Origin of the sequence: Streptomyces sp. E11-3 (genome assembly GCF_046540415.1) — a bacterium.
Classification (GTDB): Bacteria; Actinomycetota; Actinomycetes; order Streptomycetales; family Streptomycetaceae; genus Streptomyces.
The window spans coordinates 1,482,638-1,539,861 of sequence record NZ_JAZGRL010000001.1 but is presented as its reverse complement, the minus strand read 5'-3'; the positions used below and the strand labels follow the sequence as shown (position 1 = coordinate 1,539,861).

Genomic DNA, 57,224 nt, shown 5'->3' with positions numbered 1-57,224 from the left:
TCGCCCTCGTACTGGACGTACTTGGGTGATTCGGCCGTGCGTCGAGGTGCCGTGCCAGGCGTCGCGGGCCCGCGAAGATCGGGGAGACGCCCCCTAGGGTTGCCGCGTGCCCCCGCTCGCCGCTCCCGCGCTCCTGCCCGTCAACGCCACGCTGGGGGCGGTGCTCGCCGTCCTCCTCGCGCTGGCCGCCGCGGTGGCGGCCTTCGCCAGGCTCGCGCCCGACGCGGGCCGTGGCCGGGCATGGGAGATCGTCTCCGCGGGGGTGCGGGCCGCCGTCCAACTGGCCGCGGTATCGCTCCTCATCGGGTGGGTGATGGACTCGGTGCCCCGGGTGCTCGGCTTTGTCGCCCTGATGTACGCGGTGGCCGTACGGACCGCGGGCCGCCGTGTCACCGCCAACGGCACCTGGTGGTGGACGGCGCTGCCGATCGCCGCGGGCGTGGCACCCGTGGTGACCGCCCTGCTCCTCACCGGCCTTGTCCCGGTGAAGGGCGTCGCCCTGATCCCGGTCACCGGCATCCTCATCGGCGGAGCACTCACGGCGACCGTGCTCGGCGGCCGCCGGGCCCTGGACGAACTGCGCACCCGCCACGGCGAGGTGGAGGCCGGTATGGCCCTGGGCCTGTCCGACTCCGACGCACGCCTGGAGATCGCCCGCCCGGCCGCGTCCGACGCCCTGCTGCCCGGCCTCGACCAGACCCGCACGGTGGGTCTGGTCACGTTGCCCGGCGCCTTCGTCGGGATGCTGCTCGGCGGGGCGTCACCGGTGCAGGCGGGTGCGGTCCAGCTGTTCGTGCTGATCGCACTCGTCGCGGTGCAGGCGGTGGCGGTCGCGGTGGTGCTCGAACTGGTGGCGCGGGGGCGGTTGCACCGGGAGGAGGGCTAACCCGTCTCGTACGGGTGTGCCCTCCTGCCGTCACCCTTCCGGGAATCGTTCCGCTCTGTCCCGCCGGGTAGAGGACTCGGCGGAGGTCAGCCATGGAAGAGACAGCGTTGCGCCCCAAGCCGATGCCCGGTGCCGGGGCGGGAGCCGGGGACGGGGACGGGGCTCCGACCGGGCCCCGGAGTGGTCGTCGGCCGCACGCGGCGCACCGTCGCGGGAGGCGGCTGCTGACCGCTGTCTTCGGTGTCGTGGCCGTAGTCGTCCTGGTGCTGACGGGTGTCGGACTCGGCACCGTGGGCGCCACGGTCATCGGCATGAGCAAGCTCGCGGATCTGAAGGAGCAGATGGGTGAGGGGCCTTCGCCGGAGGGGCCTCCGGCAGGTGCACCGGAAGCCCCGGCCGAGCCGGACGGGAAGCCACGGCCGTCGCAGCCGGAACCGCAGGGCGGGCAGCGCGCCACAGCGCCGGGCACGACCGCCCCTGACCGGCCCGCGCGGGGCACGCTCGGCGTCGAGGCGGTGGACGCCGCCCAAGGCGCGGGGGCGCTGCTCGTAGGCGTGCACATCCCGGGTCCGGGATACGGCGCGGGACTGGTCCGCGGGGATGTGCTGCTCGCGTTCGGCGGGCGCCCGGTCCGTACGGCGGCGGAGCTCGCGGCCGTGGTGGCGGCGGCGCGTCCCGGCAAGGCGGTGACGGTGACGGTGCGGCACGAGGACGGTGCGCGGCAGTCGCTGTCGGTCACGCCGGGTGTCGTGACCTGAAGGGAGGGGTCACGACGCCGGCACCGTGCGGTAGTGCGTCGTCAACCGGCCCGCGTCGTCCAGCACATGGAAGGCGAGCCCCGGATCGGCCTCGCGGTCCGCGATCTGCTCCCCCTCCCACGGCAGCCGCAGCGTCCAGGTCACCCCGGGCCCGACGACCAGCGGCCGCCCGGCGAAGGTGGTGGCGGCGGGCGTGTGGGCGTGCCCGGTGATCAGCGCCGCGATCTCCGGGCGGCGGTCGAGCAGGGCGGCCAGCCGCTCCGGCTCCTGGAGTTGGTACTTGTCCGGGAGTGGGTGGTGCAGGGCGACCGGCGGGTGGTGGAAGGCGAGCAGCACCGGTACACCGCCGCCCAGGCCGTCGAGGGCGGTCTCGATCCAGGCGTACGTGGCGCTGTCGAGCAGCCCTTCGTCCTGGCCCGGAATGCTGGAGTCGCACATCAGGATCGCGGCGCCGCCCACGCGGTGGACGCTGTTCACGGGCGCATCGAGGGCTTCGGGCCCGGGCGCGGACCCGTGCTCGCCGAGCAGTGCCTTGCGGTAGGGCCCCCTGCGGTCGTGGTTGCCGGGGCAGTGCAGCACCGGGAACGGCGCGTCGAGTATGCGCGCCGCCTCCTCGTACTCCGCCTCGGCGCCGTGGTCCGCGATGTCCCCGGTGACCAACAGCGCGTCCACGCGCGTGGGCAGGCTCCGGAGCCGGTCCATGACGCGCTCGGCGCGTTCGGTCCCACGGGCGGTCCCGTCGAGATGAAGGTCACTGATCTGGGCCAGCACGAGCATGGCGACACCCCTAAGGTCTAATGGTTGAGTTCCATCTAAGCATTAGATCATCGGGGCGAAAACCCCTGGCCCCAGCTGTCACCCGGCGCGCATGATGGGCCGCATGCTGAGCACCCTCATCGCCTTCCTCGGCGCCTGTCTGCTGATCGCCGCGTCGCCAGGCCCGAGCACCATCCTGATCATCAAGAACTCGCTGCGGAGCAAGCGCTCCGGCTTCTGCACCGTGCTCGGCAACGAGACCGGCGTGTTCGTCTGGGGTGTGTTCGCGGCCTTCGGGCTGACCGCGCTGCTGGCCGCCTCGCAGTTCGCGTACGACGTGATGCGCATCGTGGGCGCCGTGGTGCTGGTGGTCTTCGGCGTCCAGACGCTGTGGCAGGCACGGCGCGCCAAGCGGGGCGAAGGCGAGGGCCCCGAAGCGGGCTGGCAGGCGCCGGTGCGCTCCGGCTGGGCCTCCTACCGCGGCGGGCTGCTGCTGAACCTGGCCAACCCCAAGGCCGCGATCTTCGCCATATCCTTCCTGCCGCAGTTCGTGCCCGCCGGTGCCCCGCAGCTCCCGACGATGGTCGCCCTCGCCGCGATCTGGGCGGTGTTCGAGGTCGGGTACTACAGCGCGTACGTCTGGTTCGTCGCCCGGCTGCGGGGCGTCCTGTCGCGGGCGGCGATCCGGCGCAGGCTGGAGCAGGTCTCGGGCACGGTCCTGGTGGCACTCGGCGCCCGGCTGGCCCTGGAGGGCTGAGCCCCCGGCCGGTATCCCCGTACGGGCTTGTCAGACAGGCCTTGGGAGACTGGGAGACTGGGAGGCTAGGAGTTGGCGGGCGCGAGCAGCACGCAGGACTCGCCCGGCACGGTCAGCCGCCCGTCCGCGCCCGGCGCCTCGACCGGCTCCCACGCGGCGAGCACCCGCGCGGCCCCGCCCTGCAGCGGGATCTCGGCCGGTTCCTTCGACAGGTTGACGGCGATCCGCAGATCACCGCGCCGGAACGCGAACCAGCGCGCCGACTCGCTGTAGGCGCTACGGACCGCCGCCAGGTCCGGGTCCAGGAGGTCCGGCTGGGTGCGGCGCAGGGCGATCAGCTCACGGTGCCAGGCCAGCAGGCGCGCGTGCGGCTCGCGCTCCGGCTCGCTCCAGTCGAGGCAGGAGCGGTCGCGGGTCGCCGGGTCCTGAGGATCGGGAAAGTGTTCGATATTCCCCTGGCGGGGCGTGGCGCCCTCCGCCCACCCGTGCGCAGCGAACTCCCGTCTGCGGCCCTGTCGTACGGCCTCGGCCAGCTCCGGGTCCGTATGGTCCGTGAAGAACTGCCACGGCGTGCGGGCCCCCCACTCCTCGCCCATGAACAGCATGGGCGTGAACGGCGCGGTCAGCGTCAGCGCGGCGGCGCAGGCCAGCAGGCCCGGCGAGAGCGTCGCCGAGAGCCGGTCGCCCAGGGCGCGGTTGCCGATCTGGTCATGGCTCTGGGCGTATCCGACCAGGCGGTACGCGGGTGTGGTCGCGCGGTCCACCGGGCGGCCGTGCCCGCGGCCGCGGAACGACGAGTACGTACCGTCGTGGAAGAAGCCGTGGCCGAGCGTCTTGGCGAGCGCGGCCAGCGGCGCCCGCGCGAAGTCCTCGTAGTAGCCCTGGGACTCACCGGTCAGCGCGGTGTGCAGGGCGTGGTGGAAGTCGTCGTTCCACTGGGCGTGCAGCCCGAGGCCGCCCGCAGCACGCGGGGTGATGACCCGGGGGTCGCACAGGTCGGACTCGCCGACCAGGAACAGCGGGCGGCCGACCTCGTCGCCCAGCGCGTCCACCGCGGCCGACAGCTCCTCCAGGAAGTGCCGTGCGCGGGTGTCGCGCAGCGCGTGTACGGCGTCAAGCCGCAGCCCGTCCACCCGGTAGTCCCGCAGCCAGGACAGCGCACTGCCGACGAGATACGCGCGGACCTCGTCCGACCCCGGGGCGTCGAGGTTGACGGCGGCGCCCCAGGGGGTCTGGTGGGTGTCGGTGAAGTACGGACCGAAGGCCGGGAGATGGTTGCCGGACGGACCGAGGTGGTTGTGCACCACATCGAGGACCACACCCAGGCCCAGCTCATGCGCCCGGTCGACAAAGCGCTTCAGCGCCTCAGGGCCGCCGTACGGCTCGTGCACCGCCCACAGCGACACCCCCTCGTACCCCCAGCCGTGCCGACCGGGGAAGGGGCACAGCGGCATCAGCTCGACATGGGTGACGCCCAGCTCGGCGAGGTGACCGAGCCGTTCGGCCGCCGCGTCCAGAGTGCCTTCGGGGGTGTACGTCCCGATGTGCAGTTCGTACAGCACCGCGTCCCGCACCCCGCGCCCGGCCCACTCGGCGCGCCAGTCGTAGCGGTCGTGGTCGACGACGGCACTGAGGCCGTCAGGCCCGTCCGGCTGCCGTGCCGAGCGCGGGTCGGGGTGTACCGGCCCGTCGTCCAGTACGAAGCCATACCGCGCCCCATCGGCCGCCTCAGCCTCGCCCGCCCACCAGCCGGGACGGTCCGGATCGCGCTCCAACGCCCGTGCGTGGCCCTCCAGCTGGAGCGCGACCCGGTCTGCCTGTGGTGCCCACACCTCGAACCGCATCGACGGTTCCCCCTCGTCCCCTAGACCCCATGTCTGCTTGCCCCCACTTCTGCGTCCATCGTGCTGGAGAAGTGATCGACGTGCTGGGGAATCGGACGAGATCGATCAAGTAAATTCAGATCAGGTCGATGCGCTTCTGGACGACCGGATATCCGGCCTTGGCGAAGTTCGCCAGCATCGGGAAGTTCCCGTCGTCCGTCGCCGCGACGATGCGCGTCACGCCCCGCTCCACGAGGAAGTGCGTGGACTCGACCACCAGGTCGTACGCGTACCCGTGCCCCCGCTGCTCGGGCACCACCCCGATGTACCCGGCCGCGTGACCGGACGGGACACGGCACGGCAGGTGCAGCCCGACCAGCTCGCCACCCGGCGTGAAGGCCAACTGCGGCCAGGCCTCGGGGCACCAGCGGATGAAGTCCAGGTCCTCCTGGGCGGCCTTGTCCAGACCGTGCTCGGCGGTGGCGTGCAGCGCGTGCGCGTCCAGGGTTGCCGAACTGATCCTGCGCAGGACGTCCAGGAGCACCTGGTCGTCCTGCTCCTCGCGGAAGACCAGCCGCCCCGGGCGCTCCGGCAGGCCCTGCCCGGGTGTCCACTCGTAGCGGCAGCGCTCGGCCAGGACGCGCTTGCCCGCGGCCTCGGCCGCCGCGACCCGCGCCTCGCCCGCCGCCAGGGTCGCGGGGTGCTCGCGCCAGTCGGGCGGCAGGATCAGCTCGTACTCGACGTCGAACGGCGCCCGGCGCAGCAGTTCGGTACCGGCCTCCTGCTCGCCGTCGGCGAAGTCGAACCAGTTGATGTTGACCGGGGTGGTGTCGTCGGGCCCGCCCCACCACGCGCCGCGTGCCACGACCTTGCCGTCGCGCAGCGCCAGATAGGTCCACTCGGGACGGTAGTCGCCGCCCTCGGCGACGGTGCGGTACTCGATGCCGGTGACGACCCGACCGACCAGGCCGGGGTCGGCGAGGGTGTGGAAGAGATGTGCGTCGCTCTCGGTGAGCGCGCGGATGACCAGCTCGGTCATGGAAGAGATCCTCCGGAAGGCTTGGTGCGCTCCCGGTCAGGCCTGGGACCTGGGACTCAGACCCGGAACTCAGGCCTGGGACGCCGCACGGATGAGACGGGAGCGCGGGGACACGTCGACGAACTTCATGGCTCTCGCCTCCTTCCTGCGATGCTGGCGCCGCGGCGACGATACGGGCAACGCGCCGTCCCGTCCAGCGTATTGATCGGCCAGCGCGTGGTTCGCGCAGGTCAGGGAAGGGGCGGAAGTTCCGGGTCTGCTGGACACTCCGGCCGCGCTACCCGACAATCGCGAGGTGACATCGTCCTTCGAGTTCCCTACGCACCCCGAGCGGGTCTCTGACGCCGAGCGCGACAAGGCGCTTCAGCTGCTGCGCGACGGCGCGGTGCAGGGCAGGCTGTCACACGACACCTTCGTACGCCGGATGGGGCTCGCGCTCGGCGCCCGCAGGCTGGACGAGCTCACCGCGCTCACCGCCGACCTGCCCCAGCGGCAGGGCCGGCTGACGCGGCTGGTGACCGGTGCGGTCGGTTCGGTGTCCGCGTTCACGGTACGGGTGCGCAGGGCCTGGCAGGCCGAGCGGCTGCCGAAGCTGCTGCTCCCGACACCGGCGCCGTACCCGCTGCGGATCGGCCGCGACCCGGCCAGCGGGCTGCGGCTCAGCCATGAGTCCGTCTCCCGGGCCCACGCCGAACTGCGGGAGCAGAGTGGCCGATGGGTGCTGTACGACCTCGGCTCGACCAACGGCACCACCGTGAACGGCAGGCGGGTGATCGGGGCCGCCGTCGTCCAGGAGGGCGACCAGGTGTCCTTCGGCTCCGTGAGCTATCTGCTCTCCGTGCGGTGAACCGCGCGTAGCAGCGCCACCGGGCGCCGGGCGAAGAGTTCACCCACGCGCGCGTGCCCGGACAAGGGGACCCGTTCCTCTTCGGGGGCGAGCAGGTCGACAAAGCGACCGTCGGGCAGTGGCAGCTCGGTGTCGCGCCAGCCGCCCCCGTCGGACAGCCGCAGCGGCAGCCGGGTCACCGCGGTCACCACACAGCCCGAGCGGGTGAAGGCGACACAGTGGTCGGCGGCCGGGCCGCGCGCCCACAGCGGTCCGTACGTCGCTGTCTCGCCGAAGGCCCCCGGGAGCGCGCGTCGCAGGCGTAGCGCGGTGACCGTCAGCGCCAGCTTCTCCTCGTCGAGGTCGCACGGCTCACGGGCGCTCGCGAGCCGCTCAAGGCGGGCCGTATCGAAGCGGACCGGGCGCCGGTTGTCCGGGTCGACCAGGGTCGCACCGTCGTACTCCGTGCCCTGGTAGAGGTCGGGGACCCCCGGCATCGTCAGGTGCAGCAGCGCGGCGCCGAGCACGTTGGCGCGTACCCAGGGGCGCAGTTCGGCCGCGAACTCCAGGAGAGCGGCCAGCGGCGGCCCGGACGTCGCCGCGTCCACGAAGGCCGTCAACGCACCCTCGTAGCACGCGTCCTGCTCGGTCCAGCTGGTGAACAGGCCCGCCTCGCGCGCGTGCTTCACCATGGCCTGCCGCAGCCGGTCACCAGGCGGATCGGCCGTACGGGCGGCCGGGTCGGCCGTAGGGGCGGCCAAGTCGTCCAGCCCCAGCCCCACCCCCGTTCCCAGTGCCCGCGCGAAGCCGACCGCCGTCTGCCAGGTGGCCCACGCGAGCTGCGGATCGGGCGGCTGCCCACCCTCGCGGCGCGCGGCCAGGGCCGTGACCTGGGCGACGAACTCCGCCCACCGCCCCGGGCATTCGCTGAGCACGGCGATCCCCGCCCGCACCTCCGCGCTGCGCTTGGTGTCGTGCGTGGACAGCACTGTGCCGGTGGTCGGCCAGTCACGCTGCACGCGCGCGCAGTACGCGTGGAACTCCCCAGGGGACACGGCGGGCCGCCCCGGGTTGCCGCCCACCTCAGCGGCCGACACCAGCGGCACATAGCGGTAGAAGGCGGTGTCCTCGACCGCCTTGGCGCGCAGCGCGGACGCGGTCTGCGCGAACCGGGCCCGCAGTTCCCACCGCTCCGGGCCGCCGCTGTCGCCCCCCGCCCCCAGCAGCAGATCCCGTACGTCGTCGACCGCCTCCGCCTCATCGGCCACCGTGAACGCGGCCTTCGCCTCGCGCGCGGCCCGCTCGGTCAGTACGGCCCTGGCGGCGGCCCCGGTGCCGTACGGGCGGTACACCGGTATCCGTACGAGGAGTTCGCACAGCGCGGTGCGCAGCGCCCAGGGGGCGTGGTCGCGCCGCGCGAGATCGGCGGCGAGGCAGTGGGCGGCGCCGCGCGCGAGCCGGTCGACCTCGGCGGCCAGCTCGTGGGTGACGACCCGGTACGCGGCACGGCGCACCGTCGGCTCCCAGTCGCCGCCCCGGTCGGCGGCGGGTCCGGCGAAGTCGCGGTAGTGCGCGACGAGTTCGCCCGCGCCCGTCGGGTCCGCGAACAGGCCGTCGACGTGCCGCAGCGCGTCATAGCCGGTGGTGCCCGCGACCGGCCAGGAGGCGGGCAGCCGCTCGCCGTCGGCCAGGATCTTCTCGACGACCGTCCAGCGCCCGCTGGTGGCCTCGTGCAGTCGTGTCAGGTACGCACCCGGGTCGGCGAGCCCGTCCGGGTGGTCCACCCGCAGCCCGTCCACCACGTCTTCGCGCAGCAGCCGCAGCAGCGTGCCGTGGGTCGCGTCGAAGACCTCGGGGTCCTCGACCCGTACCCCGATCAGCTCGGAAATGGTGAAGAAGCGGCGGTAGTTGAGCTCGGTACGGGCCAGCCGCCACCAGGCCAGGCGGTACCACTGCGCGTCCAGGAGCGCGGGCAGCGGCAGGTGCGCGGTGCCCGCGCGCAGCGGGAACGCGTGCGCGTGGTAGCGCAACACCTCACCCTCCACGCGCACTTCGTCGAGCTCGTCGCCGATCCGGCGCCCGAGCACCGGCAGCAGCAGCCGTCCGCCGTGTGCCTCCCAGTCGATGTCGAACCAGCGCGCGTACGGCGAGCGCGGGCCCTCGCGCAGCACCTCCCACAGCGCCCGGTTGTGGCGCGGCACGGCGGCCATGTGGTTCGGCACGATGTCCAGCACCAGGCCGAGGCCGTGCGCGTGCGCGGCCGCCGCCAGCGCGCGCAGCCCCGGCTCACCGCCGAGTTCGGCCCGTACGCGCGCGTGGTCCACGACGTCGTAGCCGTGCGTGGACCCCGGAACGGCCTCCAGCACCGGAGACAGGTGCAGATGCGAGACACCGAGCGCGGCCAGATACGGGACGGCGGCCTCGGCCGCGGCGAACGGGAACGCGGGCTGGAGCTGCAGGCGGTACGTGGCGGAGGGCGGCGCGAGAGAGCGTACGGGCGGCGCGAGGGGCCGTACGGGCGACTCAGGGCTCATGCGAACGTATGTACCCGCCCCGCCGGCTTTTGTGTCCTCAGCGCCTGGGCGTGATGAGTGCCGGCCCCGCCCTCAGGCAGGCCGCTGCAACACCGTAAGGCTGCGGTCGAGCAGCATCAGCCGGTCCCCGGCCCGCACCTTGGGGCCGGTCTTCGGCGGCACCCCGTCCGGCCGCGCGGTGTCGGCGACCACCTGCCACTGGCGGCCGTGATTGACCGGAACCACCAACTCCAGCGGCTCGGCTGCGGCGTTGAACATCAGCAGGAACGAGTCGTCCTGGATGCGCTCCCCGCGCAGACCCGGCTCCGAGATCGCGTTGCCGTTGAGGAACACGGTCAGCGCGCCGGCGCGGGCCCGGCTCCAGTCGCGGTGCTGCATCTCCTCGCCCTCGGGCGTGAACCACGCGATGTCGGAGAGCTCGTCGTGGGTGCCCTCCACGGGCCGCCCGTGGAAGAACCTGCGCCTGCGGAACACCGGGTGGTCGCGGCGCAGCCACGCCATCGCGCGGGTGAACTCCAGCAGGGTGTCGGGCTCTTCGCCCGGCTCGGGCCAGTGCACCCAGGCCAGCTCGCTGTCCTGGCAGTACGCGTTGTTGTTGCCGCGTTGCGTGCGCCCCAACTCGTCGCCGTGCGACAGCATCGGCACACCCTGCGACAGCATCAGGGTGGCGATGAAGTTCCGCGCCTGCCGCGCGCGCAGCACCCGTACGGCCGGATCGTCACTGTCGCCCTCGGCGCCGCAGTTCCAGGACCGGTTGTGGCTCTCGCCGTCGCGGTTGTCCTCGCCGTTGGCCTCGTTGTGCTTCTCGTTGTACGACACCAGGTCGCGCAGCGTGAAACCGTCATGGCAGGTCACGAAGTTGATCGAGGCGAGCGGACGGCGCCCGTCGTCCTGGTACAGGTCGGACGATCCGGTCAGCCGGGACGCGAACTCCGCGAGCTGGCGCGGCTCACCGCGCCACAGGTCCCGTACGGTGTCGCGGTACTTGCCGTTCCACTCGGTCCACATCGGGGGGAAGTTCCCCACCTGGTAGCCGCCTTCGCCGACGTCCCACGGCTCCGCGATCAGCTTCACCTGGCTGACCACGGGGTCCTGCTGCACCAGGTCGAAGAACGAGGACAGCCGGTCCACCTCGTGGAACTGCCGGGCCAGCGTGGCCGCGAGGTCGAAGCGGAAGCCGTCCACGCGCATCTCGGTGACCCAGTACCGCAGCGAGTCCATGATCAGCTGCAGGACGTGCGGGGAGCGCATCAGGAGTGAATTGCCCGTGCCCGTGGTGTCCGTGTAATAGCGGCGGTCGTCCGCGAGGCGGTAGTACGAGGCGTTGTCCAGACCCCGGAAGGAGAGCGTGGGCCCCAGGTGGTTGCCCTCCGCCGTGTGGTTGTAGACCACATCCAGGATCACCTCGATCCCGGCCTCGTGCAGGGCGCGTACCGCCGACTTGAACTCCAGGACCTGCTGGCCACGGTCGCCCCAGGAGGCGTAGGTGTTGTGCGGGGCGAAGAAGCCGATGGTGTTGTAGCCCCAGTAGTTGCTGAGCCCCTGGTCGGCCAGCCGGTGGTCGTTCACGAACTGGTGCACCGGCATCAACTCCAGAGCCGTGACCCCCAGTTTGGTGAGGTGTTCGATCACCGCGGGGTGCGCGAGGGCCGCGTACGTCCCGCGCAGGTCGTCGGGGAGGTCCGGGTGGAGCATCGTCAGGCCCTTCACATGGGCCTCGTAGAGCACTGTCTCGTTGTACGGGGTGCGCGGCGGGCGGTCGTCGGCCCAGTCGAAGTACGGGTTGACCACCACGGACGTCATCATGTGCGGGGCGGAGTCCAGGTCGTTGCGCCGCTCGGGCGCCCCGAAGTGGTAGCTGTAGACCTCCTCGCCCCAGTCGATGTGACCGCTCACGGCGCGCGCGTACGGGTCCAGGAGCAGCTTCGCCGAGTTGCAGCGCTGCCCGCGCTCGGGGGCGTACGGGCCATGCGCGCGGAAGCCGTACCGCTGGCCAGGCATGATGCCGGGCAGGTAGGCGTGCCGGACGAACGCGTCGATCTCGCGGAGCTCGACGGCCGTCTCCGAGCCGTCGTCGTGCAGCAGACACAGCTCGACACGGTCGGCGGCCTCCGAGAAGACCGCGAAGTTGGTCCCGGCGCCGTCGTACGTGGCACCGAGCGGATACGCCTGTCCAGGCCAGACCTGCATGGATACGACTCTTCCACTTCCCGCCCGGAGACTTGGGCCCACTTCGCCCGGAGACCTCCGAAAGTACTGGAACTTTCCGGGAGTTGGGATCACCTTACGGGTGACGGAAGATGAACGGGGCGCCCTGGACGAGGCGGTGGGAGCACCCGCGGCCGAGGAGTGCGCCCATCGGGCTGCATCGCCCGCCGCTCGCGGAGTACCCTTCCTTGATCGTGAACGGGGTCCGGCAGGGGGCTCACAGGAGTCTCAGGGGCGGAAGGCGGTGCACGGGTGAGCTCGGGAGGGCTGGAGCTTCCCCCAGGCGATTCGGGTAGGGACTCGGGTCGCGAGGGGGACTCCATGGAGGTTCCGCCCTCAGCGGTCTCGCTGGCGCGTCCGATGGACACAGGGAACCAGATCGGACCCGAACTGGACTGGGGCAGCGACGCCTGGCGCGAGGTGCGTACGCGCGCCCAACGCGCCGGGCGGGCCTACATCTGGCTGAACCTGGTGGAGCAGCGGCTGCGCGCGGTCGTCGCCGCCGTACTGCGCCCGGTCTACGAGCCGGTGCACGGCGAGGACTGGGTGGTCGCGGCGGCCGGGCCCGCGGGGCAGGAGTGGGTGCAGCGCGCCGTCGCGGTACGCGAGGTCAGCCGCCGCAAGGGGTACTTGCTGGACCCCGCGGACGACAACGTCCTGAGCTTCCTCACGCTGCCGCAGCTGCGCGAGCTGATGGTGCAGCACTGGCCGTGCTTCGAGCCGTACTTCGACGACCGCAGGGATGTCGAACTGGCCCTGGACGAGCTGGAGGTCACCCGCAACGTCGTGTCGCGCAACCGCGCGCTCTCCCAGGCGGTGCTGTCCCAGGCGGAGCGTGCCGCGTCCCGGCTCCTGGAGATATTGGGGGCCGACTCCGACGTGCCCTCGTCCCGCAGGCTGCCCGTCGACGCCGTGGAGGACCTGGTCGGCGACCGGTACGCGGACGTGGTGGGGGTGCACTCGGACCGGGTGCGGCTGCTGGGCCAGTTCCCGGCCGAGGACCTCTTCGGCGAGGCGCGGCGCCTGGACGCCATCGGAATAGGCCTGAACCTCCTGGTGCAGAACTTCTCCGGCCGTCGCCTGGTGCGGCTCGCGGAGGCCGGCTGCCGGGTGCGGCTGCTGTTCCTGAATCCGGCGAGCAGCGCGGTCAGGCGCCGGGAGCGGGAGCTGGGGCTGAAGAAGGGGGAGCTGAGCCGTGCGGTGGAGATGAACATCCTCCATATGCGGCGGGTGCGCTCGCGGCTGCGCGACCCGGACGCCTTCGAGATCCAGGTGTTCGACGAGACCCCGCGCTTCACGGCCTACCTCGTCGACGGGGACGGTCCGGACGGCATCGCGATCGTGCAGTCCTATCTGCGCAGGACCCGCGGGATGGAGGCGCCGGTCCTGGTGCTGCGCGGCGGGGGCCGGGTGGTGAAGGCCGGTGAGAGCGGTGAGCACGGGCTCTTCGCGACCTACCGCGAGGAGTTCGAGGCGGCGTGGGCGGACTCGCGGCCGGTGTCCTGAGCGGGCCTGAGGCGGTGTCCTGAGGGCGTTGTCAGTGGCGCGTGCGAGGGTGGAGCCCAGATGGAACACGGGGGAGCACCACTAAGGAGGGGGGCCACTATGGGCTGGCACCAGGAGCTGCTGATCGGCTTTGACCTGGAGACCACGGGCACCGACCCGCGCGAGGCGCGGATCGTGACAGGGGCGCTGGTGGAGGTCAAGGACGGGGAGCCGACAGGGCGGCGCGAATGGCTGGCCGATCCGGGGGTCGTGATCCCGCAGGACGCCGTGGACGTGCACGGGATCACCAACGAACGGGCGGCGGCCGAGGGGCGCCCGGCCGACCAGGTCGCCGACGAACTGGCCGGGGCGCTCACGGGCTACTGGCTCGCGGGCGTTCCGGTGGTGGCGTACAACGCGGCCTTCGATCTGTCCCTGCTCGCGGCCGAGCTCAGGCGGCACGGCCTGCCGTCCCTGCGCGAGCGGCTGGGCGGCACCGACCCCGCACCGGTCGTCGACCCGTACACGATCGACCGCGCCGTGGACAAGTACCGCAAGGGCAAGCGCACGCTGGAAGCCGTCTGCGCGGAGTACGGCGTCGCGCTGGACTCGGCGCACCACGCGCTGGCGGACGCGCTGGCCGCGGTCCAGGTCGCCCGCGCGATAGCCGAGCGGCATCCGAAGGTCGCCTCGGTCGGCCCCGCGGAGCTGCACCGCAGACAGATCGAGTGGTACGCGCAGTGGGCCGCCAGCTTCCAGGACTTCCTGCGCCGCAAGGGCAACGCCGACGCGGTCGTGGACGGGCAGTGGCCGCTGCGCGACTGACGCCGAAGCGAGGTGTCCGCGCTGGCGCCGGGGGTTCAGGAACAGGCTCTCAGAACGGGTACCAGCGCACCCCGGTGTCGCCGTCGCGCAGTGACGCGACCCGGCGTGCGAACTCCGCCAGGGCCCGGGGGTTGCTCGGCGCGTGCTGCGCCACCCAGGCGCAGCTCGCGGTCTCCCGCGCCCCGCGCAGCACGGCGCAGCCCTCCCACTCCCGGACGTCCCACCCGTACTGGGATGTGAAGGCGTCGTAGGCCGAGCCGGGCGTCCCGTACCGGTCCCGGGACAGCGCCATCACCACCAGGTCGTGCTCACGGAAGTCGGCGGAGAACGTCTCCAGGTCCACGAGTACGGGACCGTCCGTGCCGACGTGGACGTTGCGGGGGAGTGCGTCACCGTGGATGGGTCCCACCGGCAGATGCGGTACCAGTGTCGCCGCGGCGGCCGCGAAACCGTCCCGGCGCTCGCGCAGATACTCCGCGTCGGCCGGGGAGATCGCCTCGCCCGCGAGCCGTAGCCAGCGCTCGACGCCGCCGAGCAGCTCACGGCGCGGCAGTACGAAGGACGGCGAGGGCAGGGCGTGCACCAGCCGGAGCAGTGCGGCCAGATCGCCCGGCTCGGCGGGGCGTACGGGCTCCGCCAGCCGGTACCACAGGGTGACCGGATGCCCGTCCACGGAGCGGGGTTCCGGCTCGGCGGCCCGTACGGCGGGGACGCCCGACTTCTCCAGCCACCCCGCGACACGCAGCTCGCGCCCGGCGCGGTCGAGTAGCTCGGGTGCCGCGCGCCCCACCTTGACCACCAGCTCGCCGGAGGCGAACACCGCGTTCTCGCCCAGCGCGAGCAGCTCGGCGTCCCGGGCCAGACCCGCTGTGGCCAGCACATCCCTTGCGCGCGCCTCGTCCATCACGTGCCTCCCGCAGTGCCGCCGTACTCGCGTCGTTCGCGACAGTCTCGCAAGCCTCGGAGGTAAACACTTGCACGAGACGTATCGTCTCGCTAAAGTTCGACCATGACCAGTCGCAAGCCTGCCCATATCGCCATGTTCTCCATCGCCGCCCACGGGCATGTGAACCCGAGCCTCGAAGTGATCCGGGAGCTCGTCGCCCGCGGGCACCGCGTCACCTACGCGATCCCCGAGTCCTTCGCCGAGAAGGTCGCCGCCGTCGGTGCCGAGCCCAGGATCTGGCGCTCGACGCTGCCCACCGACGGCGACCCGGACGCCTGGGGCACCGAACTCGTCGACAACCTGGAGCCGTTCCTGATCGACGCGGTCCAGGCGCTGCCGCAGCTCGCCGACCGCTACGCGGGCGACGAACCGGACCTGGTGCTCTACGACATCACGGCCTACCCGGCGCGCGTACTCGCGCATCGCTGGGACGTCCCGATCGTGCAGTTCTCGCCGAACCTGGTGGCCTGGAAGGGGTACGAGGAGGAGGTCGCCGGGGCGATGTTCCACTCACTCAAGCAGAGCCCGCGGGGCAAGGCGTTCTACGACGACTTCGCCGCGTGGATCGCCGAGAACGGCCTGGACCTCGACGTCGAGCGCTTCATGGGCCACCCCGACCGGTGCGTCGTCGTGATCCCCAAGGCGCTGCAGCCGAACGCCGACCGGGTCGACGAGACCGTCTACACCTTTGTCGGCGCCTGCCAGGGCGACCGCGGCGAGCAGGAGGCCTGGCAGCGCCCGGAAGGCGCCGAGAAGGTCGCGCTGGTCTCGCTCGGCTCCTCCTTCACCAAGCAGCCCGCGTTCTACCGCGCCTGTGTGGAGGCCTTCCGCGAGCTGCCCGACTGGCATCTCGTCCTGCAGATCGGCAAGCACGTCCAGGTGGACGAGCTCGGCGAACTCCCCGTCAATGTCGAGGTGCACAGCTGGGTGCCGCAGCTCGCCATCCTCCGGCAGGCCGATGTCTTCATCACCCACGCGGGAGCGGGCGGCAGCCAGGAGGGCCTCGCCACGGCCACCCCGATGGTCGCGGTTCCGCAGGCCGTCGACCAGTTCGGCAACGCCGACATGCTGCAGGCGCTCGGCGTCGCGCGCCACGTCCCGACCGAGGAGGCGACGCCCGAGACGCTGCACCAGGCGGTGCTCGAGCTCACCGGCGACCGGCAGGTCGCCGAGCGGCTGCGGGAGCTCCAGCGGCAGACGGCCCAGGAGGGAGGCACCCAGCGCGCGGCGGACCTGATCGAGGCCGAACTTCCCGGCTGGGCCGCAGGCGCCGGGCGCCCCTGATCCGACCCCGATCCGATCTGCCGTACGGGCCGCCACCAGCGGGTATCACGCTACGGGCGGCGGAATGCCACGCTCCGTAGCGGCCCGTCGGCCTGATCGGGCCGTCGACACCCACGGCAATCCAGACCGATACCCCCGACGAAAGGTTGTACGGGCCGAATCTTGTTCCTTGGTCAACCATCTCCTTAACGTGAGGCGAACTGACCACGAACAGCAGGAAGTTGGCCATGCGCCGAGAGATGCCCCCGCTCAACGAGGTACGCCGGATCACCCAGAAGAAGCGCGACGCCTGGTGGACCGTGCTGCTGGTGGACCCGCTCGCCACGCCGCTGGTTCGCCAGACCGCGATGCGGACCCGGATCACCCCGAACCAGATCACCTGGGGCGCGTTCCTCCTGGGGCTTGTTTCCGCCGCGTGCTTCGCGTTCGGGGATTGGCGCTGGCTGATCGCCGGTGCGGTGCTGTACCACCTGAGCTTCGTGCTCGACTGCATGGACGGCAAGGTCGCCCGGCTCACCGGCACCGGCTCGGTCTTCGGCGCCTGGCTGGACTTCGTCTTCGACCGCATCCGGGTCATGATCTGTGCGGTCGCACTGATGGCGGGTCAGTACCAGCGCACCGGCGAGACGGTCTACATCTGGCTCGCGCTCGCGGTCGTCTTCCTCGACGGGTTGCGTTACATAAACTCGCTGGAAATCTTCAAGACGCGGCACACGATGCGCAAGCAGATCAAGGCGCGAGTGCGACAGGCGCGCAAGGCCGAAAACCAGTCAGAACTCGCCTTTATGGAAGACCTGCTCCGCAACAACCCCGAAGCCGACATCGAGCAGGATCTCCAGGCGGCCCGCGCCGACGCCGCGCCGGAGGCCGCGACCACGCCGGACGCCGAAGCCGCGCCGGTCACCGCCCACGCGGCCCCGGACATCCAGCCGACCCCGGAAGGCCAGGCCACCCTCGGCGAGCCCGCCTCCCGGCCGACGGCGCAAGTCGTCGACCTGCACCAGGAGTTCCGGCGCCGTTTCCCCTGGTACCTGCGGCTGCGCTCGTTCCTGCTGCGGCACCGGGTCCGGGCCCACCTGGTCAGCGGCATCGAGTTCCAGATGGCCGTCTTCATCGTCGGCCCGCTCTTCGACGTCATCATGCCCGCCACCATCGTCGCGGGAGCCCTGCTGCTGGTCTTCGAGCTCGCCATCATCTACAAGCTGCTGCTCTCCACCCGGGACTTCGCGCGCACCCTCGACTCCTTCGAAGCGGGCAGCAAGGGCCTCGCGGCCTGAGCCAATTGGCCGCACACAACACCATCGGAGGCGCTCTGCGATTTGCGCAGAGCGCCCGATTTATTATTACGAAGGCTTGTTGAACAAGTCACAGGTGTATGTAGGTATTGATCTGGGCGCGTCAATCCGACAGGGTTTCGATCCAACCCCCGGAGATCTTCCGGGTCTACGGGGGTTGCTGCAGCAACCTTTCTGCACACCCCCCACACAACCCCCCACAGACCAAGAGGAGTTACCTCTTCATGGCAAGTCACAAGCGCGCCCGCACGATGAAGCTCACCGCGGCGATAGCCACCGCTGCCACCGCGGTCGGTGTCTCGCTGATCGTCATCCCGCAGGCGGGCGCAGCCCCTGCCGAAGGCACGGTGTACGGCGCCGGCGTCGAGGGTGCCATCAGCGGCAGCTACATCGTCCTGCTGGACGAGAAGGCCAAGAAGGGCGAGAAGAAGGACCTGGCCAAGGAGTACGGCGGCGCCCTGAAGCGTAACTACGCCTCCGCGGTCAACGGCTTCTCCGCCTCCGGCCTCAGCGAGACCGAGGCCAAGCGCCTGGCCGCCGACCCGTCCGTCGCCAAGGTCGTCCAGAACAAGAAGTTCACGATCAACGAGACCCAGGACAACCCGCCGTCCTGGGGCCTGGACCGCATCGACCAGGCCGGGACCGAGGGCGACGACAAGTACACCTACCCTGACACCGCGGGTGAGGGCGTCACCGCCTACGTGATCGACACCGGTGTCCGCATCACCCACGAGGACTTCGGTGGCCGCGCCCGGCACGGCTTCGACGCCGTCGACAACGACGACACCGCCGACGACGGCAACGGCCACGGCACGCACGTCGCGGGCACCATCGCGGGCGCCGCGCACGGCGTCGCCAAGAAGGCCGACATCGTCGCCGTCCGGGTACTCGACGACAACGGCTCCGGCACCACCGAAGGCGTCATCGCCGGCATCGACTGGGTCACCGAGAACCACGAGGGCCCGTCCGTCGCCAACATGAGCCTCGGCGGCGGCGCCGACGAGGCCCTCGACGAGGCCGTCCGCAAGTCCATCGCGGCCGGTGTCACCTACGGTGTCGCGGCCGGCAACGAGTCCAGCGACGCGAGCCAGGGCTCCCCGGCCCGCGTCGAGGAGGCCATCACGGTCGCCTCGTCGACCAACGCCGACGAGCAGTCGAGCTTCTCCAACTACGGCTCGATCGTGGACCTCTACGCTCCCGGCTCGGACATCACGTCCGCCTGGAACGACTCGGACAGCGGCACCAAGACCATCTCCGGTACGTCGATGGCCACCCCCCACGTGGTCGGCGCCGCCGCCCTCCACCTGGCCGGGAACCCGGACGCCACCCCCGAGCAGGTCGCCACAGCCCTGACCGAGGGCGCGACCGCGGACGCGATCAGCAATCCGACCGAGGGCACGCCCAACCTGCTCCTGAAGGTCGCCGAGTAATCGCCTGACGGAGCCGAGCGGCTCCATCGAGACCGGCGGCCGTCGTGCCCACCCCCACGGGGCATGGCGGCCGCCTTCTCGGTCTGCCCAGGTTCCCGGTCCGCGCCCGCNCGTGGTCGTGCCCGGCGAGCAACTCGCTCAGCTTCACAGGGGTCCTCTCAGGGTGCGGCCGACCCGCCGGGTCGCGGGAAGCGACACCGGCGGTACGCCAGGGGCGCGGGCGCAGGGGGGTCGTGCGGGAGGGGGGATGTGCGGTTCAGGGATGCGCGGTGCGGAGCCCGCGGAACCCTTCCGCAGAGGCTCAGGAGGAGGCCGCGGTACGCCGGGTCCGCCGTGGAGGTGCTTCCTGCGGGCGCTTGGGCATGGCAGGAAGGGGGAGGCGGGAGAACCGCATGCGCGGGCCCGTCGGGAAAGTTGCTAGCCGTGACCGTGCAGCGCACGGCAGCGCGCCCGGGGCGCGACGGGACCCAGCGGTTGAAGGGCCCGGACCGGGCTCTCCGTCGCCGTATGTGTATGTCCCATACGGAGAGTGTACGTGCCCGGAGCGCCCGCCCCTGCGGGAACGGAGTGTGCGCCCGACCGACTCCGGGTCGTGGTCGGGCGCGTCGCGGGCGGTGGCCGCCCAGGGAAGAAGCCGACCGGGACGGTACGGCCGGGACGGAACGGTCGGACGGAACGGGCCGGGGTCGAACGGAGCCGTACCACCGTAGAACGCGCTTGCTGGGAACGGGGCCCGTTGCCAGAACCACAGCGGCTTGGGCCGGTACGGACACGCGTGGTTCCCTGGCGCCCATGAACATCACCGTCACCACGTGGTCCCTGGAGCAGACGTCCCCGGCCGACCTGCACTCCGCCGCCGTCCCCGAGGGAGACGTGCGGATCGTGCGCTCCGAGGTGCCCTCGCCGGAGTTCAGCCGCTTCCTCTATACGGCCGTCGGCCAGGACATCCGCTGGACTGACCGGCTGGCACTCGGCTACGACCAGTGGCGCGAGCAGCTGGAGCGCCCGGGAGTCGAGACCTGGGTCGCCTATGAGAAGGGGACACCCGCCGGGTACGTCGAGCTGGAGGCCCAGGAGGAGGGGTCCGTCGAGATCGTCTACTTCGGACTGATCCCGGCCTTCCGGGGGCGGCGGATCGGCGGTCACCTACTCTCGTATGGCACGGCGCGGGCCTGGGACCTCGCCGAGCGGTGGGAGGGGATCACCCCGACGAAGCGGGTGTGGGTCCACACCTGCAGCAAGGACGGGCCCCACGCCATGGACAACTACCTGCGGCGCGGATTCCGGCTCTTCGACACCAAGGTCGAGGAGGAGCCCGACGTCGCCACGCCCGGACCGTGGACCGGGGCGCAGGGCTGACCACGGCACCCACGGCGCTCAGGGCGCTCACGGCATCCGCGGCACCCACGGAGCGTGACCAACGGCACACTGTCCCAAGATCCGGGACAGTGTTGTCCACATGTCGGACTAAGGTGGACTGAGTCTAAAGTCCCATGCCAGGCTTCCGTCATGTCTCGAGCTGGAATTGCCTTGGTGAGTCGGCGGCACGTCGACCTCGGCCGCATGTCCAGCGCCATTTGTCCGGCGGGCTGACAGACCAGCTCTCACCGCCGTATCCCCTTACCTGACATAGCTGCGCAACGCCGCGCGCGTACCCCTTTACGCACCCGTATGCGCAGGTCAGTGCCGCTTCCTGCCGTTCCGAAGGACGTATTGCCATGGCCGCCACCCCCGAGAAGCCCGCTGCCGCCACGCCACGCCGCAAGGCGAGCCGCCACCGTGGCGAGGGTCAGTGGGCCGTGGGGCACTTCACCCCGCTCAACGGCAATGAGCAGTTCAAGAAGGACGATGACGGTCTCAATGTGCGGACACGTATTGAGACGATCTACTCCAAGGCCGGATTCGACTCGATCGACCCCGCCGACCTTCGCGGGCGCATGCGCTGGTGGGGTCTGTACACCCAGCGCAAGCCCGGCATCGACGGCGGCAAGACCGCGATCCTGGAGCCGGAGGAGCTGGACGACCGGTACTTCATGCTCCGGGTCCGGATCGACGGCGGACGGCTGACCACCGAGCAGCTGCGCGTCATCGGCGAGATCTCCCAGGAGTTCGCGCGCGGCACCGCCGACATCACCGACCGGCAGAACATCCAGTACCACTGGATCCGGATCGAGGACATGCCGGAGATCTGGCGGCGCCTGGAAGCGGTCGGCCTGTCCACCACCGAGGCCTGCGGCGACACACCCCGCGTGATCCTCGGCTCGCCGGTCGCCGGCATCGCGGCGGACGAGATCATCGACGGCACGCCCGCCATCGACGAGATCCAGCGCCGCTTCATCGGCAACCCCGACTTCTCCAACCTGCCGCGCAAGTTCAAGTCGGCCGTCTCCGGCTCCCCGCAGCTCGATGTCGCGCACGAGATCAACGACATCGCCTTCGTGGGCGTCAACCACCCCGAGCACGGCCCCGGCTTCGACCTGTGGGTCGGCGGCGGCCTCTCCACCAACCCCAAGCTCGGCCAGCGCCTGGGCGCCTGGGTGCCGCTGGACGAGGTCGCGGACGTCTACGGCGGCGTCATCGGCATCTTCCGCGACTACGGCTACCGGCGCCTGCGCACCCGCGCCCGCCTCAAGTTCCTGCTCGCCGACTGGGGCCCCGAGAAGTTCCGCCAGATCCTGGAAGACGAGTACCTGCAGCGCAAGCTGATCGACGGCCCGGCCCCCGAGCAGCCCGTCGGCACCTGGCGCGACCACCTCGGCGTGCACCAGCAGAAGGACGGCCGCTTCTACGTCGGCTTCGCCCCCCGCGTCGGACGCGTGGACGGCGCGACGCTCACGAAGATCGCCGAGGTGGCGGCCGCCCACGGCTCGGGGCGGCTGCGGACCACCGCCGAGCAGAAGATGATCGTGCTCGATGTGGAAGAGGCCCAGGTCGACTCGCTCGTGGCGGGTCTTGAGGCCCTCGACCTGCGGGTCAACGCCTCGCCCTTCCGGCGCGGCACCATGGCCTGCACCGGCATCGAGTTCTGCAAGCTCGCCATCGTCGAGACCAAGGCGCGCGGCGCCTCGCTCATCGACGAACTGGAGCGCCGCATCCCCGAGTTCGACCAGCCGATCACCATCAACATCAACGGCTGCCCCAACGCCTGCGCCCGTATCCAGGTCGCGGACATCGGTCTCAAGGGCCAGCTGATGCTCGACGCCGACGGCAACCAGGTCGAGGGCTTCCAGGTGCACCTCGGTGGCGCGCTCGGCCTGGAGGCCGGGTTCGGCCGCAAGGTCCGTGGCCTGAAGGTGACCTCGGCCGAGCTGCCCGACTACGTCGAGCGAGTCCTCACGCGCTTCCAGGCCGAGCGCGAGGACGGCGAGCGGTTCGCCACCTGGGTCGGCCGCGCATCCGAGGAGGCCCTCTCATGAGCGAGCGCGCGGCACCCTTCTACTGCCCCTACTGCGGCGACGAGGACCTGCGCCCGAACGAGACGGGCCATGGCGCCTGGGAGTGCGCCGCCTGCAATCGAGCCTTCCAGTTGAAGTTCCTCGGGCTGCTGACCCGCGGTGTTCAGCGCAACTCCGAAGGAGGGGACGAGATATGACCACGGCCCAGAAGGAACGTACGGCCGAGGAACTCAAGGCACTCGCCGAGCGCGCCGGGCGCGAGCTCGAGGACGCGTCCCCGCTGGACATCCTGAAGTGGGCGGCCGAGACCTTCGGCAAGCGCTTCTGTGTGACCTCCTCGATGGAGGACGCGGTGGTCGCCCACCTCGCCTCGCGCGCCTTCCCCGGCGTGGACGTCGTCTTCCTCGACACCGGCTACCACTTCCCGGAGACCCTCGGCACCGCGGACGCGGTCGGCGCGGTGATGGACGTCAACCTCATCACCCTCACCCCCGTCCAGACCGTGGCCGAGCAGGACGCCGAGTACGGCCCGAAGCTGCACGACCGCGACCCCGACCTGTGCTGCGCGCTGCGCAAGGTCAAGCCGCTTGAGCAGGGCCTGGCCTCGTACGACGCCTGGGCGACCGGACTGCGCCGGGACGAGTCGCCGACCCGCGCCAACACCCCGGTCGTCGGCTGGGACGAGAAGCGGCAGAAGGTCAAGGTCTCGCCGATCGCCCGCTGGACCCAGGACGACGTGGACGCGTACATCGCCGAACACGGCGTGCTCACCAACCCGTTGCTGGAGGACGGCTACCCGTCCATCGGCTGCGCACCCTGCACCCGCAGGGTCGCCGCGGGCGAGGACGCACGCGCCGGACGCTGGGCGGGCCGCAACAAGACCGAATGCGGGCTGCACGGATGACCGACCTCCAGACGACCGCCGAGACCACCCCTCAGACCAACCTCCGGGAGCAGCAAGTGACGGGAGCCACCATCTGGCTCACCGGTCTGCCGAGCGCCGGCAAGACCACCATCGCGTACGAACTCGCCGACCGGCTGCGCACCGACGGCCACCAGGTCGAGGTGCTGGACGGCGACGAGATCCGCGAGTTCCTCTCCGCGGGCCTCGGCTTCAGCCGCGAGGACCGGCACACCAACGTGCAGCGCATCGGCTTCGTCGCCGAACTGCTCGCCTCCAACGGGGTCAAGGCCCTGGTGCCGGTGATCGCCCCGTACGCGGACAGCCGCGAGGCCGTACGCAAGCGCCACCAGAGCGAGGGCACCCCGTACGTCGAGGTGCATGTCGCCACCCCGGTGGAGGTGTGCTCCGAGCGTGATGTGAAGGGCCTGTACGCCAAGCAGGCGGCCGGTGAGATCTCCGGTCTGACCGGGGTCGACGACCCCTATGAGGAGCCCGCTTCGCCCGATCTGCGGATCGAGTCGCAGCAGCAGACCGTTCAGGAGTCCGCAGCCGCGCTGCACGCGCTGCTCACCGAAAGGGGACTGGCGTGACCACCGCGACCACCGTCACCGAAGACACCGACAGCCCGTACGCCCTGAGCCACCTGGACGCCCTGGAGTCCGAGGCGGTGCACATCTTCCGTGAGGTGGCGGGCGAGTTCGAGCGGCCGGTGATCCTCTTCTCCGGTGGCAAGGACTCCATCGTCATGCTGCACCTGGCGCTGAAGGCGTTCGCCCCCGCGGCGGTCCCCTTCTCGCTGCTGCACGTGGACACCGGGCACAACTTCCCCGAGGTGCTCGAGTACCGCGACCGTACGGTCGCCGAGCACGGGCTGCGGCTGCACGTCGCATCGGTGCAGGAGTACATCGACGCGGGCAAGCTGCGCGAGCGCCCGGACGGCACCCGCAACCCGCTGCAGACCGTGCCGCTGACCGAGAAGATCCAGGCCGAGAAGTTCGACGCCGTGTTCGGCGGCGGGCGCCGCGACGAGGAGAAGGCCCGCGCCAAGGAGCGGGTGTTCAGCCTCCGGGACGAGTTCTCGCAGTGGGACCCGCGCCGCCAGCGCCCCGAGCTGTGGCAGCTCTACAACGGCAAGCACGCCCCCGGCGAGCACGTCCGGGTCTTCCCGCTCTCCAACTGGACCGAGCTGGACGTGTGGCAGTACATCGCCCGCGAGGGCATCGAACTGCCCGAGATCTACTTCGCGCACGAGCGCGAGGTGTTCCAGCGCTCCGGCATGTGGCTGACCGCGGGCGAGTGGGGCGGCCCCAAGGAGGACGAGCCCGTCGTCAAGCGCCAGGTGCGCTACCGCACGGTCGGCGACATGTCCTGCACCGGTGCCGTCGACTCCGACGCCACCACGCTGGACGCCGTGATCGCCGAGATCGCCGCGTCCCGGCTCACCGAACGGGGCGCCACCCGTGCCGACGACAAGATGTCCGAGGCCGCGATGGAAGACCGCAAGCGCGAGGGGTACTTCTAAATGTCCACCAGCAACATCCAGTTGGCCGAGCAGCTGTCGGCCACCACGCTGCTGCGGTTCGCCACGGCCGGATCGGTCGACGACGGCAAGTCCACCCTGGTCGGCCGCCTGCTGCACGACTCCAAGTCGGTCCTCACCGACCAACTGGAGGCCGTCGAGCGGGTCTCGGCCAGCCGCGGCCAGGAGGCGCCCGACCTGGCGCTGCTGACCGACGGGCTGCGGGCCGAGCGGGAGCAGGGCATCACCATCGATGTCGCCTACCGCTACTTCGCCACCGCCCGGCGCCGGTTCATCCTCGCCGACACCCCCGGGCATGTGCAGTACACCCGGAACATGGTCACCGGCGCATCGACCGCCGAGCTCGCCGTGGTCCTGGTCGACGCCCGCAACGGCGTGGTCGAGCAGACCCGCCGCCATGCCGCGGTCGCCGCCCTGCTGCGCGTGCCGCACGTCGTACTCGCCGTGAACAAGATGGACCTGGTCGACTACCAGGAGTCCGTCTTCGCCGCGATCGCCGAGGAGTTCACCACGTACGCCGCTTCCCTCGGCGTCCCGGAGATCACCGCGATCCCGATCTCGGCGCTCGCGGGTGACAACGTCGTGGAGCCCTCGGCGAACATGGACTGGTACGGCGGCCCCACCGTCCTGGAACACCTGGAGACCGTCCCGGTCAGCCACGACCTGGCCACCTGCCACGCCCGGTTCCCGGTCCAGTACGTGATCCGCCCGCAGACCGCCGAGCACCCCGACTACCGCGGCTACGCGGGCCAGATCGCGGCCGGCACCTTCCGGGTCGGCGAGACGGTGACCGTACTGCCGTCCGGGCGCACCTCGAAGATCTCCGCGATCGACCTGCTCGGCGAGCCGGTCGACGTGGCCTGGACCCCGCAGTCGGTGACCATCCGGCTTGAGGACGACATCGACATCTCGCGCGGCGACCTGCTGGTACCGGCCGGGGACGCCCCCGCCACCAGCCAGGACCTGACCGCGACCGTCTGCCACGTCGCCGACACGCCGCTGTCGGTGGGCCAGCGGGTGCTGCTCAAGCACACCACCCGTACGGTCAAGGCGATCGTCAAGGACATCCCGTCCCGGCTCACCCTGGACGACCTGTCCCAGCACCCGGCCCCCGGGCAGCTGGTCGCCAACGACATCGGCCGGGTCGTGGTCCGCCTCGCCGAGCCGCTGGCCATCGACAACTACGCCGACTCCCGGCGCACCGGGTCCTTCCTGCTGATCGACCCGGCCGACGGGACGACGCTGGCGGCCGGAATGGCGGGCGACGCCTTCGCCCAGGCCACCGAGCCGGCCGCCGAGCAGCAGGCCGAAGACGCCGACGACGGCTGGGACTTCTGATGGCCGTCGACATGTACGCGGGCTTCGCCAAGGAGGGCGGCCGCATCGGCAGCGGCCGCCTGGGCGCAGGCACCGGGGGAGTGGCGCGATGCCGCCCGTAACTCCGCTGCCGCCGTATATGTGCCACCGCAGTCCCCGCCCCGCCGACCAGCCGTAGCCGCCCTGAGGGGCGGACCGGCTCGACGAGAGGACCGCCTCCCGTGACCGCCGAACTGACCGCCCCGCCCGTGCTGGACCGCATCGACGCCCAAAGTGGCGCCGACGCCTCCGGTGGCTATGCCGTACGCCTGGACCATGTGTCGAAGTCCTACGGCTCCCCGAGCGCACCGCAGTTGGTGCTCGACGACATCCGGCTCGATGTCGCGCCCGGAGAGTTCCTGTGCCTGCTCGGCGCGTCCGGCTGCGGCAAGTCCACGCTGCTCAACCTGGTCGCGGGCCTGGACCAGCCCTCGCAGGGCAGCGTCCAGGTGCCGTTCGGGCGGCCCGCGCTGATGTTCCAGGACCACGCCCTGTTCCCTTGGCTGAGCGCCGGGCGGAACATCGAACTGGCCCTGCGGCTCGCCGGGGTCGCCAAGGCCGAGCGGCGCGAGCAGGCCCAGGAGCTGCTGCGCCTGGTGCGGCTCCCGGACGCCTACGGCAAGCGGGTGCACCAGCTGTCCGGCGGGATGCGGCAGCGGGTCGCGCTGGCCAGGGCGCTCGCCCAGGGCAGTGAGGTCCTGCTGATGGACGAGCCGTTCGCCGCGCTGGACGCGATCACCCGGGACCTGCTGCACGACGAGCTCACCCGCGTCTGGTCCGAGCGCAAGCTGACCGTCCTGTTCGTCACCCACAACGTCCGCGAGGCCGTACGGCTCGGCCAGCGTGTGGTGCTGCTCGGCTCCCGCCCCGGCCGTATCGCCCGCGAGTGGGAAGTCGACATTCCGTATCCGCGCCGGATCGAGGACGTCGAGGTCACCGACCTCGCCCGCGAGGTCACCGGCCATCTGCACGAGGAGATCGTTCGCCATGCCCGCCACTGACGCCACGCCGCACCACGGGCGGGGCGAGAACGCGGGCGCGGCGACCGCGGACCCCACGGATACCGCGGACCCTACGGATACCGCCGAGCCCACGGTTCCGGCTGGCCCCACGGGTCCGGCTGACCTGGGCGATCCCGCCACCCCCTCCACCCAGGCCACTCCGGCCAGCCCAGCCACCCCGGCCGACTCCGTCGACGAGATGGCCTCAGGCCTGGACGCCCTGGAGACCCCCACGCCGTCCGCCGCGTCCGCCGCCTACCGACGGGTGCTCGCCAAGGCGGGGCCGCCGCTGATCGCCATCGCCACGGTCCTGGTCCTGTGGCAGCTCGCCCACGCGCTCAACTGGTCCCAGACGCTGCCCTCCCCGGCCGCGGTCTGGGGTCAGCTCGCCGACGCCTGGTCCGACGGCACCCTGCTGCCGGGCCTCGGGCACAGCCTGCTGCGCTGCCTGGTCGGCTTCGGCGCGTCCGCCGCCATCGGCGTACCGCTGGGCCTGCTGCTCACCCGCGTCACCCCGCTGCGTACCGTCCTCGGCCCGATCCTGTCCGCCATCCAGTCGCTGCCCGCGGCCGCCCTGGTGCCGGTCGCCGTGATCGCACTCGGCGACTCCGAGGGCGCGGTGTACGCGGTGGTGCTGCTCGGCGCGGTGCCCTCGATCGCCGTCGGCGTGATGGCGGCCGTCGACCAGGTGCCGCCGCTGCTGCTGCGGGCCGGACAGTCGATGGGCGCCTCCGGGGTCAGGGGCGCGCTCCATGTGCTCGTACCGGCCGCGCTGCCCGGACTGGTCACCGCCCTGCGCCAGGGCTGGACCTTCGGCTGGCGGGCGCTGATGACCGCCGAGCTGATCACCGCGACCCCGCTGCCGGGCATCGGCCGGATGCTCGACGCGGGCAAGCAGAGCGGCGAACTGAGCCTGGTGCTCGCCGCGGTGCTGCTGATCCTGGCTGTCGGCGTCCTGGTCGAGTCGGCCGTCTTCGCCCCGCTGGAGCGCCGGGTGCTGCACAGTCGCGGCCTGGCCGCCGCACGGAACTGAACGGGAGGACTCAACCGATGCGTCAGCCCGTACTCCTCCTGATCGCCCACGGAAGCCGCGACCCGCGGCACGCCGCGACGGTGCAGGCCCTGGTGCGCCGGGTGCGGGCGCAGCGCCCCGGCCTGCGCGTGGAGACCGGCTTCCTGGACTTCAACGCGCCGACCGTCCCGCAGGTCCTTCAGCGCCTCGCCGCCGACGGCGTACGCGACGTGGTCGCCCTGCCGCTCCTGCTGACCCGCGCCTTCCACGCCAAGGCCGACATCCCCGCCGTACTGCACGAGGCCACCGCCCGGCTGCCGCGGCTGAACGTACGGCAGGCCGAGGTGCTCGGGCCCTCGCCGCTGCTCCAGGACGCGTTGGAGCGACGGCTGTACGACGCCGGGCTCACGCCAGGCGAGCGAAGCTCGACCGGGGTCGTGCTGGCCTCGGCGGGCTCCACAGACCCGGAGGCGATCGCAGTGATCGCTGAAATCGCGCGGGAGTGGCGGCGCACCGGTTGGTGTGCCGTGCGGCCTGCGTTCGCCTCCGCATCCCTGCCCCGTACCGAGGACGCCGTGCGGGAGCTGCGCGCCGCCGGTGCGCGCCGGGTCGCGGTCGCACCGTATGTCATCGCGCCCGGCTTCCTGCCGGACCGTATCGCGCGCGGTGCCCGCGAGGCCGGTGCCGACGTACTGGCCGATGTGCTGGGCCCGGCGCCGGAGTTGGCGCGGCTGCTGCTGGCCAGGTACGACGAGGCGCGCGTTCCGGCGCTGGCGGCCGTCGGGGCCTGAGGGCAGGCCCCCTGGCGGTTGCCCCCGTCAGAGCCTGTCTTTGAACCCCCGCCTGCGCCCCGACGCCCGGCACGCACGCTCGCNCAGGGTGAGCCCCCGGTCGCGTACGACGTCCTCGACGCCACCCGCGACCGTCCCGAAGAACGGATTGCCCATGTCGGGCACGACCAGGCCGATGGTGGAGTCCCGCCCGCCCACCCGCATGTTGCGCGCCATGAGGTTGGGCCTGAAGCCCAGCTCCTCGACGACGGCGAGCACCTTGGCGCGGGTCGCTTCGGAGACCGGACCGTCCTCGTTGAGCACCCGGGACACGGTCTTCGCGCTCACGCCGACCCGCTCGGCCACATCGGCCAGGGTCGGCCGCCGGGTGCTCGCCATCGTCCCCGCACCTTCTACTCGTTCACGCTATTCGTTCACGCCGACCGCCTGTGCGGCTTCCACGTCCGCCACGACCGTACCGCCGCCCGGCTCGTCGACCTGCAGAGCCCCGGTCATGATGGCCACCACCTCGGCCATCGAGTGGTCCTCGGGCCTGATCTGCGCCACCCTGCGCCCCAGGCGCTGGACGTGGATACGGTCCGCGATCTCGAAGACATGCGGCATGTTGTGGCTGATCAGCACCACCGGAAGGCCGCGGTCCCGGACCCGCCTGATCATGTCCAGTACCTGCCCCGACTCCTTGACGCCGAGCGCGGCGGTCGGCTCGTCCATCACCACCACATGGCGCGCCCAGGCGACCGCGCGGGCCACCGCAACCCCCTGCCGCTGACCGCCGGAAAGGGTCTCGACGGCCTGGGTCAGCGAGCGCAGCCCGATCTTCAACTCGGCCATGTGGGCCGCCGACTCCTCCCGCATCCGCTTCTTGTCGAGCATCCGCAGGACGCTGCCGAGCGGCCCCTTCCTGCGCACCTCCCGGCCGAGGAACATGTTCGAGGCGATATCGAGCGACGCGGCGACCGCGAGGTCCTGGTAGACGGTTTCGATGCCGTACCGCCGCGCGTCCAGCGGGCCGCGGAAGCGCACCGGCTCGCCGTCGACCTCGATGCTGCCCTCGTCCGGCTGGAGTGCCCCGGTCAGGGCCTTGATCAGGCTGGACTTCCCGGCGCCGTTGTCGCCGATGACGGCGAGCACCTCGCCGGGAAGCAGGTCGAAGTCGGCGCCGTCCAGGGCGGTGACATGTCCGTAGCGCTTGACGAGCCCACGGGCCCGCAGAACGGGAGTGGTCATCGGCTGGCCTTCCTGCGGGAGATCTGGTCGGCGGTCACGGCGAGGATCACCAGCGCGCCGGTGATCAGGGTCTGGTAGATCGAGCCGACGCCCATCAGCTGCAGGCCGTTGCGGAAGACGCCGACGATCAGCGCCCCGATCAGCGTGCCGAGCACCACGCCCCGGCCGCCGAACAGCGACGTTCCACCGAGTACCACCGCGGTGATCGCGTCCAGGTTGTCGGTCTGGCCCGCCTTCGGGTCGCCGACTCCGGTACGGGACACCAGGAGCAGCGCCGCGACGCCGTAGATGAGCCCGGCGAGGGTGTAGATGCCGAGCCGCAGGCGGGTGGTGCGGATACCGGTCAGCCGCGCCACGTCGGGATTGTCGCCCAGGGCGTAGGTGTGCTTGCCCCAGGCGGTCTGCCCCAGCGCGTAGGCCAGGATCAGGAACAGCACGATGGTCAGCACCGAGCCGTAGGTGATGTCGGTGCTGCCCAGCGGGAAGGTCTCGCCCAGACCGGTGAGCGTGCCCGGCAGGTCCGTGATCGTCTGCTCGTCCGAGTAGATGTGGGTGAGCGCGAAGGCGATGTTGAGCATGCCGAGCGTCACGATGAACGGCGGCAGTCTGACGTAGGTCACCAGGGCGCCGGTGGTCAGCCCGAACAGGGCGCACACCCCGATCCCGGCGGCGATGGCGACCAGCGGCGGCAGGGTCCCCTCGGCCGCGAGCTTGGCCATCACGATCGTGCCGAACGCCATCACCGCGCCGCAGGAGAGGTCGATACCGGCGGTGAGGATGATCAGGGTCTGGCCGAGCGCCAGGGTGCCGACGACCATGACCTGTTGGACGACGAGCGAGAGGTTGCCGCCGGAGAGGAACTGCTCGCTCTGGAACGAGAAGAAGACGCAGGCGGCGAGCAGTGCGACCAGGGGTCCGGCGGTGGGGTGGGTGGACAGGGCGCGCCAGTCCGGGCCGCGGTGCGCCGGGGGTGGTGACGGCGCCTCACGCGGCGGCGCGGTGGCGGTGCTCATGGGTCAGGGGCTCCCTTGACTCGTGGCTGAGGGCTGAGGGCTGAGGGCTGAGGGCTGGGGCTGAGGGCTGTGGGCTGTGGGCTCGTGGCTGTGGGCCCGGGGTGTGTGCGGTGGTACGGGGCGGTGGTACGGGGCCGGGCTCAGCCCCAGCAGTTCTCCAGGCCGTACGCCGTGTCCTTGGCCTCTTCGCCGCCGACCGGCTGGTCCGTGATGAGCCGGACCCCCGTGTCGACATAGCCCTGGGGCTTCTTGGACTCGTCCTTGGCGTAGGCGACGACGGCCTCCACCCCCTCGGCCGCCATGGCCAGCGGGTACTGCTGCGAAGTAGCCGTGATCTTCCCGGACTTGACGGCCTTGGTTCCGGTGCAGCCGCCGTCCACCGAGACGATCAGTACGTCCTTGTCGCGGCCCTTGGCCTTGAGCGCGGTGTGGGCGCCGAGCGCGGCGGGCTCGTTGATGGTGTAGACGACGTTGACATCCGGGGCCTTCTGCAGACAGTTCTCCATCGCCGTCTGGCCCTTGGACTGGTCGCCTCCGGTGTCCTGGGAGCAGACGATCGACGGGTCGCCCTTCTTGATGCCGAAGCCCTTGAGGAATCCGTCGTGGCGCAACTGGCCGACGGCGACTCCGGGGGCGAGGTCCAGGGTCGCGATCTTCGCGTCCTTCCCCTCCATCGCGGCCTTGGCGTACTGGCCGATCAGTTCGCCCGCCTTGTGGTTGTCGGTGGCGAACAGGGCGTCGACGGCATCCTGCGGCTCGGTCGGCGAGTCGAGCGCGATGACCAGAACGCCCTTGGCGCGGGCCTGCTTGACGGCGGGCACGATCGCCTTGGAGTCGTTCGGAGTGATCAGGATGCCCCGTACACCGGCGGCGACCATGTTCTCGATGGCCGTCACCTGGCCTTCGTTGTCGCCGTCGAACTTGCCCGCAGCCGTGGAGAGTTCGGCTCCTGACTCCTTCGCGGCGCGCTCGGCGCCCTGCTTCATCTTGACGAAGAACGGGTTGGTGTCGGTCTTGGTGATCAGCCCGACCTTGACCTCGCCCTCACCCTCGCTTCCCGAAGACCCCTGGGAGCCCTCACCGCAGGCGCTGAGCAGCAGGGCCGCGGACAGGGCGCAGGCGGTGAGGGGCAGGGTCGCGCGGGCGGAACGGGCGTTGGTGTGGGGCGTGTTGGCGGTGGTGTGGTGCGTGCTGGCGGTGGTGCGAACGGTGCGCTTCATGGCGCGGCTCCTCGCGGCACAGAGAGGTGACAGCGTTGACATATGTCAACGTTGACATCGACTGGGCAGGATGATGGACTCCGCCGCGAGTCACGTCAATGCCCTTCGCTCGCAACGAGTTGGCAACGGAGGCCATCCAGATGAGCCGCTGGACAGCACCGAACCTGATCGCCATCGCGGCACTGCTCGTCGCCGCAACCGCCCCCGCCAGCGCGAATACCCTGGCGCACCGCGCACCCGACGCACCCCGTGGCCCCAAGGCCACCGGCCCGGTCAACCCGGGCTTCGAGACCGGAGATCTCACCGGCTGGACCGCCACCGGCGACGCCTTCGGGCCCGGCGCCGTCAGCGACACCGACACCTACTGGGGAGGCCCCTTCCACCACAAGGGGCGCTACCACCTCTGGGGCCACGCCGCGGAGGGCGACGACGCCACCGGCACCCTCACCTCCTCGTCGTTCGCCGCCCCTTCCCGGATGAGCTTCGCGATCGCCGGCGGCTGGGACCCCGACCGGCTGTACGTCGCCCTCGTCCGGGACAGCGACGGCAGGCAACTCCTCAAGCAGACCGGCATGGACGACGAGGCGTACGTCCGCATCGTCTGGGACACCGGGCGATGGCGGGGCCAGGCCGTCCACCTGGAGGTCGTCGACCGCAAGACCGGCGGCTGGGGCCATATCAACCTCGACGACGTCCGCACCCCGAACGATCCCGTTGGCGGCGACCCGGACCAGGACGACAACGGGCTGACCTTCCGCACCCTCGGCCAGGCCAACCAGCCCACCGGGCACCAGTACGCGGCCGACGCGCTGCGCCCGCAGTTCCACTACACGCCGTACCAGGGCTGGATCAACGACCCCAACGGGGTGGTCCAGTTCCGCGGCCGCCACCACCTGTTCAGCCAGCACTATCCGGACGCGCCCCTCTGGGGCCCGATGCACTGGGCACACGCCGACAGCCCCGACGCCGTGCGCTGGCGTGAGCTCCCCATCGCGCTCACCCCGGCCCCGCCCGCGACTCCCACCGACAATTCCGGGATCTTCAGCGGCAGTGCCGTCGAGGACGACGACGGCAACCTGACCGTCGCGTACACGCGCTTCACCGACACCGAAGCCCACCCGGGCGCGAAACCCGAGACGGTCGAGATCGCCACCAGCACGGACGGCGTGCGCTTCGGCGCGCCCAGGGAGGCCGTCGCCGAGCCGCCCGCCGGGTCGGGGGCGGGGTTCCGCGACCCCAAGGTCTTTCGCGATCCGGCCGACAACCGCTGGAAGATGGTGGTCGGTTCGGGCGACGGCGGGCGCGGCAGAGTCCATCTCTACGCCTCGGACGATCTGCGCGCGTGGACGTACGAGGGCGTGCTCACCGAAGGCGACGAGAGCACCGGGGCGATGTGGGAGTGCCCCGACCTCTTCCCGCTGGGCGACGACGGGACCTGGGTACTGCTCTACTCCACCAACGAGGGCGGCGAGTCGGTCCAGCGCTACGCCGTCGGGTCGTACGACGGCGGGAAGTTCACCGCCGACCGGCACGGCGTCCTCGACGGCGGCGGCGACAGCTATGCCGCCCAGAGCTACCGCACCGGCGACGGGCGGCGCCTGATGACGGCCTGGATGAGCGACTGGAACGTCAAGGAGCCGACCCGCGTCAACGGCTGGGCCGGTGCCCAGACCCTCCACCGCGAGCTGTTCCTGCGCCCCGACGGCGGGCTCGGACAGCGGCCGGTCAAGGAGGCCGACACCCTGGAGAAGGACACCATCGCCAGCGTCAAGGACAAGAAGGTGAAGGGCGGTTGGCGGCTCGGCCGCGGTGACACCGCACGCCTGAAGGCCGTACTCGATCTGAACGCCACCACCGCCGACACCGTCACCGTCCGCCTCAAGGCGGCACCGGGCGGCGCCGAGGCGACCGAGCTGCGCTACCGGAAGTCAGCCGGCACCCTCACCCTGGACACCGCCGGGTCCGGGTACGGCACCGCGGACAGCTACACCACACGGGTGGCGCCCGCCGCGGACGGCACCCTCTCACTCGACGTCCTGATCGACCGCTCGTCCGTAGAGGTCTTCACCGGCGACGGCGAGGCGCTCACCGCCCGCGTCTACCCGCGCTACCAGGAGTCCGACGGGGTCGAGTTCGCCGCCGACGGGGGTGAACTCCACATCAAGAGCGCCACCTTGACCGCCATGGGGTCGAGCTGGAGCGACTAGGCGCCGATCTCCGCCGACCCCCGCCGATCCCTGTCGGTCCGCGCGGGGCCGTGCCGGGCAGGCTGTGGACTCGCTCCAGTCGGCGCCGAGTTCGAAGCCGTGGGCATCGGCCATCCGCAGCACCGCGGAGCTGCCCTCGCGCCACAGCACCCGGCCATCGGCGTCCGCGACCACCATGATGTGCTGCGCGGCGTCCGCCATCGACACCAACCCCTCGCGCGGCAACGGCAGAACGCTGTGCAGCGGGGAGCCGCGGCGGCGCTTCTCGACGTCCTCGCGGGCCAGCAGCCGTGTCCGGAAATCGTGGTCGGGGTCAAGACCGCTGCGCAGCAGCCGCGACCTCCTGCAACCCTGGCGAACACCCGAGCGGTTGACCGAAACTGATGGCAACGCCGCTTCTGCGGTGTTCGTGCTCCTGACAACGGGGCTTGAGAGCGAGGGTGGTGCCGTGTCGGCGCAGCACCACCCTCGCCACTTATGTCCGGGCGATGCCCGTTTGGGCCCGCTTGTTTCAAGCCACCGCCCGCGCCCGCTCGACGACGGACGCCAGGTCCAGCGTGTGCGGCAGTGTGCCGAATGCGGAGCCCCAGTCCCCGCCGAGCCGCGAGGCGCAGAACGCGTCGGCCACCTCGGGCGGCGCGAACCGCACCAGCAGCGAGCCCTGCAGCACCAGCGCCATCCGCTCGACCACACGCCGGGCGCGCGCCTCGACCCCCTCCAGGTCGGCCAGTTCGGTCAGCAGGTCCTTGATCGCACCGTCCAGCCGGTGATCGGCGCCGCGCGCCCGCCCGACCTCCCGCAGATACGCGTTCAGCGCCCGCGGTTCGCGCTGCAACGCCCGTAGCGCGTCCAGCGCCTGTACGTTGCCTGAGCCCTCCCAGATCGAGTTGAGCGGTGACTCGCGCAGCAGCCGCGGCATCCCGGACTCCTCCACGTAGCCGTTGCCGCCCAGACACTCCAGCGCCTCGACCACCAGCGGCGTACACCGCTTGGTCACCCAGTACTTGGCGGCCGGCACCGCGAGCCGCAGCAGCGCCCGCTCGTCCTCACCGCCGTCGTCGTACGCCGCCGCGAGCCGCAGACCGAGCACCGTCGCCGCCTCCGACTCCAGCGCCAGATCGGCCAGTACGTTGCGCATCAGCGGCTTGTCGATCAGTACGCCGCCGAACGCGCTCCGGTACGCGGTGTGGTGCACGGCCTGCGCCACGGCCTGCCGCATCAGCGCGGCGGAGCCGAGTACACAGTCGAGCCGGGTGGCCGCGACCATCTCGATGATGGTGCGCACCCCGCGCCCTTCCTCGCCCACCAGCCGGGCCCAGGTGCCGTCGAACTCCACCTCGGCGGACGCGTTGGACCGGTTGCCCAGCTTGTCCTTCAGGCGCTGGATCGCGAAGACGTTCCGGGAGCCGTCCGCCAGCACCCGCGGCACCAGGAAACAGCTCAGCCCGCCGGGCGCCTGCGCGAGCACCAGGAAGCCGTCCGACATCGGAGCGGAGCAGAACCACTTGTGCCCGGTGAGCAGATAGGTCCCCGCATCACCCGCTTCGGCCAGCGGCACCGCCCGCGTGGTGTTCGCCCGTACGTCGCTGCCGCCCTGCTTCTCCGTCATGCCCATCCCGAACAGCGCCCCGGCCTTGTCCGCCGCGGGCCGCAGCCCGGCGTCGTACACCCGCGAGGTGAGCCGCGGCTCCCACTCGGCCGCCAGCCCGGGTGAGCTCCGCAGAGCGGGCACGGCCGCGTGCGTCATGGACAGCGGGCAGGTGTGCCCCGCCTCCACCTGGCTCCACACCAGGAAGGCGGCGGCCCTGCGCACATGCCCGCCCTCGCGGTCCCAGGCCGCGGTCAGCCCCGCGGACACGCCCTTCCCGAGCAGCCGGTGCCAGGCGGGATGGAACTCCACCTCGTCGATCCGGTGCCCGTAGCGGTCATGGGTGTGGAGGTTCGGTGGATTCTCGTTGGCCAGTCTCCCCCACTCCTGAGCCTGCGCCGAGCCCGCCGCGCGGCCCAGCGCGGTCAGCTCCTCGCTCGCCGCGTCGCGTAGTCCGGACGGCAGATGCCGCGCCATGCTCTCGGCCAGAGCACGGTCCGCGGTGAACACGTCGTACCCGACCAGCGGCGGAGCCTGGTTGGTCACGGTGTGGGTGGGGGGAGTCATGCCGCTACGGTAAGGAGGTGCACCAGGCAAACGAAACTCCCGAGCGGCCGTCGGGCCGGCTTCACCGGGCCCGACGGCTGTACCGGAACGTGTCGAAACGCAGGACCGCCTGGCTGCTCCTGAAGGACACCGTCAACTCCTGTATCGAGTACCGCATCCTCGGGCTCGCGGCCGAAGCCGCGTTCTTCACGCTGCTGTCCGTCCCCCCGCTGCTGCTCAGCCTGGTCGGACTGCTCGGCTATGTCGACGCCTGGGTGGGAGTCGAGACGATCGAGTCGGTCGAGGCCAACATCCTGGAGGCGGCGGGCACGATCCTGTCCGAAAAGGGCGTCCAGGACATCGCGCAGCCCATCCTCGACGATGTGCTGAAAGGCGCCAAGCCCGATGTGATCTCGATAGGCTTCCTGCTCGCGCTGTGGTCGGGCTCGCGCGCGGTGACCGTCTTCGTCGACACGATCACCGTGATGTACGGACTCGACGGGGTACGTGGCATCGTCAAGACCCGGCTCCTGGCGTTCCTGCTCTTCGTGATGGCGCTGCTGATCGGCTCGGTCGCACTGCCGCTGATGGTGGCGGGCCCGGACCGGGTGCTGGACATACTGCCCTGGAGCGAGGGCCTGGTGCGGGTCCTGTACTGGCCGGTCGTCAGCCTGCTCGGCACCGCCTTCCTGACGACGCTCTACCACGTCTCGGTGCCGGTGCGCTCGCGCTGGGTCGAGGACGTTCCAGGGGCGCTGGTCGCGCTCGGCCTGTGGGTGCTGGGCAGCTTCCTGCTGCGCATCTACCTGACCCGGACCATCGACACTCCCGGTGGTCCCTCCATCTACGGTTCGCTGGCCGCGCCCATCGCCGTGCTGCTGTGGATGGGTGTCTCGGCCTTCGCGGTCCTGGTCGGTGCCGCGGTGAACGCCGCCGTGGACCGGGTGTGGCCCTCCATCGCCACGGCCGCGGCACGCGCCGCGAACGAACGCGCCCGGGAGGCCGCGGCCGCCGCGGTCGTCGCCAAGGCCGCCGCCGCCCGCGCGGCGGGCAGGGACCCGAACGACCCGGACGACGACGATGATGATGTGGAGGGTATGGACGACCCCGGCATGCCGTCGGAGTTCCCCGAGCGCTGGGCCCAGTTCCTGCCCCCGGAGGACGTCACCGGCCGACTCCGTACACCCACCAAACGCAAGAGCGAACCCCACCCGCCGAAGCCACCCCAGGACCCGGCCGCCACTTCCCCCCAGGCCTCGAACGGGAGCCAGGACGCGCAAAACAGGCGCGGCGACCACCCCGCCCCTTAACCTCAGGAGCATGAGGCCCTCCCCGCGTCGTTTCACCGTCGTGCTGAAGCCCCAGCTCACCGATGCCGAGGGGCATCCCGACCACGGTTCCGCGCTGCGCTCCGGGACCGTGGAGGCCACCGGGCGGGCCGGGGAGTCCGGCTACCCGCGCTACGAGGGCGAGGGGATCACGGCGGAGATCGACCCCGCGACGCGCACCGTGGAAGCGGTGAGCGTCGACGGCCGGGAGCTGCCGTACGGGTGGGTGGCGGAGATCGCCGACGAGGAGTAGGGCCTGTCCGGCGGACCTTGCCTGGGACGCGCCCGCCCGCCCGGCTCCCGCCCGGCTGGCGTCCGGGGTCACGCCTTCCAGGTGCCGGCCGCCGCCTGTTCCCGTGCGAACTCGGTGAAGTCCCGCGGCTCGCGCCCCAGCACCTTCCGCACCCCGTCCGACAGATGGGCGTTGTGCCCGTCCAGCATGTGCGTGAACAGCTCGGTCAGGAACGCCACCTCCGGGCCCGGCAGCCCGAACTCCGTCATCACGGCGGCGTAGTCCGCCATCGGCATCGGCACATACCGGATGTCCCGCCCCGTGGCCCGCGCGATCTCGGCCACGGCCTCCCGCCACGACAGCAGCCGCGGCCCCGTCACGTCGTAGATCCGCCCGCCGTGCCCCTCCTCGGTCAGCGCGGCCACCACCACATCGGCGATGTCCCGTGCGTCGATGAACGGTTCGCGCACCTCACCGGCCGGGAAGGCCAGTTCACCGCCGCGCACGAACTCGAGCAGCGGCCCCTCGCTGAAGTTCTGCGCGAACCAACTGCCCCGCACGATCGTCCAGTCGGCCCCCGACTCGCGCAGCGCCCGCTCCGCCGGCAGCGCCATCTCCTCGCCGCGCGCCGAGAGGAGCACCAGCCGCCGCACCCCGCTGGCCACGGCCTGCCGCGCCAACGCACCGACCGCGTCGGCGGCCGTCGGGGCGCCGATGTCCGAGTAGTACGCGAGATAGGCGGCGTCCACCCCGTCCAGCGCGGCCGCCCAGGTCGCCCTGTCCTCCCAGTCGAAGGGCACCGCGGCGGACCGCGACACCGCACGCACCCCGAGCCCGGCCGCTTCGGCCGACTCGGCCACCAGCCGTCCGGTCCGCCCCGAGCCACCGGTCACCAGCACTGTCATGTCCCGCGTCTCCCTCATGTCCCGCACGTCCTTCCGGTCGTCCAACTGCTCCGACTGCCCTGACTGCTCCGACCGCCCCGACTGCTCCGGCCGTTCCGTCTTCGTCATGGGCACCAGTGAACCGCCGCACGGTGAGCGCGCCCATGGCCCAGAGGCTCACTCGCATAAGCGCGCGTCTACGCGCAGCACCGAGCCGCGGCTACCCTGGCCGCCATGGACGCTCTGGCAGGTCTGCTCGAAGGCCCACGCGCCCGTGGCGCCTTCATGATCCGGGCGTGCTTCGACCCGCCCTGGTCGGTACGGATCGAGGACCGCGCACCACTGACGGTGATCACCATGGCGCGCGGCGACGCCTGGCTCGTCCCCGACCAGGGGGAGCCGCTGCGGATCCGCCCCGGCGACATCGCGATCGCCCGCGGCCCGGACCCGTACCTCTGCGCCGACGACCCGGCGACCGCACCGCGCGCGGTGATCCACCCAGGCGGGCGCTGCGCGACCCCCGACGGGCAGGAGATCAAGGACTACGTCGACCTCGGCACCCGTACCTGGGGCGGCCGCAGTGACGGCTCCGTGGTGGCGCTGATCGGCACCTACCAACTGCAGGGTGAACTCAACGCCCGGCTCCTGGACGCGCTCCCGCCGCTGCTGTCGCTGTCGGCCGAGGAATGGGACTGCCCGTTCGGGCCGCTGCTGGCCGAGGAGATCGCCCGTGACGAACCGGGCCAGGAGGTCGTCCTCGACCGGCTGCTCGACCTGACGCTGATCGCGACCCTGCGCGCCTGGTTCTCCCGCCCCGACGCCGCGGCCCCCGCCTGGTACGCGGCGCTCGGCGACCCCGTCGTGGGCCGGGCCCTGAGGCTGATCCAGGACGACCCGGCACACCCCTGGACGGTCGCGGACCTCGCCGCCAAGGCCGGGGTGTCGCGGGCCGCGCTGGCCCGTCGCTTCAACGAGCTGGTGGGGGAGCCGCCCATGGCGTATCTGACCGGCTGGCGCCTGGCGCTCGCCGCCGACCGGCTGCGCGACACCACCGACACGGTCGGCGCGATCGCCCGTCAGGTCGGGTACGGCAGTGCCTTCGCCCTGTCCAACGCCTTCAAGCGGGTGTACGGGGTCAGCCCTCAGGAACACCGGGCGGGCACGGCGGCGTAGCGTGGGCAGGGTGGACGCGGAACCCGGTGCCTCGGAACCCGGCGCCGCGGTCCCCGGCGGCGGCTACCGGGAGCGGCCGTCCCGGCTCGACGGCGCGGTGCTCTGGACCCGCACGGTCCGGACCGACGACACCGCGCCCTACCCGGTGCTGCCCGACGGCTGTATGGACCTGTTGTGGGTCGACGGGCGGCTGCTGGTCGCCGGGCCCGACACCCGCGCCTACCGGCCGGGGACCACGGCGACCGCCGAGATGATCGCCGGAATCCGCTTCGCCCCTGGCACCGCGCCCGCCCTGCTGGGCGTCCCCGCCCACGAACTGCGCGACCAGCGCGTCGTCCTGGCGGACCTCTGGCCGTCCGCCAGGGCCCGCCGCCTCGCCGCACGGATCGACGCGTCCGGCGACCCTGCCTCCGGCCTCGAAGCCCTCGCCGTCCGCCTGGCCGCCGACACCGGTCCCCCTGACCCGCAACTCCGCCAGATCGCCGCCGATCTGAACGCGGGTCTGAGCGTCGCCGACACGGCCGCCCGTGCGGACATCGGCGCACGTCGGCTGCATCGCCGTTCGTTGGCGGCGTTCGGCTACGGACCCAAGACCCTGGCCCGGGTGCTGCGGCTGCAGCGTGCCCTGGCACTGGCCCGCGCGGGCCTGCCGTACGCGGACACCGCGGCGGCCGCGGGCTTCGCCGACCAGGCCCATCTGGCGCGGGACTTCCGCGACTTGGCGGGTGTGCCCCTCACGGACCTGCTCACTGCCGATCCGTAGCCTCCAGCGGCGCGAACAGGTCCACGCCGTTCCCGTCCGGGTCCTCGACGGTCGCGTACCGCTGCCCCCAGAAGGCGTCGAACGGCGCGAGCACCCCCTTGTACCCGGCGTCGGTCAGCTCCGCGTACCGCGCGTCCACGTCAGGACCGCTCTCGCACAGGAACGCGAGGCCGATCCGGCCCCCGGAGGTCGGCGGCAGCCAGTCGGGGTGGAACGAGCGGACGGTGTCCTCACGGTCGAGCGCGAACCGCAGCCCGCCCGCGAGCTCGGCCTCCACATGCGGCTGGTCATCGGCCCCTTCGGCGAACACGAGGCCCAGACGACGGTAGAAGGCGACCGAGGCGGCCATGTCGGAGACGACGATGCCGATCAGATCAAAACGCGGAGTAGCGGTCACTGGAGTACCAGTCCGTGGAGTAGCAGTCATACGGGCACCGTAGGCAGCCGTCCGCCCACGCGTCTTGAACGAATCGGACACCCTTCGCCGGCCGGTCCGTGCGGGCCAACAGGCCCAGGCCCCTGACGTGGTCCCGTGGGCATGGCACTCTGGGGCATCGTGGACAGTTCCCAGCTCGCCCACCCGCACCGGTTCCAAGGAGATCGACGTATGCCAGGCAGCCCCCGCGTTCGCGTGGATACCGCATCGGTGCCGGCACAGGTGCGGGCCAGGAGTGTGCGGCCGCTCGTGGGGGCGCCGCCCCTGACGGCGCTTCGCCGGGCGCGGCTGCGGACGCCCGTGGGGGCGGGGCAGGAGGCCGGACCCTGGCCGCAGCTGTGGCTGGTGTCCGCCGACGAGGCGGCGGCCGACCGGGACGCGCCGCTGCTCAGCGCTGAGGAACAGACCCGTGCCTCGGACTTCCGGCGCGCGAGCGACCGCCTGTTGTTCATCACCTCGCACGGCGCGCTGCGGCGCCTGCTCGGCGCCTACCTGGACGAGGACCCGGCCGCGCTGGAGTTCGTACGGGAAGACTGCCCCGGCTGCGGCGGCCCGCACGGACGGCCCGCCGTGCCCGGCACCCCCATCCACTTCTCGCTCTCGCACACCGGGGGCCTGGCCCTGCTCGGCTTCGCGGACCGCCCGGTGGGCGTCGACATCGAGCAGCTCCCCGACGACCAGGTCGTGAACGACGTCGCCACCGCGCTGCACGCACGGGAGCGAGCCGAGCTGGCAGCGCTGCCACCCGTCGCCCGTGCGGCCGCCTTCGCCCGCTGCTGGACCCGCAAGGAGGCCTACCTCAAGGGCAGAGGGGACGGCATCGCCAGCGAGGAGTTCAGCACCGCAGTGGTCGGCACCGGAGCCTCCCCGATCCAGCTCCCCGGCTGGACCCTCGCCGACATACCCGCACCCCCGGGCTTCGCGGCGGCCTGCGCCCTACGCGACAGCGACAGTGGCAGTCAGTGACAGGGGCCAGTGACGGCGACACCGGATCAGCCGAGCGCCGCGGCCATGCGCCGTACGGCCTCGGTGAGCAGCTCGGGTGACGTCGCCAGATTGAGCCGTACGTGCCCGGCCCCGCCCGCCCCGAACGGGGTGCCGCCGCTGAGTGCGACCCGGCCGCGCCGCAGGAAGACCTCGGCCGGATCGTCCCCCAGGCCAAGCTCCCGGCAGTCCAGCCATGCCAGGTACGTACCCTCCGGCGACCGGTGCCGTACACCCGGCAGCTGACGGGCCAGCAGCTCGGCCAGCAGCTGACGGTTCTCGTCCAGACCGGCGAGCAGCGCGTCCAGCCAGCCGCCGCCGTGCCGCAGCGCGGCCGTGTGGGCGATGATCCCCAGGTGGCTCGGGCCGTGGCTCACCTCTTCCGGCATGCGCGCCAGATCCGCCGTCGCGCCCGGTCCGGCCACCGCGAGGGCCGCCTTCAGTCCGGCCAGGTTCCAGGCCTTGGACGCGGACATCAGTGAGATGCCCGCCTCGGCCCCCGGCACCGACAGATACGGCACGAAGGTCGCGCCGGGCAGTACCAGCGGCGCGTGGATCTCGTCGACAACCACCCGCACCCGGTAGGCCTGCGCCAGCTTCGCCACATCGGCCAGCTCGTCGCGGGTGTGCACGGCCCCGGTCGGATTGTGCGGACTGCACAGCAGATACGCGGCCGACCGCCCGCCCGCCACCGCCTGCCGGAACGCCGACTCCAGCGCGCCGAGGTCGAGCCGCCCCGCGCTGAGCGGCGCCGCGACGACGCGCCGGTCCATGTGCTCCACGAACGCGTAGAACGGCGGGTACACGGGGGAGTTCACCACCACCGCGTCCCCGGGCCCGGTGAACAGCTTCAGCACCTCGACGACCCCGAGCATCACATCCGGCACGATCGCCGTACGCTCGGCCCGCACCCCGTCGAAGCCCCACCGCTCGCGGGCGAACGCGTCCAGCGCCTCGGCGTACGGCGTCCCGGCCGGATAGCCGGTGTCCCCGATGGCGACCGCGTCCGCCAGCGCCCGCGCCACCGGCTCGGCGACCGGCACATCCATCTCGGCCACCCACAGGGGCAGTACATCGGGCGGATAGGCGCGCCACTTCATGCTCGTACGGAGCCGCAAGGTGTCGAGGGGGAGTTGCCGCAGCGGGTTGGGATGTGGGGTGGTCATGACATGGAGTATGCCCACGGTCACGGACGGCTTAGTCGTGTCGCCTGGTCGGCCCAGGACGCGTAGGAATCGCGTATGGAATCCGTAAGTAATACGTTCGCACGTGGGGCGGGTGACTGGTCTTAACGCTAGGCCGCCTATCGTTGTCGCGGCCGGAACGGTTCAGCACGTTCGGCATGTACATACGAGAGGGGTCAACGAGTGGTGGCACGCACGCCACGGGCGTGGGCGTCAGTATTCACGGCTCATCCCGCGCGTACGCTCGCGATGGCCTTCGGCGGCGTCATCCTGTTCGGCGCCGTCCTGCTGGCCCTGCCCTTCGCGACGGTCGACGGCGCCGCGACCAGCCTGGTGGACGCCCTGTTCACCGCCACATCCGCGGTCTGTGTCACCGGCCTGGTGGTGGTGGACACCGGAACGCACTGGACCGGATTCGGCCAGGGCGTGATCCTCGGGCTGATCCAGGTCGGCGGCTTCGGCATCATGACGATGGCCTCGCTGCTCGCCCTGCTGATCTCGGGACGGCTGCGGCTGCGGATGCAGCTGACCGCGCAGGCGGAGACCAAGAGCTTCGGCATCGGCGACGTACGCAAGGTGCTGCTCGGTGTCGCCGGAACCACCCTGGCCGTGGAGCTCACGACCGCGGCGATCCTGTCGCTGCGCCTGAGATTCGCCTACGACTACGCCATCCCTGATGCCGTCTACCACGGGGTCTTCCACGCCATCTCGGCGTTCAACAACGCCGGTTTCGGCCTGCACGGCGACAGCCTGACCCAGTTCGCCACGGACCCCTGGATCACCCTGCCGGTCGCCATCGCCGTCATCCTCGGCGGCATCGGCTTCCCCGTACTCCTGGAACTGCTGCGGCACCGCAACCGGCGCCGCCGCACCGGCCACCGGACCTGGTCGCTGCACGTCAAGCTGACCGTGGTCACCACGGTCGCGCTGCTGCTGACCGGGACCGTCCTGACGATGGCCCTGGAGTGGAACAACCCGGGCACCCTCGGCCCCTTGCACTGGGCCGAGAAGCTCCTCAACGGCTTCTTCCACTCGGCGATGTCCCGCACCGCGGGCTTCAACGCGATCGACATCGGCGCCATGGAGGCCTCCACGCTGCTGCTCACCTGCGCCCTGATGTTCATCGGCGGCGGCAGCGCGGGCACCGCGGGCGGCATCAAGGTCACCACCTTCGCGGTGCTGGCCGTCGCCATCGTCGCGGAGACCCGCGGTGAACCCACCACCGCCATCCTCGGCCGCAAACTGGGACCGCACGTCCTGCGCCAGGCGCTGACCGTGGCACTGCTGGGCGTCGGCCTGGTGATCAGCGCCACCATGGCCCTGCTGACCGTCGCCGACGAGCCCTTCGAGGGCGTGCTGTTCGAGGTCATCTCGGCGTTCGGCACGGTGGGGCTGTCCACCGGTATCACCGCCGACCTGCCGACCATCGGGCATCTGATCGTGATCGGGCTGATGTTCGTCGGCCGAATCGGTCCGATCACCCTTGTCTCCGCGCTCGCCCTGCGTGAGCGGACCCGCCGTTACGAACTACCCGAGGAGCGACCCGTCATTGGGTAACTACCTGCACTCCCTGCGCCGACGCCGCCGCAAGCGGCTGGCCGGCAGCTATGCCCAGCCCGGCGAGCAGCGGGTCGCCGTCATCGGCCTCGGCCGGTTCGGCAGCTCGCTCGGCCATGAGCTGATGCGCCGCGGCTGGGACGTCCTGGGCATCGACACCGACGCCCGGCTCGTCCAGCGCAACAGCGACGCGCTCACCCACACCGCCGTCGCCGACTGCACCGACATGGAGGTGCTGCAGCAGCTCGGCGTGCACGAGTTCAGCAGCGCCGTCGTCGGTATCGGCACCGACATCGAGGCGTCCATCCTGGTCACGTCGAACCTCCTCGAGGGCGGGGTGCCCAACATCTGGGCGAAGGCCATCAGCCGTCAGCACGGCCAGATCCTGGAGCGCCTCGGCGCCCACCACGTCGTCCTGCCCGAGCACGAGATGGGCGAGCGCGTGGCCCACCTGGTGACCGGCCGGATGCTCGACTTCATCGAGTTCGACGACGACTACGCCCTGGTCAAGACCGTCGCCCCGGAGGTCGCCACCGGCGTCCCGCTCGGCGAGTCCGTGGTGCGCAGCACGTACGGTGTCACGGTCGTCGGCATCAAGCGCCCCGGCGAGGACTTCACCTACGCCACCGCCGAGACCGTGGTGGACAAGGGCGACGTCATCGTGGTCACCGGCAAGACCCGCGCGGTCGAGGCCTTCGCCGAGCTCAGCTGAACCGAGGGGCCGAGCTGAACTGCGGAGCCCAGCTGAGCGGTGGGGCCCAGCTGGGCCGCCGAGCTCAGCTGGGCCCTCGGTTCAGCTCGGCCCGAGGTGCGTCAACCCGCCCGCGGTCAGCGATCGCCGCGTTCGGCCGGGACCGCGGTAGCGGGGCCGTTGCCACCGCTCCCGACCGGGTCGTCTTCGTGACCGCTGTCGATACCGGCCAGATCGTCGACGTGGAAGATCCGGGCGATCGGTACGTCGGTGCTGCTGTGCGCGATGATCGAGAAGGCGATACAGACGGCGATCAGCGTGTACGCCTCCTCGCCGTGCGGAATCCCGGCCTGCAGCACCAGCAGCCCGTACACCACCGAGGCGAAGCCCTTGGGCCCGAACCAGGCGGCGACCAGCCGCTCCCGGCGGTCGAAACGGGTACCGACCAGCGAGACCAGCATCGACGCCGGGCGGATCAGCACGATCGCCAGCACCACGGCGACGTACCCGCCGAACGAGAGATCCCCGAAGAGCGTCGGGGTCAGCAGCGCGCCGAAGACCAACAGGGCTGCGAACTTGGCCAGCTCCGCCAATGCCTCACCGAGCGGCTCGAAGGCGTTCTTCGCCTCCGGGGACACCGCGGTGAGCACGGCGCCCGCGGAGAACGCCGCCAGGTAGGGGTTGGCGTGCGTGAGGTGGCAGAGCCCGTACAGGATCACGCCGATCGCCAGCGGCAGCAGCGGCTGCAACTTCGGTTCGGCGCCCAGCAGCGGCAGGCGTACGAGCCCGCTCACCAGCAGCGGCAGCACGACACCGAAGCCGAGGCCCAGCACCAGCTCCAACGCGATCTTCCCGAGGTCGGACTCGGCGTGCCCGGCCGTCGGCCCCGCCGCGGCGATCAGGATCAGCACGATGGGCAGCGCGAGACCGTCGTTGATGCCGCTCTCCACGTTCAGCAACTGACGCAGCTTGGACGGCACTTCCTTGCGTCCCACGATCGCCGAGGCGAACACCGGGTCGGTCGGCGCCAGCACGGCACCGACCAGGAACGACGTCGTCCAGTCCAGGCCCACCAGATAGTGCGTGATCAGCGCCATGCCGACGAGAGCGAGCGGCATGCCGAACCCCAGTGCGCGGGCCGGGTTCTTCCAGTTCTCCTTGAGCTTCGGGAAGGAGACATGCATACCGTCGGTGAACAGCACCGCGAACAGCGCCAAGTCGGCCGTGACGGCCACGATCTCGCTGTCCGGCGTGATGTGGATCAGCCCGAGGAAGCCGTCGCTGACCAGTGCCCCACCGACCAGGAAGAGGAAGGAGGTGGACAGCACCGTCCGGGCCGCGAGTCCGGACAGCAACACCGCGACCAGCAGCGCCACTCCGAAGACAGCGACAAGAATCATGAGGAACGCCCCCGCTACACACTGAAGCCAGATCCCGCTCGCCAGCCGGATCGCCAGGTAAACCGCGAGTGACCATACACGCAGGCCCGGCGCGCTCAGTTGCCAGGTGCCGGGCGGCAAAAGAAGAGGCGGCAAGAAGAGGCGGCAAAAAAAGAGCTGGCGCCGCACCGAGGCCCGAGCCTAGGCTTTGCCCCGTTCCCTCGGCGGCCCGTAGGCCGCCGTCATCAGCTGAGCAGGACCAGGAGGTGTGACCGATGGCTGTCGTCGACACGGGCACTGCCCGCATCCGGAAGTTCATCCATGCCACCTCCGTGGTCTCCGGCTGACCTCTTTCCTCTCCCACACCTGTGTGGGTGCCGGGGGCCACCCTTGTGAAGGGTCACCCCTTGTCCTCCTCTTCTTCCTCTGCCTCACCTCTGTCTCCTTCTCTGTCTCCGCTGGCGCCCTATGGCTGGAACGCGGCATGGGAGGCCGAGTTCGCCCCCTACGCCGAACACGGCCTGGTGCCGGGCCGCGTCGTACGTGTCGACCGGGGCCAGTGCGATGTCTTCACGGCCGACGGAACGGTCCGCGCCGACACCTCGCTGGTCACCCCGCATGACCCGATGCGGGTCATCTGCACCGGTGACTGGGCCGCCGTCGACCCCGAAGGCGGTGACCCACGGCTCGTACGCGCCTACCTGCCGCGCCGAACGGCCTTCGTACGCAACACCTCGTCGAAGCGGTCCGAGGGCCAGATCCTCGCGGCCAACGTCGACCACGCGATCATCGCTGTGTCGCTCGCGGCGGAGCTCGACCTCGGCCGGATCGAGCGCTTCCTGGCGCTCGCCTGGGAGAGCGGGGCGCAGCCGCTGGTCGTCCTCACCAAGGCCGACCTGGTGCCCGACCCCGCCACACTTGGACACCTAGTCTCGGATGTCGAGACGACGGCGCCCGGAGTGCAGGTGCTGGCCGTCAGCGCGGAGACCGGCGTGGGGACCGATGTACTCGCCGCGGTCGTCGCGGGCGGTACGAGTGTGCTGCTCGGGCAGTCCGGCGCCGGGAAGTCCACGCTGGCCAACGCGTTGCTCGGCCAGGACGTGATGGACGTCCAGGCCATCCGTGACGTCGACGGCAAGGGCCGGCACACCACGACCACCCGCAACCTCCTCGCACTGCCCGGCGGCGGTGTTCTCATCGACACGCCGGGGCTGCGTGGGGTCGGCCTGTGGGACGCCGAGTCGGGCGTCGGCCAGGTCTTCGCGGAGATCGAGGAACTGGCGCGGTCGTGCCGGTTCCACGACTGCGCGCATGTGGCCGAGCCGGGGTGCGCGGTGCTCTCGGCGCTCGTGGACGGCATGCTGCCGGAGCGTCGGCTCGACAGCTATCGCAAGCTGCTGCGGGAGAACCAGCGGATCGCGGCGAAGACGGATGTCCGGCTGCGGCACGAGATTCGCCGCGAGTGGCGTCTGAAGCAGGCCCAGGGCAGGGCGTCCCTGGACGCGAAGCAGGGCCGCGGCCTCCGCTGAGCAGGCCCTTCCCGAATGGCCTCAAACGCCGGCCGGGCTGAATTTTCAGCCCGGCCGGCGTCTGAGGCCACGCCCATGCCCCGCAACGCCGCGTCCGAATCCCGCCAGCCCGTGCGGCGAGCGCCCCGCACACTGGGCAGTGTGAACGATGAAGACACCAGGTACGAGGCGGTGCGCAGCCGCGACGCACGCTTCGACGGAGAGTTCTTCTTCGCCGTCGAAACCACCGGCATCTACTGCCGCCCGAGCTGCCCCGCCATCACCCCCAAACGACGCAACGTCCGCTTCTATCCCACCGCGGCCGCCGCCCAGGGCAACGGCTTCCGGGCCTGCCGCCGCTGCCGCCCCGACGCCGTCCCCGGCTCCGCCGAGTGGAACGCACGCGCCGATGTCGTCGGCCGGGCCATGCGCCTGATCGGCGACGGAGTCGTGGACCGCGAGGGTGTGCCGGGGCTCGCCGTACGGCTCGGCTACAGCACCCGTCAGGTGCAGCGTCAGCTGACCGCCGAGCTCGGCGCGGGCCCCGTCGCACTTGCCCGCGCCCAGCGGGCCCACACTGCGCGGCTGCTGCTGCAAACCACCGAACTGCCCGTCACGGACATCGCCTTCGCCGCCGGGTTCGCGAGCGTGCGGCAGTTCAACGACACGATCCGGCAGATCTACGCCCGCACCCCGAGTGCCCTGCGCGCCGAGACCGGCACCAGGATGAGCCGGGCGCCCGCCCTCCCAGTGGGCAGCGCCGAGTCCGGCCTGGTCGCGGGCGTACCGCTACGGCTCGCCCACCGCGGCCCGTACCACGCGGCGGCCGTCTTCGACCTGCTCGCGGCGGAGGCCGTCGGCCGCGTCGAAGAGGTGACCGGGGCACCAGGTGCCCGTACCTACCGGCGTACGCTGCGGCTGCCGCACGGCACCGGCATCGGCGCCGTGGACGAGCGGCAGACCGGGCCCTGGCTGGACGCCCGCATCCACCTCACCGACCTGCGCGACCTCACCACCGCCGTACAGCGGCTGCGGCGGCTCTTCGACCTGGACGCCGACCCGTACGCCGTAGACGGCCGGCTCGGCGCCCAGCCGCGGCTCGCCCCGCTGGTGGCCGCCCGCCCCGGCCTGCGCTCACCGGGCGCGGCCGACCCCGAGGAACTGGCCATCCGGGCCGTCGTCGGACACCGGGAGGCCGAGCGCCTGGTGGCCGAGTACGGCAAAGCCCTGGACGTGCCGTGCGGCTCGCTTACCCACGTCTTCCCCGAGCCCGCCGCACTCGCCGACGCGCTGCCGCTCGCGGCCGCGCTCGCCGACGGCTCCGTACGCCTGGACGCGGGCGCCGACCGCGACGACGCCGAACGCGAGCTGCTTCAGGTGGCCGGGGTCGACGCCGCGGCGGCGGCGTACATCCGGATGCGGGCGCTCGGGGACCCTGACGTGGGGCTCCCGGGCGAGCCGGTGAGCGATACCTGGCGGCCCTGGCGGTCGTACGCCGTACAACACCTTCGGACACAGCGAGACCTGGAGACCAGACGATGACGACCACCGAGCCCACGCCCGCCACGCCCACGACGTACTACACCACCCTCGACAGCCCGCTCGGCGAGCTGCTGCTCACCGGCGACGGCTCCGGCGCCCTGTCCTCGCTCTCCATGCCAGGGCAGCGCGGCGGCCGCACGGTACAGCCCGACTGGCGGCGCGCGCCCGACGCGTTCCGGGACGCCGAGGCACAGCTGCGGGCCTACTTCGCGGGCGAGCTCAAGGACTTCGACCTCGTCCTGCGCACCCACGGCACCGACTTCCGCGAGCGGATCTGGGCCGCCCTGGACTCCGTGCCGTACGGAGCGACCACGACCTATGGTGCGCTGGCCGCCGAGGCCGGTGCCTCGCGCGCCGCCGTACGGGCCGTCGGCGGCGCGGTCGGCGCCAACCCGCTGCTGGTCGTACGCCCCTGCCATCGGGTGATCGGCGCGGACGGCTCGCTCACCGGTTACGCGGGCGGCCTGGAGCGCAAGCAGCTGCTGCTGAGCCTCGAAGGAGCGATCTGACCTCTGGGGGCGTCCCGGACGTCAGGCCTTCTCGTCCAGGCCCCAGCTGTGAATCCGCTTCGGGTGGATGCGGATGATCTCCTCGCTGAAGTGCGGGCCCAGCTCATGCGGACCGGTCAGCAGCTCCGCCTCGCCTCGGATGTCCACGCCGCGCACATGCCAGGGCGTGACGCTGGCCAGGTCGTCCACGACCAGGGCGACCTTGGGGTTGTGCTGGAGGTTGCGCCACTTCTTGGTGGTACCCAGCGCGTACCCGCCGATCAGTATCGTCCCGTCGTCCTGGGGGAAGAACCCGACCGGGTTCGCCTGCGGCTGGCCCGTCGGATCGACGGTCGCCAGCCGCCCCAGGCGCTGGGTCTTGAGGTACGCGCGCTCGGCCTCGCTGAATTCGGTCATACGGCGAGCCTGGCACGCCCGCTCCGGTACCCGCATCAGCCTGGAGTCCTACGCGGGAGGCCCTACGCGGGAGGTCCTATGCGGGAGGTCCTACCCGTGAGGCCCAACCCGTGAGGCCCTAACCGTGCGGCCCTGCCGTCACCCCAGGATCTCCGCCCCGAGCCACGCCCCCATGACCAGCAGACACGCGATCAGCTCCACCAGCACACTCGTCCCCGCCGCCCGCATCAGCAGCCGGGTGGACGCCATCGCCGCCCCGTGCCCGCCGAGCCGGGCCCGTTCGGAGCCGTAGATCCCGCCTATGAAGCCCGGCACCGCGCCCACCACCGGCACCACGAAGAACCCGACCAGCGCGCCGAGCCCCGCGCACACCACCATCCGCCGGTCCACCCCGAGGCCGCGTATCCGGCGCGGCGGCAGCAGCAGCTTCACGGCCTCGGCCAGCAGCAGGACGGCCGTGGCGCCCACGAGCACCCACCAGGCCACGCCCGCCTGCACCCGCAGGGACCACCACAGGACGGCCCCCCACACCAGCCAGGCACCGGGAACGCCGGGGATCAGCACCCCGCTCAGGCCGAGCAGCATCACCATGCTGACCAGCAGGAGCTCCCAGACACCCATCTGCCCAGGGTGCAGGAGGCCGGACGATTTGGCAGGTCAGAGCGGCCGCGCAGGCCGTTTCTGGCCAGCCCGTGGGGCGGCGGCGTGACGCGCCGTTGTCAGCGCGGCTCCCGCGCCACCCAGCCCCGCTCGTACGCGTGCCACCCCAGCTGCAGCCGGGTCGTCACGCCCGCCAGCTCCATCAGCCGCTTCACCCTGCGCTGTACGGTGCGCAGCCCGAGCTCCAGCTGCTTGGCGACGCTCGCGTCGGTCAGCCCGGCCAGCAGCAGCGAGAGGATCTCCAGATCGGTGGCGTCGGGGCCGTCCGGACGCTCCTCGACCGGGCCGCCGTCCGCGCTGAGCCGCAGCGGCAGCGCGTCCCGCCACACCGCGTCGAACAGTCCGGTCAGCGACTCCAGGAGCCCGCTTGCGTGGACGACCAGCGCGGCCGGTTCCGCGTCCCGCGGCGTGAGCGGCACCATCGCCAGCGAGCGGTCGGCGATCACGAGTTTGGTCGGTACCCGGTCGACCGTGCGGACCCGCTCGTTGCGGCCGAGCGCGGCGGACAGCTCGTACCGCCCGGTGGGCTGCAGCAGGACGTCGCGCTCGACCACCACCCGGTAGTCGACGCCGCGGTCCGCGGCCTGCGGCTCGGCGTCGTTGTCCATGCCTGCGACCACATCCGGTTTCCCGGTCACCAGGGCGCACACCTCCTGGGTCGCGCCGAGCTGCAACTGCAGAAAGCGGCGACCCACCGCGCCCGCCCCGGTCACCACCTCGACCAGGTCGTGGACGCCGGGCTCGGTGGCCTGCGCCCGGTAGTCGTCGGCCAGCAGCGCGGCCGCCAGCTCCGCCTTCTCCAGCTCGTGCCGCTGCTGGGTGAGCAGGGCGCCGAGCGCGACCCCCGGCGGGGCCGCCACCCAGCGGCGCGGGCGCGCGGACGACTGCGCCGCGAGGCCGTGCTGTTCGAGTCGGCGCAGCGTGCGCTCCGTCTCGTACTCGCCGAGCGCGAGCCGCCGCGCCAGATCGGGCACGTCGGCGACACCGAGTGAGACGAGCGTGCGATACGCCGACTCCTGCACCCCGTCGAGTCCTATTGCCCCCAGCAAGCCACTGTCCTTCCCCACGTTCTGCTCCCCAAGCCCTGCCCGACGTTCTGCTCCCCAAGCCCTGCCCGACGTTCTGCACCCCAAGCTCTGGTCCCCGAGCCCGGACCCCACTCTGGCGGGAAACGGCCACGGCGGAAACCCGCCGCTCAACATCATCCCTGCACCACCCGCCACTCTGCCAATGTGTCGCCACCGCAGACTCGAGTGGGGAGACCGATGCGAGCGACAACGCGGAGTGCCTTGGGCGTGGCGATCGCCGCCGTCCTGGCCAGCACCGCAGCAGTGCCCTCGGTGGCGCAGCCACCTGAGGACCCGCCCAGGAACCGGCCGCTGGTCGGCAGCGAGGCCGCCGCGGCCGAGGGGGAGCGGCACACCGTCACCCTCGTCACCGGTGACCGGATTCTGGTGACCACCGACGCGTCAGGCCGGAGCGCCGCCACCGCGCTGCCCGGCGAGGACGGCGGCCAACCCCTCATCCAGACCCGGCAGTCGGGCGACGACCTGTACGTCTACCCCGAGCGCGCGGTCGGCGCGCTCACCGCGGGCCGGGTCGACGAACGGCTCTTCAACGTCACGGGCCTGATCCGGCAGGGATACGACGACGCGCACAGCAAGGCGCTGCCCCTGATCGCCGTATACGACAAATCTGTTGATGTCGCCCGTAGCGCCCCACAGGCGCCCCGCGGCGCCAAGCGCGGGGCGGTACTCGCGCCCGTCCGCGGCGTCGCCCTCAAGGCCGACAAGAAGAAGTCCGCCGACTTCTGGGCGGACGTCACCGCCCGTAAGTCCCGTGCCGCCACCGGTCTGAAGAAGCTGTGGCTGGACGGCAAGGTCGAAGGCACACTCGACCAGTCGACCGAGCAGGTCAACGCACCCCAGGCCTGGGCGGACGGGTACGACGGCAAGGGCACCAAGGTCGCCGTCCTGGACACCGGCGCGGACGCCGAACACCCCGACCTGGGGGGCCGGATCGCCGCGAACGAGAACTTCACCGACTCCGACACGGCCGACGACCGCCAGGGCCACGGCACCCACACCATCTCCACGGTCGGCGGCACCGGCGCGGCCAGCGACGGCAAGAAGAAGGGCGTCGCGCCCGGCACCGAACTCCTCAACGGCAAGGTGCTCAACGACTACGGCTCAGGACTGGAGTCGTGGATCGTCGCCGGTATGGAGTGGTCCGTCGACAACGGCGCCGATGTCGTCTCGATGAGCCTCGGCAGCCCCCAACCCACCGACTGCACCGACCCGATGAGCATGGCCGCCGAGCGACTCGCCCAGAAGAGCGGCGCGTTGTTCGTCATAGCCGCCGGAAACTCCGGCCCCTCGCTGAACACCGTGTCCTCGCCCGGCTGCGCGCCCAGCGTGCTGACCGTCGGCGCCGTCGACCGCGACGACTCCACCGCCTCGTTCTCCAGCCGCGGCCCCGCGATCGACACCCACACCCTCAAGCCGGAGATCGCCGCCCCCGGTGTCGGCATCTCCGCGGCATCGGCGGGCGGCCGCGGCGCCTACGCGTACCAGTCGCTGAGCGGTACGTCGATGGCGACCCCGCATGTCGCGGGCGCCGCCGCCATCCTCAAGCAGCGCCACCCCGACTGGTCACCGCAGCAGCTCAAGGCCGCTCTCGTCTCGTCCGCCAACGCGGACGTCCCCGGCGACGTACGGGAGGTCGGCGGGGGCGCCCTGGACGTCAAGGCGGCCGTCGACGCCACGGTGCTCGGCACACCCGCCGTCCAGGGCGGCACCTTCAACTGGCCGCAGGACAGCGGTGATCGCACCACCGTCGACGTGCCGTACACCAACACCGGTGACAAACCGGTCACGTTGAGCCTCGCCGTCGAAGGCGTCACGGGCAACGACGGCTCCGCCGTCGGCTCCCGTGTCGCGTCGCTCGGCGCCCGCTCGGTGACCGTACCGGCCGGTGAAACGGTCAAGGTGCCGCTGAAGATCGACCCGACCGCGCGCCTGAAGGCCGCCCAGTACGGCGATGTGACGGGCCGTCTGCTCGCCACCGCCGACGGCGTCTCGGTCTCCACGCCCTTCTCGCTGTACGTCGAGCCGGAGACCGCGACGCTGACGGTCAAACTCGTCGACCGGCTGGGCAAGCCCGCCGCGGGCGCGTCCTCCATCGACGTCATCGGCACCGACGACGCAACCGGTGAACGCCGCTTCAACGACGGCGCGGCCGAGCAGACCTACCGGCTGCGCACCGGCGCGTACTTCGTCTCCAGCTTCGTCACCACCCCAGACGCGGGCGAGGGCGCCACGCTGACCGACTCGCTCAGCTACCTCGGCCGCCCGCAGCTGAAGCTGACCCGGGACACCACCCTGGTCCTGGACGCCCGTAAGGCACACCGGCTCAAGGCCGAGGCCGAGCGGAAGACCGAGACCCGCGGCGGCACGCTGTCCTTCGCCCGCGCCTGGGACGACACCTGGCTGCACGCGGGCAGCGCCTCCGGCGGCCGGAGCGTCCGCGGCTACTACGCCTCGGTCGAAGGCGAGGCGAGCGACGGCGACTTCGAGTTCGGCAGCTACTGGCGACAGTACGCACCGCTGGTCTCCGAGCTGAAGACCACCGACGGACTGACCCTGCACCCCGTCGCGTCGGGCACCGGCTCCACCAACCTCGACGGCACCGGTGAGGCGGAACTCGTCGACGCGGGCCAGGGTTCGCCCGACGAGCTGGCGGCCGCGGACGTCAAGGGCAAGGTCGCCCTGGTGCTGCTCCCCGACAGCGGAGCCGTCGGCACGGTGGCCAGGGACGCCAAGGCCGCCGGCGCCAAGGCCGTACTGGCCCACCGCGAGGCACCGGGCCGCTGGCAGCCGGGCGCCGGGTTCCTGGGCGCCGAACTGCCCACCCTCGGCGTCGAGTCCGGCGAGGCCAAGACGCTGCTCGGCAAGCTCGCCACCGGCAAGGTCACACTCGCCTGGAAGGCCACCGCGAAGAGCCCGTACGTCTACAACCTCGGCTTCTTCGAGGACGGGCCGATCGGCCGCGACCGCACCTACCGGGTACGCGACCGCAAGCTCGGCAAGACCGAGGCGACGTACGGCTCGATGGGCGTGGCCACCGACTACATCGAGAACCCCGCCGCCTACCGCCCGATCGGCAACGCCGTCTCCCTCGGCTTCATCGACCCGGTCGCCGCACCCGGCAAGCGCACCGAGTACTACTCGGCGGGCGACACCGCCTGGGACCACATCGTCTCCAGCAGCTTCCCGTGGGGCGAGTTCATGATCGACCCGCAGCGCACCTACCAGGCCGGAAGCAAGCGCACCGAGCGCTGGTACGACGGTGTGGTCGGGCCGACCGCACCGCGCGACGCGGCGGGCAAGCCCACCCTCGTCGCCGAGCGGCAGGCCAACCTGATCGGCTTTTCGGCCGCGATGTGGGGCGACGGCACGCACCACGCCGAGCAGGGCTCCTTCGGCGACATCGGCAGCCTCGAACTGCGCCGGGACGGCGAACCGATCGGCAACAGCGCCTATCCGTCAGGGGTGTTCGAGGTCCCGGCCGAGGACGCCGCGTACGAACTCGAGCAGCGGACCATGAAGATCGGCCAGCCTTCCGCCGTCTGGAAGCGGTCGGAGTCGGTGCGGACGGTGTGGTCGTTCCGCTCGAAGCTCGACGCGTCGCAGTACTCGCAGCCCCTGCCGATCCTCTTCCCGCGCGTGAAGCTGCCGGAGGACGGGCTGAAGACGGTGGCGGAGAAGGACGGGCTGCGGCTCGGCCTGAGCGTCACCGGGCACGCGGGCTACACGCCGGGCGCCATCCGGGACGCGAAGGTCTCGTACTCCTACGACGAGGGCGAGACCTGGACCGAGGCGGCGGTCTCGGGCACCGGTGACAGCCGCACGGCGACCGTGGACCACGCGGGAGCCTCCGGTGCACAGGTCTGGCTCAGGACCGAACTGACGGACGCTAACGGCCACTCCGTCTCCCAGACGGTGTCCCGCGCGTACGACGTGCGGTAGCCGCGTAGACAGTCCGTCGGCTCGTCTCCTTCTTCCGGCTGACTATTTCCGGATGCCCCGTTTTCGTACGCCCCGTGCGGTGGACAATAAGGGGCATGAGCCATCAGGGGGACAGGCCGACCGGAACCTCCGGACAGGAGGACGACTGGTGGGGCCAGCTGTACGACGACTCGACCGACGACACGGGTCCGGCAGCGGGGGGCGACACGCTGGACGACCGCTTCGCCTCGGCCTCGGGCACCCTCGAAGCGGCGCCGCCGCGCCCGGAACAACCGCACTACACCCCGCCCCGAGCCCCCTGGGAACCTCCCAACTCCCC

The 57,224-nt window shown here is 71.5% G+C and carries 48 protein-coding genes and 4 pseudogenes; 33 read left to right on the top strand and 19 right to left on the bottom strand.

Features of this window, described 5'->3' with window-relative positions:
• Positions 1-106 precede the first annotated feature (106 nt).
• A complete protein-coding gene (locus U9R90_RS07100; RefSeq protein ID WP_411055529.1) occupies positions 107-886 on the top strand; it encodes an ABC transporter permease in 780 nt (259 codons plus the stop codon).
• 92 nt (positions 887-978) lie between these two features.
• A complete protein-coding gene (locus U9R90_RS07095; protein WP_411055528.1) occupies positions 979-1,644 on the top strand; it encodes a PDZ domain-containing protein in 666 nt (221 codons plus the stop codon).
• Between the two features lie 9 nt (positions 1,645-1,653).
• Here the strand turns inward: U9R90_RS07095 and U9R90_RS07090 are convergent, their stop codons facing one another.
• Positions 1,654-2,421 carry a metallophosphoesterase gene (locus tag U9R90_RS07090; RefSeq protein ID WP_411055527.1) on the bottom strand — a complete coding sequence of 256 codons (768 nt, stop codon included), beginning with the start codon at positions 2,419-2,421 and terminating at the stop codon, positions 1,654-1,656.
• Between the two features lie 103 nt (positions 2,422-2,524).
• On the opposite strand from U9R90_RS07090, the gene U9R90_RS07085 reads away from it, so the two are divergent.
• Positions 2,525-3,157, top strand: coding sequence for a LysE family translocator (locus U9R90_RS07085; protein WP_411055526.1), 633 nt, complete (start codon positions 2,525-2,527; stop codon positions 3,155-3,157).
• Positions 3,158-3,222: 65 nt separating this feature from the next.
• Here the strand turns inward: U9R90_RS07085 and treZ are convergent, their stop codons facing one another.
• Positions 3,223-5,001 (bottom strand): malto-oligosyltrehalose trehalohydrolase, encoded by a 1,779-nt coding sequence (treZ, locus tag U9R90_RS07080; protein ID WP_411055525.1) that lies wholly within the window; start codon positions 4,999-5,001, stop codon positions 3,223-3,225.
• 115 nt (positions 5,002-5,116) lie between these two features.
• Positions 5,117-6,019 carry a GNAT family N-acetyltransferase gene (locus U9R90_RS07075; RefSeq protein WP_411055524.1) on the bottom strand — a complete coding sequence of 301 codons (903 nt, stop codon included), beginning with the start codon at positions 6,017-6,019 and terminating at the stop codon, positions 5,117-5,119.
• A gap of 295 nt (positions 6,020-6,314) precedes the next feature.
• On the opposite strand from U9R90_RS07075, the gene U9R90_RS07070 reads away from it, so the two are divergent.
• Positions 6,315-6,866: an FHA domain-containing protein gene (locus U9R90_RS07070; protein WP_411055523.1), complete on the top strand. Its 552-nt coding sequence runs from the start codon at positions 6,315-6,317 to the stop codon at positions 6,864-6,866.
• Here the strand turns inward: U9R90_RS07070 and treY are convergent.
• Together treY and glgX are read right to left on the bottom strand one after the other, a co-directional pair.
• On the bottom strand, positions 6,845-9,379 hold the full coding sequence (gene treY / locus U9R90_RS07065; RefSeq protein ID WP_411055522.1) for a malto-oligosyltrehalose synthase: 2,535 nt from the start codon (positions 9,377-9,379) through the stop codon (positions 6,845-6,847). The genes U9R90_RS07070 and treY overlap by 22 nt on opposite strands.
• 72 nt (positions 9,380-9,451) lie before the next feature.
• The gene (glgX, locus tag U9R90_RS07060) at positions 9,452-11,569 is read right to left on the bottom strand and encodes a glycogen debranching protein GlgX (protein ID WP_411055521.1); all 2,118 of its coding nucleotides are present in this window, start codon (positions 11,567-11,569) and stop codon (positions 9,452-9,454) included.
• A 270-nt stretch (positions 11,570-11,839) separates the two neighbouring features.
• Here glgX and U9R90_RS07055 point away from each other — a divergent pair, with 270 nt between their 5' ends.
• Both U9R90_RS07055 and U9R90_RS07050 read left to right on the top strand, forming a co-directional pair.
• The gene (locus U9R90_RS07055; protein WP_411055520.1) at positions 11,840-13,093 is read left to right on the top strand and encodes an SAV2148 family HEPN domain-containing protein; all 1,254 of its coding nucleotides are present in this window, start codon (positions 11,840-11,842) and stop codon (positions 13,091-13,093) included.
• 99 nt (positions 13,094-13,192) lie between these two features.
• Positions 13,193-13,897 carry a 3'-5' exonuclease gene (locus U9R90_RS07050; protein ID WP_411055519.1) on the top strand — a complete coding sequence of 235 codons (705 nt, stop codon included), beginning with the start codon at positions 13,193-13,195 and terminating at the stop codon, positions 13,895-13,897.
• A 49-nt stretch (positions 13,898-13,946) separates the two neighbouring features.
• On the opposite strand, the gene U9R90_RS07045 is transcribed toward U9R90_RS07050, so the two are convergent.
• Positions 13,947-14,801: a phosphotransferase gene (locus U9R90_RS07045; protein ID WP_411055518.1), complete on the bottom strand. Its 855-nt coding sequence runs from the start codon at positions 14,799-14,801 to the stop codon at positions 13,947-13,949.
• Positions 14,802-14,871: 70 nt separating this feature from the next.
• On the opposite strand from U9R90_RS07045, the pseudogene mgt reads away from it, so the two are divergent.
• From mgt to U9R90_RS06975, 14 genes and pseudogenes are all read left to right on the top strand, one after another.
• A pseudogene (gene mgt / locus U9R90_RS07040) lies at positions 14,872-16,127 on the top strand (macrolide-inactivating glycosyltransferase).
• A gap of 227 nt (positions 16,128-16,354) precedes the next feature.
• Entirely contained in the window at positions 16,355-17,404 is a 1,050-nt protein-coding gene (locus tag U9R90_RS07035; protein ID WP_411055517.1) for a CDP-alcohol phosphatidyltransferase family protein, read from the top strand.
• Positions 17,405-17,646: 242 nt separating this feature from the next.
• Positions 17,647-18,852, top strand: a complete 1,206-nt coding sequence (locus tag U9R90_RS07030; protein ID WP_411055516.1) for a S8 family peptidase — start codon at positions 17,647-17,649, stop codon at positions 18,850-18,852.
• A 792-nt stretch (positions 18,853-19,644) separates the two neighbouring features.
• Complete coding sequence (locus U9R90_RS07025; protein ID WP_411055515.1) at positions 19,645-20,211, top strand: GNAT family N-acetyltransferase; 567 nt, start codon at positions 19,645-19,647, stop codon at positions 20,209-20,211.
• A gap of 150 nt (positions 20,212-20,361) precedes the next feature.
• Positions 20,362-20,445 carry a putative leader peptide gene (locus U9R90_RS07020; protein ID WP_309471194.1) on the top strand — a complete coding sequence of 28 codons (84 nt, stop codon included), beginning with the start codon at positions 20,362-20,364 and terminating at the stop codon, positions 20,443-20,445.
• Between the two features lie 125 nt (positions 20,446-20,570).
• Complete coding sequence (locus tag U9R90_RS07015; protein ID WP_411055514.1) at positions 20,571-22,268, top strand: nitrite/sulfite reductase; 1,698 nt, start codon at positions 20,571-20,573, stop codon at positions 22,266-22,268.
• Positions 22,265-22,444 (top strand): hypothetical protein, encoded by a 180-nt coding sequence (locus tag U9R90_RS07010; protein WP_411055513.1) that lies wholly within the window; start codon positions 22,265-22,267, stop codon positions 22,442-22,444. Before U9R90_RS07015 ends, U9R90_RS07010 begins: the two co-directional genes overlap by 4 nt.
• On the top strand, positions 22,441-23,151 hold the full coding sequence (locus U9R90_RS07005) for a phosphoadenylyl-sulfate reductase (protein WP_411055512.1): 711 nt from the start codon (positions 22,441-22,443) through the stop codon (positions 23,149-23,151). The genes U9R90_RS07010 and U9R90_RS07005 overlap by 4 nt, the downstream gene beginning before the upstream one ends.
• Complete coding sequence (gene cysC / locus U9R90_RS07000; protein ID WP_411055511.1) at positions 23,148-23,741, top strand: adenylyl-sulfate kinase; 594 nt, start codon at positions 23,148-23,150, stop codon at positions 23,739-23,741. Before U9R90_RS07005 ends, cysC begins: the two co-directional genes overlap by 4 nt.
• Positions 23,738-24,673 (top strand): sulfate adenylyltransferase subunit CysD, encoded by a 936-nt coding sequence (gene cysD / locus U9R90_RS06995; protein ID WP_411055510.1) that lies wholly within the window; start codon positions 23,738-23,740, stop codon positions 24,671-24,673. Before cysC ends, cysD begins: the two co-directional genes overlap by 4 nt.
• Entirely contained in the window at positions 24,674-26,029 is a 1,356-nt protein-coding gene (locus U9R90_RS06990) for a sulfate adenylyltransferase subunit 1 (RefSeq protein WP_411055509.1), read from the top strand.
• 227 nt (positions 26,030-26,256) lie between these two features.
• Complete coding sequence (locus U9R90_RS06985) at positions 26,257-27,048, top strand: ABC transporter ATP-binding protein (RefSeq protein ID WP_411057665.1); 792 nt, start codon at positions 26,257-26,259, stop codon at positions 27,046-27,048.
• A complete protein-coding gene (locus U9R90_RS06980) occupies positions 27,035-28,081 on the top strand; it encodes an ABC transporter permease subunit (protein WP_411055508.1) in 1,047 nt (348 codons plus the stop codon). Before U9R90_RS06985 ends, U9R90_RS06980 begins: the two co-directional genes overlap by 14 nt.
• Positions 28,082-28,098: 17 nt before the next feature.
• Positions 28,099-28,851, top strand: a complete 753-nt coding sequence (locus U9R90_RS06975; RefSeq protein WP_411055507.1) for a sirohydrochlorin chelatase — start codon at positions 28,099-28,101, stop codon at positions 28,849-28,851.
• An 84-nt stretch (positions 28,852-28,935) separates the two neighbouring features.
• On the opposite strand, the pseudogene U9R90_RS06970 reads toward U9R90_RS06975, so the two are convergent.
• From U9R90_RS06970 to U9R90_RS06955, 4 genes and pseudogenes are all read right to left on the bottom strand, one after another.
• Positions 28,936-29,229 (bottom strand): annotated as a pseudogene (locus tag U9R90_RS06970) (LacI family DNA-binding transcriptional regulator); the annotation flags it as partial.
• Between the two features lie 27 nt (positions 29,230-29,256).
• Positions 29,257-30,078 carry an ATP-binding cassette domain-containing protein gene (locus U9R90_RS06965; protein WP_411055506.1) on the bottom strand — a complete coding sequence of 274 codons (822 nt, stop codon included), beginning with the start codon at positions 30,076-30,078 and terminating at the stop codon, positions 29,257-29,259.
• The gene (locus U9R90_RS06960; protein ID WP_411055505.1) at positions 30,075-31,091 is read right to left on the bottom strand and encodes an ABC transporter permease; all 1,017 of its coding nucleotides are present in this window, start codon (positions 31,089-31,091) and stop codon (positions 30,075-30,077) included. Before U9R90_RS06960 ends, U9R90_RS06965 begins: the two co-directional genes overlap by 4 nt.
• 140 nt (positions 31,092-31,231) lie before the next feature.
• Positions 31,232-32,311, bottom strand: a complete 1,080-nt coding sequence (locus tag U9R90_RS06955; RefSeq protein WP_411055504.1) for a sugar ABC transporter substrate-binding protein — start codon at positions 32,309-32,311, stop codon at positions 31,232-31,234.
• A 140-nt stretch (positions 32,312-32,451) separates the two neighbouring features.
• On the opposite strand from U9R90_RS06955, the gene U9R90_RS06950 reads away from it, so the two are divergent.
• A complete protein-coding gene (locus U9R90_RS06950) occupies positions 32,452-34,518 on the top strand; it encodes a glycoside hydrolase family 32 protein (protein WP_411055503.1) in 2,067 nt (688 codons plus the stop codon).
• A gap of 66 nt (positions 34,519-34,584) precedes the next feature.
• Here U9R90_RS06950 and U9R90_RS06945 read toward each other — a convergent pair.
• Together U9R90_RS06945 and U9R90_RS06940 are read right to left on the bottom strand one after the other, a co-directional pair.
• A pseudogene (locus U9R90_RS06945) lies at positions 34,585-34,854 on the bottom strand (transcriptional regulator); the annotation flags it as partial.
• A 175-nt stretch (positions 34,855-35,029) separates the two neighbouring features.
• Positions 35,030-36,673: an acyl-CoA dehydrogenase family protein gene (locus U9R90_RS06940; RefSeq protein WP_411055502.1), complete on the bottom strand. Its 1,644-nt coding sequence runs from the start codon at positions 36,671-36,673 to the stop codon at positions 35,030-35,032.
• 17 nt (positions 36,674-36,690) lie between these two features.
• Here U9R90_RS06940 and U9R90_RS06935 point away from each other — a divergent pair, with 17 nt between their 5' ends.
• Together U9R90_RS06935 and U9R90_RS06930 are read left to right on the top strand one after the other, a co-directional pair.
• Positions 36,691-37,962 (top strand): YihY/virulence factor BrkB family protein, encoded by a 1,272-nt coding sequence (locus U9R90_RS06935; protein ID WP_411055501.1) that lies wholly within the window; start codon positions 36,691-36,693, stop codon positions 37,960-37,962.
• Positions 37,963-37,972: 10 nt separating this feature from the next.
• Entirely contained in the window at positions 37,973-38,233 is a 261-nt protein-coding gene (locus tag U9R90_RS06930; protein ID WP_411055500.1) for a hypothetical protein, read from the top strand.
• 68 nt (positions 38,234-38,301) lie between these two features.
• On the opposite strand, the gene U9R90_RS06925 is transcribed toward U9R90_RS06930, so the two are convergent.
• On the bottom strand, positions 38,302-39,135 hold the full coding sequence (locus tag U9R90_RS06925) for an NAD(P)H-binding protein (protein ID WP_411057664.1): 834 nt from the start codon (positions 39,133-39,135) through the stop codon (positions 38,302-38,304).
• A gap of 195 nt (positions 39,136-39,330) precedes the next feature.
• On the opposite strand from U9R90_RS06925, the gene U9R90_RS06920 reads away from it, so the two are divergent.
• A complete protein-coding gene (locus tag U9R90_RS06920) occupies positions 39,331-40,269 on the top strand; it encodes an AraC family transcriptional regulator (RefSeq protein ID WP_411055499.1) in 939 nt (312 codons plus the stop codon).
• Between the two features lie 10 nt (positions 40,270-40,279).
• Positions 40,280-41,032: a helix-turn-helix domain-containing protein gene (locus U9R90_RS06915; protein WP_411055498.1), complete on the top strand. Its 753-nt coding sequence runs from the start codon at positions 40,280-40,282 to the stop codon at positions 41,030-41,032.
• Here the strand turns inward: U9R90_RS06915 and U9R90_RS06910 are convergent.
• The gene (locus U9R90_RS06910; RefSeq protein ID WP_411055497.1) at positions 41,016-41,459 is read right to left on the bottom strand and encodes a VOC family protein; all 444 of its coding nucleotides are present in this window, start codon (positions 41,457-41,459) and stop codon (positions 41,016-41,018) included. The genes U9R90_RS06915 and U9R90_RS06910 overlap by 17 nt on opposite strands.
• Positions 41,460-41,639: 180 nt before the next feature.
• Here U9R90_RS06910 and U9R90_RS06905 point away from each other — a divergent pair, with 180 nt between their 5' ends.
• The gene (locus U9R90_RS06905; protein WP_411055496.1) at positions 41,640-42,434 is read left to right on the top strand and encodes a 4'-phosphopantetheinyl transferase family protein; all 795 of its coding nucleotides are present in this window, start codon (positions 41,640-41,642) and stop codon (positions 42,432-42,434) included.
• A gap of 26 nt (positions 42,435-42,460) precedes the next feature.
• Here U9R90_RS06905 and U9R90_RS06900 read toward each other — a convergent pair whose 3' ends face one another.
• Positions 42,461-43,618, bottom strand: coding sequence for a MalY/PatB family protein (locus U9R90_RS06900; protein WP_411055495.1), 1,158 nt, complete (start codon positions 43,616-43,618; stop codon positions 42,461-42,463).
• A gap of 267 nt (positions 43,619-43,885) precedes the next feature.
• Between U9R90_RS06900 and U9R90_RS06895 the strand changes: the two genes are divergently transcribed.
• Together U9R90_RS06895 and U9R90_RS06890 are read left to right on the top strand one after the other, a co-directional pair.
• Positions 43,886-45,193 carry a TrkH family potassium uptake protein gene (locus U9R90_RS06895; RefSeq protein WP_411055494.1) on the top strand — a complete coding sequence of 436 codons (1,308 nt, stop codon included), beginning with the start codon at positions 43,886-43,888 and terminating at the stop codon, positions 45,191-45,193.
• Complete coding sequence (locus U9R90_RS06890) at positions 45,186-45,905, top strand: potassium channel family protein (protein ID WP_411055493.1); 720 nt, start codon at positions 45,186-45,188, stop codon at positions 45,903-45,905. The genes U9R90_RS06895 and U9R90_RS06890 overlap by 8 nt, the downstream gene beginning before the upstream one ends.
• 116 nt (positions 45,906-46,021) lie before the next feature.
• Here U9R90_RS06890 and U9R90_RS06885 read toward each other — a convergent pair whose 3' ends face one another.
• A complete protein-coding gene (locus U9R90_RS06885; protein WP_411055492.1) occupies positions 46,022-47,284 on the bottom strand; it encodes a cation:proton antiporter in 1,263 nt (420 codons plus the stop codon).
• A 386-nt stretch (positions 47,285-47,670) separates the two neighbouring features.
• On the opposite strand from U9R90_RS06885, the gene rsgA reads away from it, so the two are divergent.
• The 3 genes from rsgA to U9R90_RS06870 all read left to right on the top strand — a co-directional run bounded on the left by rsgA (position 47,671) and on the right by U9R90_RS06870 (position 50,822).
• The gene (gene rsgA / locus U9R90_RS06880) at positions 47,671-48,792 is read left to right on the top strand and encodes a ribosome small subunit-dependent GTPase A (protein ID WP_411055491.1); all 1,122 of its coding nucleotides are present in this window, start codon (positions 47,671-47,673) and stop codon (positions 48,790-48,792) included.
• Between the two features lie 132 nt (positions 48,793-48,924).
• Positions 48,925-50,313, top strand: coding sequence for an AlkA N-terminal domain-containing protein (locus U9R90_RS06875; protein WP_411057663.1), 1,389 nt, complete (start codon positions 48,925-48,927; stop codon positions 50,311-50,313).
• Positions 50,310-50,822 carry a methylated-DNA--[protein]-cysteine S-methyltransferase gene (locus tag U9R90_RS06870; RefSeq protein WP_411055490.1) on the top strand — a complete coding sequence of 171 codons (513 nt, stop codon included), beginning with the start codon at positions 50,310-50,312 and terminating at the stop codon, positions 50,820-50,822. Before U9R90_RS06875 ends, U9R90_RS06870 begins: the two co-directional genes overlap by 4 nt.
• Before the next feature lie 21 nt (positions 50,823-50,843).
• Here the strand turns inward: U9R90_RS06870 and U9R90_RS06865 are convergent, their stop codons facing one another.
• From U9R90_RS06865 to U9R90_RS06855, 3 genes are all read right to left on the bottom strand, one after another.
• The gene (locus tag U9R90_RS06865) at positions 50,844-51,218 is read right to left on the bottom strand and encodes a PPOX class F420-dependent oxidoreductase (protein WP_411055489.1); all 375 of its coding nucleotides are present in this window, start codon (positions 51,216-51,218) and stop codon (positions 50,844-50,846) included.
• A 138-nt stretch (positions 51,219-51,356) separates the two neighbouring features.
• Positions 51,357-51,839, bottom strand: coding sequence for a DUF456 domain-containing protein (locus tag U9R90_RS06860; protein WP_411055488.1), 483 nt, complete (start codon positions 51,837-51,839; stop codon positions 51,357-51,359).
• A 98-nt stretch (positions 51,840-51,937) separates the two neighbouring features.
• Complete coding sequence (locus U9R90_RS06855) at positions 51,938-52,927, bottom strand: helix-turn-helix domain-containing protein (RefSeq protein WP_411055487.1); 990 nt, start codon at positions 52,925-52,927, stop codon at positions 51,938-51,940.
• A 216-nt stretch (positions 52,928-53,143) separates the two neighbouring features.
• On the opposite strand from U9R90_RS06855, the gene U9R90_RS06850 reads away from it, so the two are divergent.
• Positions 53,144-56,905, top strand: a complete 3,762-nt coding sequence (locus U9R90_RS06850) for a S8 family serine peptidase (RefSeq protein WP_411055486.1) — start codon at positions 53,144-53,146, stop codon at positions 56,903-56,905.
• Between the two features lie 95 nt (positions 56,906-57,000).
• Positions 57,001-57,224: pseudogene (locus U9R90_RS06845) on the top strand (hypothetical protein); the annotation flags it as partial.

Bases quoted from the DNA above. Each gene is read 5' to 3' on its own strand.
- U9R90_RS06860 (WP_411055488.1), bottom strand. From the start codon at position 51,839: ATGGGTGTCTGGGAGCTCCTGCTGGTCAGCATGGTGATGCTGCTCGGC.
- U9R90_RS06965 (WP_411055506.1), bottom strand. From the start codon at position 30,078: ATGACCACTCCCGTTCTGCGGGCCCGTGGGCTCGTCAAGCGCTACGGA.
- U9R90_RS06950 (WP_411055503.1), top strand. From the start codon at position 32,452: ATGAGCCGCTGGACAGCACCGAACCTGATCGCCATCGCGGCACTGCTC.
- U9R90_RS06925 (WP_411057664.1), bottom strand. From the start codon at position 39,135: ATGAGGGAGACGCGGGACATGACAGTGCTGGTGACCGGTGGCTCGGGG.
- U9R90_RS07010 (WP_411055513.1), top strand. From the start codon at position 22,265: ATGAGCGAGCGCGCGGCACCCTTCTACTGCCCCTACTGCGGCGACGAG.
- U9R90_RS06975 (WP_411055507.1), top strand. From the start codon at position 28,099: ATGCGTCAGCCCGTACTCCTCCTGATCGCCCACGGAAGCCGCGACCCG.
- U9R90_RS07005 (WP_411055512.1), top strand. From the start codon at position 22,441: ATGACCACGGCCCAGAAGGAACGTACGGCCGAGGAACTCAAGGCACTC.
- U9R90_RS06895 (WP_411055494.1), top strand. From the start codon at position 43,886: ATGGCCTTCGGCGGCGTCATCCTGTTCGGCGCCGTCCTGCTGGCCCTG.
- U9R90_RS06910 (WP_411055497.1), bottom strand. From the start codon at position 41,459: ATGACTGCTACTCCACGGACTGGTACTCCAGTGACCGCTACTCCGCGT.
- U9R90_RS06900 (WP_411055495.1), bottom strand. From the start codon at position 43,618: ATGACCACCCCACATCCCAACCCGCTGCGGCAACTCCCCCTCGACACC.
- treZ (WP_411055525.1), bottom strand. From the start codon at position 5,001: ATGCGGTTCGAGGTGTGGGCACCACAGGCAGACCGGGTCGCGCTCCAG.
- U9R90_RS07025 (WP_411055515.1), top strand. From the start codon at position 19,645: ATGAACATCACCGTCACCACGTGGTCCCTGGAGCAGACGTCCCCGGCC.
- U9R90_RS06850 (WP_411055486.1), top strand. From the start codon at position 53,144: ATGCGAGCGACAACGCGGAGTGCCTTGGGCGTGGCGATCGCCGCCGTC.
- U9R90_RS07020 (WP_309471194.1), top strand. From the start codon at position 20,362: ATGTCTCGAGCTGGAATTGCCTTGGTGAGTCGGCGGCACGTCGACCTC.
- U9R90_RS07035 (WP_411055517.1), top strand. From the start codon at position 16,355: ATGCGCCGAGAGATGCCCCCGCTCAACGAGGTACGCCGGATCACCCAG.
- U9R90_RS06930 (WP_411055500.1), top strand. From the start codon at position 37,973: ATGAGGCCCTCCCCGCGTCGTTTCACCGTCGTGCTGAAGCCCCAGCTC.
- treY (WP_411055522.1), bottom strand. From the start codon at position 9,379: ATGAGCCCTGAGTCGCCCGTACGGCCCCTCGCGCCGCCCGTACGCTCT.
- U9R90_RS06920 (WP_411055499.1), top strand. From the start codon at position 39,331: ATGGACGCTCTGGCAGGTCTGCTCGAAGGCCCACGCGCCCGTGGCGCC.
- U9R90_RS06885 (WP_411055492.1), bottom strand. From the start codon at position 47,284: ATGATTCTTGTCGCTGTCTTCGGAGTGGCGCTGCTGGTCGCGGTGTTG.
- cysC (WP_411055511.1), top strand. From the start codon at position 23,148: ATGACCGACCTCCAGACGACCGCCGAGACCACCCCTCAGACCAACCTC.
- U9R90_RS06905 (WP_411055496.1), top strand. From the start codon at position 41,640: ATGCCAGGCAGCCCCCGCGTTCGCGTGGATACCGCATCGGTGCCGGCA.
- U9R90_RS06865 (WP_411055489.1), bottom strand. From the start codon at position 51,218: ATGACCGAATTCAGCGAGGCCGAGCGCGCGTACCTCAAGACCCAGCGC.
- U9R90_RS07075 (WP_411055524.1), bottom strand. From the start codon at position 6,019: ATGACCGAGCTGGTCATCCGCGCGCTCACCGAGAGCGACGCACATCTC.
- U9R90_RS07090 (WP_411055527.1), bottom strand. From the start codon at position 2,421: ATGCTCGTGCTGGCCCAGATCAGTGACCTTCATCTCGACGGGACCGCC.
- U9R90_RS06960 (WP_411055505.1), bottom strand. From the start codon at position 31,091: ATGAGCACCGCCACCGCGCCGCCGCGTGAGGCGCCGTCACCACCCCCG.
- U9R90_RS07050 (WP_411055519.1), top strand. From the start codon at position 13,193: ATGGGCTGGCACCAGGAGCTGCTGATCGGCTTTGACCTGGAGACCACG.
- U9R90_RS06980 (WP_411055508.1), top strand. From the start codon at position 27,035: ATGCCCGCCACTGACGCCACGCCGCACCACGGGCGGGGCGAGAACGCG.
- U9R90_RS06990 (WP_411055509.1), top strand. From the start codon at position 24,674: ATGTCCACCAGCAACATCCAGTTGGCCGAGCAGCTGTCGGCCACCACG.
- U9R90_RS07045 (WP_411055518.1), bottom strand. From the start codon at position 14,801: ATGGACGAGGCGCGCGCAAGGGATGTGCTGGCCACAGCGGGTCTGGCC.
- U9R90_RS07085 (WP_411055526.1), top strand. From the start codon at position 2,525: ATGCTGAGCACCCTCATCGCCTTCCTCGGCGCCTGTCTGCTGATCGCC.
- U9R90_RS06870 (WP_411055490.1), top strand. From the start codon at position 50,310: ATGACGACCACCGAGCCCACGCCCGCCACGCCCACGACGTACTACACC.
- U9R90_RS06955 (WP_411055504.1), bottom strand. From the start codon at position 32,311: ATGAAGCGCACCGTTCGCACCACCGCCAGCACGCACCACACCACCGCC.
- U9R90_RS07015 (WP_411055514.1), top strand. From the start codon at position 20,571: ATGGCCGCCACCCCCGAGAAGCCCGCTGCCGCCACGCCACGCCGCAAG.
- U9R90_RS07030 (WP_411055516.1), top strand. From the start codon at position 17,647: ATGGCAAGTCACAAGCGCGCCCGCACGATGAAGCTCACCGCGGCGATA.
- glgX (WP_411055521.1), bottom strand. From the start codon at position 11,569: ATGCAGGTCTGGCCTGGACAGGCGTATCCGCTCGGTGCCACGTACGAC.
- U9R90_RS06940 (WP_411055502.1), bottom strand. From the start codon at position 36,673: ATGACTCCCCCCACCCACACCGTGACCAACCAGGCTCCGCCGCTGGTC.
- U9R90_RS07095 (WP_411055528.1), top strand. From the start codon at position 979: ATGGAAGAGACAGCGTTGCGCCCCAAGCCGATGCCCGGTGCCGGGGCG.